The sequence below is a fragment of the Microcella putealis genome (genome assembly GCF_004216575.1).
GTDB lineage: Bacteria > Actinomycetota > Actinomycetes > Actinomycetales > Microbacteriaceae > Microcella > Microcella putealis.
Map to the genome: position 1 here is coordinate 1 of NZ_SGWW01000001.1, position 57,671 is coordinate 57,671.

51 protein-coding genes and 1 tRNA gene are annotated in these 57,671 nt (G+C 69.4%); 49 read left to right on the forward strand and 3 right to left on the reverse strand.

Going from position 1 to position 57,671, the window contains the following annotated elements; all coding sequences use genetic code 11:
- The 37 genes from EV141_RS00005 to EV141_RS00185 form a co-directional block, all read left to right on the forward strand.
- Window positions 1-100: integrase core domain-containing protein (locus tag EV141_RS00005; protein WP_130483942.1), on the forward strand; the 100-nt coding region annotated here is incomplete at its 5' end.
- Window positions 101-222: 122 nt separating this feature from the next.
- Window positions 223-636: a YybH family protein gene (locus tag EV141_RS00010; RefSeq protein WP_130483943.1), complete on the forward strand. Its 414-nt coding sequence runs from the start codon at window positions 223-225 to the stop codon at window positions 634-636.
- A gap of 41 nt (window positions 637-677) precedes the next feature.
- Entirely contained in the window at window positions 678-2,096 is a 1,419-nt protein-coding gene (locus EV141_RS00015; protein WP_130483944.1) for a purine-cytosine permease family protein, read from the forward strand.
- Between the two features lie 9 nt (window positions 2,097-2,105).
- A complete protein-coding gene (locus tag EV141_RS00020; RefSeq protein ID WP_130483945.1) occupies window positions 2,106-2,762 on the forward strand; it encodes a cyclase family protein in 657 nt (218 codons plus the stop codon).
- Between the two features lie 62 nt (window positions 2,763-2,824).
- A complete protein-coding gene (pyrR, locus tag EV141_RS00025; protein WP_130483946.1) occupies window positions 2,825-3,355 on the forward strand; it encodes a bifunctional pyr operon transcriptional regulator/uracil phosphoribosyltransferase PyrR in 531 nt (176 codons plus the stop codon).
- Window positions 3,352-4,305, forward strand: coding sequence for an aspartate carbamoyltransferase catalytic subunit (locus EV141_RS00030; protein ID WP_130483947.1), 954 nt, complete (start codon window positions 3,352-3,354; stop codon window positions 4,303-4,305). Before pyrR ends, EV141_RS00030 begins: the two co-directional genes overlap by 4 nt.
- Window positions 4,302-5,624, forward strand: coding sequence for a dihydroorotase (locus EV141_RS00035; RefSeq protein WP_130483948.1), 1,323 nt, complete (start codon window positions 4,302-4,304; stop codon window positions 5,622-5,624). The genes EV141_RS00030 and EV141_RS00035 overlap by 4 nt, the downstream gene beginning before the upstream one ends.
- Window position 5,625: 1 nt before the next feature.
- On the forward strand, window positions 5,626-6,150 hold the full coding sequence (locus tag EV141_RS00040) for a PH-like domain-containing protein (RefSeq protein WP_130483949.1): 525 nt from the start codon (window positions 5,626-5,628) through the stop codon (window positions 6,148-6,150).
- Window positions 6,140-7,303: a glutamine-hydrolyzing carbamoyl-phosphate synthase small subunit gene (carA, locus tag EV141_RS00045; RefSeq protein ID WP_130483950.1), complete on the forward strand. Its 1,164-nt coding sequence runs from the start codon at window positions 6,140-6,142 to the stop codon at window positions 7,301-7,303. The genes EV141_RS00040 and carA overlap by 11 nt, the downstream gene beginning before the upstream one ends.
- Window positions 7,303-10,593, forward strand: coding sequence for a carbamoyl-phosphate synthase large subunit (carB, locus tag EV141_RS00050; RefSeq protein ID WP_130483951.1), 3,291 nt, complete (start codon window positions 7,303-7,305; stop codon window positions 10,591-10,593). Before carA ends, carB begins: the two co-directional genes overlap by 1 nt.
- Window positions 10,590-11,423, forward strand: a complete 834-nt coding sequence (pyrF, locus tag EV141_RS00055) for an orotidine-5'-phosphate decarboxylase (RefSeq protein ID WP_130483952.1) — start codon at window positions 10,590-10,592, stop codon at window positions 11,421-11,423. The genes carB and pyrF overlap by 4 nt, the downstream gene beginning before the upstream one ends.
- A complete protein-coding gene (gmk, locus tag EV141_RS00060; RefSeq protein WP_130483953.1) occupies window positions 11,420-12,331 on the forward strand; it encodes a guanylate kinase in 912 nt (303 codons plus the stop codon). Before pyrF ends, gmk begins: the two co-directional genes overlap by 4 nt.
- 12 nt (window positions 12,332-12,343) lie before the next feature.
- Entirely contained in the window at window positions 12,344-12,601 is a 258-nt protein-coding gene (rpoZ, locus tag EV141_RS00065) for a DNA-directed RNA polymerase subunit omega (protein ID WP_130483954.1), read from the forward strand.
- Window positions 12,602-12,608: 7 nt separating this feature from the next.
- Complete coding sequence (coaBC, locus tag EV141_RS00070; protein WP_241968906.1) at window positions 12,609-13,808, forward strand: bifunctional phosphopantothenoylcysteine decarboxylase/phosphopantothenate--cysteine ligase CoaBC; 1,200 nt, start codon at window positions 12,609-12,611, stop codon at window positions 13,806-13,808.
- A 36-nt stretch (window positions 13,809-13,844) separates the two neighbouring features.
- Window positions 13,845-15,038: a methionine adenosyltransferase gene (metK, locus tag EV141_RS00075; protein ID WP_130483955.1), complete on the forward strand. Its 1,194-nt coding sequence runs from the start codon at window positions 13,845-13,847 to the stop codon at window positions 15,036-15,038.
- Window positions 15,039-15,057: 19 nt separating this feature from the next.
- A complete protein-coding gene (locus EV141_RS00080; RefSeq protein WP_241968907.1) occupies window positions 15,058-17,061 on the forward strand; it encodes a primosomal protein N' family DNA-binding protein in 2,004 nt (667 codons plus the stop codon).
- A 41-nt stretch (window positions 17,062-17,102) separates the two neighbouring features.
- Window positions 17,103-18,032: a methionyl-tRNA formyltransferase gene (fmt, locus tag EV141_RS00085; protein WP_130483956.1), complete on the forward strand. Its 930-nt coding sequence runs from the start codon at window positions 17,103-17,105 to the stop codon at window positions 18,030-18,032.
- The gene (locus EV141_RS00090) at window positions 18,029-19,468 is read left to right on the forward strand and encodes an RsmB/NOP family class I SAM-dependent RNA methyltransferase (RefSeq protein ID WP_130483957.1); all 1,440 of its coding nucleotides are present in this window, start codon (window positions 18,029-18,031) and stop codon (window positions 19,466-19,468) included. The genes fmt and EV141_RS00090 overlap by 4 nt, the downstream gene beginning before the upstream one ends.
- A 36-nt stretch (window positions 19,469-19,504) precedes the next feature.
- Window positions 19,505-20,203: a ribulose-phosphate 3-epimerase gene (gene rpe / locus EV141_RS00095; RefSeq protein ID WP_130483958.1), complete on the forward strand. Its 699-nt coding sequence runs from the start codon at window positions 19,505-19,507 to the stop codon at window positions 20,201-20,203.
- Window positions 20,200-20,568, forward strand: coding sequence for an FKBP-type peptidyl-prolyl cis-trans isomerase (locus tag EV141_RS00100; protein ID WP_130483959.1), 369 nt, complete (start codon window positions 20,200-20,202; stop codon window positions 20,566-20,568). Before rpe ends, EV141_RS00100 begins: the two co-directional genes overlap by 4 nt.
- Window positions 20,569-20,607: 39 nt before the next feature.
- Complete coding sequence (locus EV141_RS00105) at window positions 20,608-20,871, forward strand: phosphoribosyl-ATP diphosphatase (protein ID WP_130483960.1); 264 nt, start codon at window positions 20,608-20,610, stop codon at window positions 20,869-20,871.
- Between the two features lie 76 nt (window positions 20,872-20,947).
- A complete protein-coding gene (gene hisG / locus EV141_RS00110; RefSeq protein ID WP_130483961.1) occupies window positions 20,948-21,787 on the forward strand; it encodes an ATP phosphoribosyltransferase in 840 nt (279 codons plus the stop codon).
- Window positions 21,787-22,548, forward strand: coding sequence for an imidazole glycerol phosphate synthase subunit HisF (gene hisF / locus EV141_RS00115; RefSeq protein WP_130483962.1), 762 nt, complete (start codon window positions 21,787-21,789; stop codon window positions 22,546-22,548). Before hisG ends, hisF begins: the two co-directional genes overlap by 1 nt.
- Window positions 22,545-22,949, forward strand: a complete 405-nt coding sequence (gene hisI, locus EV141_RS00120; protein WP_130483963.1) for a phosphoribosyl-AMP cyclohydrolase — start codon at window positions 22,545-22,547, stop codon at window positions 22,947-22,949. Before hisF ends, hisI begins: the two co-directional genes overlap by 4 nt.
- The gene (locus EV141_RS00125; RefSeq protein WP_130483964.1) at window positions 22,946-24,487 is read left to right on the forward strand and encodes an anthranilate synthase component I; all 1,542 of its coding nucleotides are present in this window, start codon (window positions 22,946-22,948) and stop codon (window positions 24,485-24,487) included. The genes hisI and EV141_RS00125 overlap by 4 nt, the downstream gene beginning before the upstream one ends.
- Window positions 24,484-25,059 (forward strand): Trp biosynthesis-associated membrane protein, encoded by a 576-nt coding sequence (locus EV141_RS00130; protein ID WP_130483965.1) that lies wholly within the window; start codon window positions 24,484-24,486, stop codon window positions 25,057-25,059. The genes EV141_RS00125 and EV141_RS00130 overlap by 4 nt, the downstream gene beginning before the upstream one ends.
- Window positions 25,060-25,096: 37 nt before the next feature.
- A complete protein-coding gene (locus tag EV141_RS00135) occupies window positions 25,097-25,327 on the forward strand; it encodes a DUF6704 family protein (RefSeq protein ID WP_130483966.1) in 231 nt (76 codons plus the stop codon).
- A complete protein-coding gene (trpC, locus tag EV141_RS00140) occupies window positions 25,328-26,104 on the forward strand; it encodes an indole-3-glycerol phosphate synthase TrpC (RefSeq protein ID WP_130483967.1) in 777 nt (258 codons plus the stop codon).
- Window positions 26,101-27,327, forward strand: a complete 1,227-nt coding sequence (gene trpB / locus EV141_RS00145) for a tryptophan synthase subunit beta (protein ID WP_130483968.1) — start codon at window positions 26,101-26,103, stop codon at window positions 27,325-27,327. The genes trpC and trpB overlap by 4 nt, the downstream gene beginning before the upstream one ends.
- The gene (gene trpA / locus EV141_RS00150; protein WP_130483969.1) at window positions 27,324-28,103 is read left to right on the forward strand and encodes a tryptophan synthase subunit alpha; all 780 of its coding nucleotides are present in this window, start codon (window positions 27,324-27,326) and stop codon (window positions 28,101-28,103) included. The genes trpB and trpA overlap by 4 nt, the downstream gene beginning before the upstream one ends.
- Window positions 28,104-28,168: 65 nt before the next feature.
- Window positions 28,169-29,194 carry a prolipoprotein diacylglyceryl transferase gene (gene lgt / locus EV141_RS00155; protein ID WP_375880252.1) on the forward strand — a complete coding sequence of 342 codons (1,026 nt, stop codon included), beginning with the start codon at window positions 28,169-28,171 and terminating at the stop codon, window positions 29,192-29,194.
- A gap of 125 nt (window positions 29,195-29,319) precedes the next feature.
- A complete protein-coding gene (gene gltB, locus EV141_RS00160) occupies window positions 29,320-33,894 on the forward strand; it encodes a glutamate synthase large subunit (protein WP_130483970.1) in 4,575 nt (1,524 codons plus the stop codon).
- Complete coding sequence (locus EV141_RS00165) at window positions 33,887-35,344, forward strand: glutamate synthase subunit beta (RefSeq protein ID WP_130483971.1); 1,458 nt, start codon at window positions 33,887-33,889, stop codon at window positions 35,342-35,344. Before gltB ends, EV141_RS00165 begins: the two co-directional genes overlap by 8 nt.
- Window positions 35,345-35,401: 57 nt before the next feature.
- Window positions 35,402-36,859: a pyruvate kinase gene (gene pyk / locus EV141_RS00170; protein WP_130483972.1), complete on the forward strand. Its 1,458-nt coding sequence runs from the start codon at window positions 35,402-35,404 to the stop codon at window positions 36,857-36,859.
- 338 nt (window positions 36,860-37,197) lie between these two features.
- The gene (locus EV141_RS00175) at window positions 37,198-37,662 is read left to right on the forward strand and encodes a hypothetical protein (protein WP_130483973.1); all 465 of its coding nucleotides are present in this window, start codon (window positions 37,198-37,200) and stop codon (window positions 37,660-37,662) included.
- Window positions 37,663-37,780: 118 nt separating this feature from the next.
- On the forward strand, window positions 37,781-37,981 hold the full coding sequence (locus EV141_RS00180) for a hypothetical protein (protein ID WP_130483974.1): 201 nt from the start codon (window positions 37,781-37,783) through the stop codon (window positions 37,979-37,981).
- A 119-nt stretch (window positions 37,982-38,100) separates the two neighbouring features.
- Window positions 38,101-38,349: a hypothetical protein gene (locus EV141_RS00185; protein WP_130483975.1), complete on the forward strand. Its 249-nt coding sequence runs from the start codon at window positions 38,101-38,103 to the stop codon at window positions 38,347-38,349.
- 26 nt (window positions 38,350-38,375) lie between these two features.
- On the opposite strand, the gene EV141_RS00190 is transcribed toward EV141_RS00185, so the two are convergent.
- Window positions 38,376-38,458: transfer RNA gene (locus EV141_RS00190), tRNA-Leu, on the reverse strand.
- A gap of 17 nt (window positions 38,459-38,475) precedes the next feature.
- On the opposite strand from EV141_RS00190, the gene EV141_RS00195 reads away from it, so the two are divergent.
- The gene (locus EV141_RS00195) at window positions 38,476-39,141 is read left to right on the forward strand and encodes an ANTAR domain-containing response regulator (protein WP_375880254.1); all 666 of its coding nucleotides are present in this window, start codon (window positions 38,476-38,478) and stop codon (window positions 39,139-39,141) included.
- Between the two features lie 9 nt (window positions 39,142-39,150).
- On the opposite strand, the gene EV141_RS00200 is transcribed toward EV141_RS00195, so the two are convergent.
- Window positions 39,151-39,567, reverse strand: a complete 417-nt coding sequence (locus EV141_RS00200) for a hotdog fold thioesterase (RefSeq protein ID WP_241969027.1) — start codon at window positions 39,565-39,567, stop codon at window positions 39,151-39,153.
- 75 nt (window positions 39,568-39,642) lie between these two features.
- Between EV141_RS00200 and polA the strand changes: the two genes are divergently transcribed.
- From polA to rpsA, 5 genes are all read left to right on the forward strand, one after another.
- Window positions 39,643-42,303, forward strand: coding sequence for a DNA polymerase I (gene polA, locus EV141_RS00205; protein WP_130483978.1), 2,661 nt, complete (start codon window positions 39,643-39,645; stop codon window positions 42,301-42,303).
- Window positions 42,304-42,313: 10 nt separating this feature from the next.
- Window positions 42,314-43,987 carry a DUF885 domain-containing protein gene (locus EV141_RS00210; protein ID WP_130483979.1) on the forward strand — a complete coding sequence of 558 codons (1,674 nt, stop codon included), beginning with the start codon at window positions 42,314-42,316 and terminating at the stop codon, window positions 43,985-43,987.
- A complete protein-coding gene (locus tag EV141_RS00215; RefSeq protein ID WP_130483980.1) occupies window positions 43,984-44,631 on the forward strand; it encodes a DUF4166 domain-containing protein in 648 nt (215 codons plus the stop codon). The genes EV141_RS00210 and EV141_RS00215 overlap by 4 nt, the downstream gene beginning before the upstream one ends.
- Window positions 44,628-45,584: an epimerase gene (locus EV141_RS00220; RefSeq protein WP_130483981.1), complete on the forward strand. Its 957-nt coding sequence runs from the start codon at window positions 44,628-44,630 to the stop codon at window positions 45,582-45,584. The genes EV141_RS00215 and EV141_RS00220 overlap by 4 nt, the downstream gene beginning before the upstream one ends.
- Before the next feature lie 143 nt (window positions 45,585-45,727).
- The gene (rpsA, locus tag EV141_RS00225) at window positions 45,728-47,170 is read left to right on the forward strand and encodes a 30S ribosomal protein S1 (protein WP_130483982.1); all 1,443 of its coding nucleotides are present in this window, start codon (window positions 45,728-45,730) and stop codon (window positions 47,168-47,170) included.
- A gap of 74 nt (window positions 47,171-47,244) precedes the next feature.
- Here the strand turns inward: rpsA and EV141_RS00230 are convergent, their stop codons facing one another.
- Window positions 47,245-47,838 carry a DUF4126 domain-containing protein gene (locus tag EV141_RS00230; protein WP_130483983.1) on the reverse strand — a complete coding sequence of 198 codons (594 nt, stop codon included), beginning with the start codon at window positions 47,836-47,838 and terminating at the stop codon, window positions 47,245-47,247.
- A 92-nt stretch (window positions 47,839-47,930) separates the two neighbouring features.
- Between EV141_RS00230 and coaE the strand changes: the two genes are divergently transcribed.
- From coaE to whiA, 6 genes are all read left to right on the forward strand, one after another.
- Window positions 47,931-48,542, forward strand: coding sequence for a dephospho-CoA kinase (gene coaE, locus EV141_RS00235; RefSeq protein WP_130483984.1), 612 nt, complete (start codon window positions 47,931-47,933; stop codon window positions 48,540-48,542).
- Window positions 48,543-48,587: 45 nt separating this feature from the next.
- Window positions 48,588-50,654 (forward strand): excinuclease ABC subunit UvrB, encoded by a 2,067-nt coding sequence (uvrB, locus tag EV141_RS00240; protein WP_130483985.1) that lies wholly within the window; start codon window positions 48,588-48,590, stop codon window positions 50,652-50,654.
- A 38-nt stretch (window positions 50,655-50,692) separates the two neighbouring features.
- On the forward strand, window positions 50,693-53,590 hold the full coding sequence (gene uvrA, locus EV141_RS00245) for an excinuclease ABC subunit UvrA (RefSeq protein ID WP_130483986.1): 2,898 nt from the start codon (window positions 50,693-50,695) through the stop codon (window positions 53,588-53,590).
- Window positions 53,591-53,592: 2 nt separating this feature from the next.
- Window positions 53,593-55,569 (forward strand): excinuclease ABC subunit UvrC, encoded by a 1,977-nt coding sequence (gene uvrC / locus EV141_RS00250; protein ID WP_130483987.1) that lies wholly within the window; start codon window positions 53,593-53,595, stop codon window positions 55,567-55,569.
- 47 nt (window positions 55,570-55,616) lie between these two features.
- Window positions 55,617-56,489, forward strand: coding sequence for an RNase adapter RapZ (rapZ, locus tag EV141_RS00255; RefSeq protein WP_130483988.1), 873 nt, complete (start codon window positions 55,617-55,619; stop codon window positions 56,487-56,489).
- Window positions 56,490-56,579: 90 nt separating this feature from the next.
- Window positions 56,580-57,560: a DNA-binding protein WhiA gene (whiA, locus tag EV141_RS00260; protein ID WP_130483989.1), complete on the forward strand. Its 981-nt coding sequence runs from the start codon at window positions 56,580-56,582 to the stop codon at window positions 57,558-57,560.
- The last annotated feature ends 111 nt before the right edge of the window (window positions 57,561-57,671 follow it).

The following is a 57,671-nucleotide window of genomic DNA, read 5'->3' on the forward strand; positions in this document are numbered from 1 at the left end:
CGACTGGCTCCATCACTACAATCACCACCGACCCCACACCGGGATCGGCGGTCTCACACCCTCAGCCCGCGTTCACAACCTCACGAGGAAGAACAACTAGCCTCCACGACACGCTCCCGCCACGCCCTTGACAGGGCGGGCGGGAGCGACGACGATAGCGGTGTTGTCTGGCAGGCAACGAATGGTGCACAATGAGCACCTAATCGGCCAGGGAGGACACCGATGTCAGCAGCAGTGCCCGCCGCGCTCACGGAGGACGACGTCCGTGCCGCCGCCGCCCACATTGTCGATGCTTTCGCGCGCACCGCGACCGACGACTACTTCGCGGCCTTCGCCGCCGATGCCACCTTCGTCTTCCACCCCGAGCCCGCGCGGCTCGACACCCGCGCCCAGTACGAGGCCCTGTGGGACTCGTGGCTCGCCGACGGGTGGCGGGTCGTCTCCTGCACGAGCCGTGACGCCCACATTCAGCTGCTCGGCGACACCGCCGTCTTCACGCACACCGTCGACACGACCGCCGGCGTCCCGGGCGACGATCTGACGTCGACCGAGCGCGAAACGATCGTGTTCCACCGCGGTGCCGATGGGCGCCTGCTGGCCGTGCACGAGCACCTGTCGCTGCCGAGCGGCTCCTAAACGTTTCTCCCCACCCCACCACACCTGACAAAGGAGTCACCATGTCCGCACCGACCGCGCGCGCATCCGCCTGGCGCCGCCTCGACGATCGCCTCGAAGCGAACGCCGACGGGTCTGGGCCCGTCAAGGGCAGCCTCGGCTGGGGGCGCATCGCCATGATCTGGCTCGCGTCGAACTTTGTCGTGACGACGATGCTGACGGGCACGCTGTTCATTCCCGGCGTCACCTATGCCGACGCCCTGCTCATGATCCTGGTCGGCTCGATCGTCGGCGGTGCCGTGCTCGTCGCCGTCGGCGCGATGGGCACCCGCACGGGGCTCGCCACCATGTCGCTCACCCGCGGCTCTTTCGGCACGCGCGGCTCGCTGCTGCCCGTCGCGGCGAACCTGCTGATCTTGCTCGGCTGGAGCTGGGTTCAGGCGATGCTCGCCGGCATCACGGTGAACTACGTCGTCGCCGAGCTGACCGGCTTCTCGAACGAGGCCCTCTTCTCGGCGCTGTGCCAGATGATCGTGGTGGGGCTCGCGATCTTCGGTCACGAGGGCATCAGCCGCGTTGAGCCGTGGCTCGCCGTCGTCATGATCGGCATCATCGGCTACGTGCTGACGGTGGCCTTCACCACCTTCCCCCCGAGCGACTACTTCGGTATCGCCGCCGACGTGTCGTTCGAGTTGACCAACCTCACGGTGCTCGACATCGTCATCGCCACCGCGATCTCATGGACGGTGCTGTCGGCCGACTTCAACCGCCTCGGCCGGGGCACCCGTCCGACCGTCGTCGGCTCGGGCGTCGGCTACGTCGCCTCCACCTTCCTGTCGATGACCCTCGGGGCGACCGCTATCGCCTACGTCGTGCTCTCGGGCGGTGAGCCGATCGGCTTCGACCCGGCGACGATCGTTGCCGAGTTCGGCATCGCCCTGGCGATCGTGATCTTCGTCTCGGTCATGGCGACCAACACGCTCGTGGTCTACGGCATGACGACGAGCGCGATCAACGCGATTCCGCAGTTGAAGCTGAAGTTCCTGCCGACGGCGCTCGTCATCGGCCTGCTCACCGTGATCGGCTCGACCTTCCTCGGCCTGCTGTTCCTGTTCATCGACTTCCTGTTCGTGATCGGCGCGATCTTCATCCCGGTCTTCGCGATCATGATCGTCGACTACTACGTCGTGAACCGGCGCGTCTACACGGCCGAGATCCTGCAGGACCGCGGCGGCCGCTACTGGTTCACCGGCGGTGTCAACATCGCGAACGTCGTCGTCTGGCTGCTGGGCTTCGGCTTCTCTCTGCTGTTGACCTACCAGGTCGGCAGCCCCATCGGCGCGACGATCCCGGCGTTCGTGTTCACGGTGGTCGTGGCACTCGCGGCGGCTGCCGTCACCGGTCGCCTGAAGCGCGACGGATCAGACCCCGAGCACGCGCACCTTGCCGACGCCGCGCCCGAGCTCGCCGAGCGGGCATAGCCTCTCGGCATGCTGATTGACCTGAGCCACCGGATCATCGGGGGGATGACCGTCTTCCCCGGTGACCCGGTGGTGACGGTCAGCGACGCGGCGACCGTCGCCGCCGACGGCTTCCGCGTGAGCGCGCTGCACCTCGGCAGCCACACCGGCACACACATCGACGCCCCCGCGCACTCCATCGTCGATGGCGCAACGCTCGAGGCGATCCCGCTCGAGCAGCTCATCGCGCCACTGGTCGTTCTGGATGCGCGGGGACACGCCGCACGGGCATCCATCGGCCCTGAGGTGCTCGCGGCCGCCCCGGCGATCGCGGCCGGCGACATCGTCGCGATCATGACGGGCTGGGACGCGCGCTTCGATGACGCGTCGTACCTCGAGCATCCGGTCATCGACGTCGCCCTCGCCGACGCCCTCTGGGCGGGCGGCGTGCGGGTGCTCGGCGTCGACTCGCTGAACCCCGACCCGTCGTGGCCGGGCGACGACGGCGCCTGGCACCTTCCCGTGCACGAGTTGTGGCTCGGCCGAGGCGGCGTCATCGTCGAAAATCTGCGGTCTCTCGACCGCGTGCCGGCGTCGGGGGCCGAGGCAATCATCCTGCCGCTCAAGCTCGACGGGCTCGACGGCGCCCCCGTGCGCGCGGTCGCCCGAGTGGCTGGCGAGCGCTAGGCTGAGACGCACACCCAGACATCCTTTAAGCACCGTCCTGTGAGGCGGGGAAGGAGGTCGGCATGAGCGCACGCCCCGTGCTGCACTCTGACGACATCGCGCGTGCCCTGCGCCGTATCGCCCACGAGATCCTCGAGGCCCGGCGCGGCGATGGCCGCCTCGTGTTTCTCGGCATCCCGACCCGCGGCACCGCGCTGGCCGAGCGCCTCGGCCGCATCGTCGATGAGATCGAGCCGGGTGTCGCCGAGATCGGCTCGCTCGACGTGACGATGCACCGCGACGACCTGGGGCGCAGCGCGACGCGCGCTCCGGCCCCAACGCGCATCCCCGCAGCGGGCATCGACGGGTCCACGGTCGTGCTCGTCGACGACGTGCTCTACTCGGGCCGCACGGTGCGCGCCGCTCTCGACGCCCTCGCCGACCACGGCCGGCCCCGCGCCGTGCGCCTCGCCGTGCTCGTTGATCGGGGCCACCGCGAGCTGCCGATTCGCGCCGACTTCGTCGGCAAGAATCTGCCGTCGTCAACGTCTGAGCGCGTCTTCGTGCGCCTCTCCGAGGTCGACGGCGTCGACGAGGTGGCGATCAGCCAGTGAAGCACCTGCTGACCACCCGCGATCTTGACCGCGAGGCTGCCGTGCGCATCCTCGACGTCGCCGAAGAGATGGCCGCGACGGCCGACCGCGAGGTGAAGAAGCTGCCCGCCCTGCGCGGCAAGACCGTCGTCAACCTCTTCTTCGAAGACTCGACCCGCACGCGCCTGTCGTTCGAGTCGGCTGCCAAGCGGCTCAGCGCCGACGTCATCACCTTCAGCGCGAAGGGCTCGAGCGTGTCGAAGGGCGAAAGCCTGAAGGACACGGCGCAGACGCTAGTCGCGATGGGCGCCGACGCGATCGTCGTGCGCCACCCCGCGTCGGGCGCCGCCCACCGCCTCGCCCACGCCGGCTGGATCGACGCGAGCATCGTCAACGCCGGCGATGGCACGCACGAGCACCCCACCCAGGCCCTGCTCGACGCCTTCACCCTGCGCCGCCGCATTCATGGCGCGGATGCGCGGGGGCGCGCCCTCGACGGAACGCGCGTCGTCATCGTCGGCGACATTCTGCACTCCCGCGTCGCGCGCTCGAACGTCTGGCTGCTCGCGACCCTCGGCGCGGAGGTGCACCTCGTGGCCCCGCGCACTCTGCAGCCGGCGGGCATCGACGAGTGGCCGGTGACGGTGCACGCGCTGCTTGACGACGCGCTCGCCACCGAACCGCACGCCGTCATGATGCTGCGCATTCAGCGCGAGCGCATGGTCGACGCCTACTTCCCGAGCGAGCGCGAGTACGGGCGCATGTGGGGGCTGACCGCCGAGAGATTCGCGGCCCTCCCCGCCGATACGATGGTCATGCACCCGGGGCCCATGAATCGCGGTCTCGAGATCGCGTCCGTCGCCGCCGACTCGACTCGGTCGACGGTGCTCGAACAAGTCACGAACGGGGTGTCGATCCGCATGGCAGTGCTCTACCTCCTCGTCGCCGGCGTCGAGGAGGAGCGCGCATGAGCGGCCTCATCGTGCGCGGCGCGCGCCTCCTCGGGGGCGAGACGGGCGACATCCGCATCGTCGACGGCCGCATTGACGCCGTCGGATCCGTCGATCCGGCCGCGGGCGACCACATGATTGACGCCGACGGGCTCGTCGCCTTGCCCGGCCTCGTCGACCTGCACACGCACCTGCGCGAGCCCGGGGGAGAGGCGAGCGAGACGGTGCTCACCGGCACCCGTGCGGCCGCCGCGGGCGGCTTCACCGCGGTGTTCGCGATGGCGAACACGTCGCCCGTCGCCGACACCGCTGGCGTCGTCGAGCAGGTGGAGGCCCTGGGGCGCCAGCACGGCTACGCCACCGTGCGCCCCATCGGCGCCGTCACCGTCGGCCTCGAGGGCCGTCAGCTCGCCGAGCTCGGCGCGATGGCCGCGTCGCGGGCGCAGGTGCGCGTCTTCAGCGATGACGGGCACTGCGTCGCCGACCCGCTCATCATGCGCCGCGCGCTCGAATACGTCGCCACTATTGGCGGCGTCATCGCTCAGCACGCGCAAGAGCCGCGACTGACGGAGGGCGCTCAGATGAACGAGGGCCCGCTCTCGGGCGAGCTGGGGCTCGCCGGCTGGCCCGCCGTCGCAGAGGAATCGATCATCGCGCGCGACGTGCTGCTCGCCGAGCACACCCGCTCGCGACTGCATGTCTGCCACGTGTCGACCGCGGGTAGCGTCGACGTGGTGCGCTGGGCGAAGAAGCGCGGCATTGCGGTGACGGCCGAGGTCACCCCGCACCACCTGCTGCTCACCGACGAGACGGCCCGCGACTACGACGCGCGCTTCAAGGTGAACCCGCCGCTGCGCCGCGCGGAAGACGTCGAGGCACTGCGCGCCGCCGTCGCCGACGGCACCATCGACATCGTCGCGACCGACCACGCCCCGCACCCCGACGAGCGCAAAGAGTGCGCGTGGGCCGAGGCCGCCTTCGGCATGGTCGGCCTCGAATCGGCGCTCTCGATCGTGCAGCACACGCTGGTCGACACGGGGATGCTCGACTGGGCGGGCGTCGCACGTGTGCTCTCGACGACACCCGCCGCCATCGGCGGGCTGGCGGGCTACGACGCGCCGCTTGCGGTGGGCGCTCCCGCGCACCTGACGCTCGTCGACCCGGAGGCGAGCCGTCGCTGGTCGACGGACGAGCTGCGCGGCCGCAGCCGCAACACCCCCTACACGGGCATCACCCTGCCGGGGCGCGTGATCGCGACCGTGCACGGTGGGGTGCCGACCGTGCTCGATGGCGCGCTCGTCGACGCCGACACGGTCGCCACCACGGCGGGGGGTCGCTGACGTGGAGCGCCTTCTTCCCGCCGCCATCACGATCGGCCTCATGGCCGCCATGCTGCTGCTCGCGTGGCTCGGCTGGCGCGCCCGTCGTCGCCGGCAGAGCAGCTTCGCGCCACCGCACCGCGTCCCCGAAATGCTCAGCGCCCCGGCGTACCTCACCGAAGCCATCGCCCACGCGACGACCCTCGCGGGCCAGCCGCTCGAGCGCGTGAGCGCCCACGGCCTGGGCTTCCGCTCGCGCATCAAGCTGGGGGTGCACGACGAGGGCGTTGTGCTGGCCATCCCGGGCGACGAGCCGATCCTCGTGCCGGCCGCCGACCTCATCGGCATCGGCCGCGGCACCTGGACCATCGACAAGGCCGTCGAGCCCGACGGCTTGACGGTGCTCAGCTGGCGCCTCGGAGACACCGAGGTCGACACCTGGCTGCGCCTGCCCGCGCGCGACGACCGCGAGCTGATCGACGCGGTGCGCGCGCGCATCCCGAACGCTTCTTCCACCCCCGACGAAAGGTCCACCGATGACGCATGAGAAGGCCGTGCTCGTCCTCGAGGACGGCACCCGCTTCACCGGACGCGCCTACGGCGCCCGGGGCGAGACCATCGGCGAAGCCGTGTTCTCGACCGGCATGAGCGGCTACCAAGAGACGCTGACCGACCCGAGCTACGCGGGGCAGATCGTCGTGCAGACGGCGCCGCACATCGGCAACACGGGCATGAACCCCGAAGACCCCGAGAGTCGCCGCATCTGGGTGGCGGGCTACGTCGTGCGTGACCCCTCGCGCGTCGTGTCGAACCACCGCGCGACGCGCAGCCTCGATGACGATCTCGAGCGCGACGGCATCGTCGGCATCAGCGGCATCGACACGCGCGCCCTCACGCGCCGCATTCGCGAGGTGGGCGCCATGCGCGCCGGCATCTTCTCGGGCGAATTGGCCGAGCTGGATGCCACCGAGCAGCTCGCGCGCGTCACCGCCGCCCCCGAGATGACCGGCCAGAACCTGTCGGCCCAGGTCAGCGTCGAGGCGGGCGAGGTCGTGCCGGCCGAGGGCGAGTTGATCGGAAAGCTCGCGATTATCGACCTCGGCATCAAGTCGGCCACCGTGCGGGCGCTCGCGGAGCGGGGCTTCGAGGTGCACGTGCTGCCGCAGTCGACGACGATCGACGAGCTGCGCGCTCTGAACCCCGTCGCCGTCTTCTACTCGAACGGCCCGGGTGACCCCGCGGCAAGTGAGAGCCACGTCGAGCTGCTGCAGCACGTGCTCCGCGATCGCACGCCGTTCTTCGGCATCTGCTTCGGCAACCAGTTGCTCGGCCGTGCGCTCGGCTTCGGCACCTACAAGCTGCCCTATGGGCACCGCGGCATCAATCAGCCCGTGCTCGACAAAGAGACCGGCCGCATCGAGATCACGGCGCACAACCACGGCTTCGCGGTCGACGCACCGCTCGAGGGCGTCGTCGACAGCCCCGCTGGCTTCGGCCGCGTCGAGGTGAGCCACATCGGCCTCAACGACCAGGTGGTCGAGGGCCTGCGCGCGCTCGACGTGCCCGCGTTCAGCGTGCAGTACCACCCGGAGGCGGCCGCCGGCCCCCACGACTCCACGTACCTGTTTGACCGGTTCCGCGAGATGGTTCTTGAGAACCTGAACCGCGCATCCGCCGCCGATTCGGAAGGCCAGGCCTGATGCCCAAGCGCGACGACATCAACTCCGTCCTCGTCATCGGCTCCGGCCCGATCGTGATCGGGCAGGCAGCCGAGTTCGACTACTCGGGAACCCAGGCGTGCCGCGTGCTGCGCAGCGAGGGCATCCGCGTGATCCTCGTGAACTCCAACCCGGCGACGATCATGACCGACCCCGACTTCGCCGACGCGACCTACGTCGAGCCGATCACGCCCGAGATCATCGAGGCGATCATCGCGAAAGAGAAGCCCGACGCGGTGCTGCCGACCCTCGGTGGCCAGACGGCGCTGAACGCGGCCATCAAGCTGCACGAGCGCGGCATTCTCGAGAAGTACGGCGTCGAGCTGATCGGTGCATCGTTCGAGGCGATCCACAAGGCCGAAGACCGCCAGGCGTTCAAGCAGCTCGTGCTTGACGCGGGCGCCGACGTCGCCCGCAGTGCGATCGTGCACACGGTCGACGAGGCGCTGGCCGCCGCCGACGACCTCGGATACCCCATGGTCATTCGCCCGTCGTTCACGATGGGCGGCCTCGGCTCGGGCTTCGCGTACGACGAGGCCGAGCTGAAGCGCATGGTGAGCGACGGCTTGCACGCCTCGCCGACGACCGAGGTGCTGCTCGAAGAGTCGATTCTCGGCTGGAAAGAGTACGAGCTCGAGCTCATGCGCGACCGCGCCGACAACACGGTTGTCGTCTGCTCGATTGAGAACGTCGACCCCGTCGGCGTGCACACGGGCGACTCGATCACCGTCGCGCCCGCGCTGACCCTCACCGACCGCGAGTACCAAAACCTGCGCGACATCGGTCTGCAGATCATTCGTGACGTGGGCGTTGACACGGGCGGCTGCAACGTGCAGTTCGCCGTCGACCCGAAGACGGGTCGCGTCATCGTCATCGAGATGAACCCGCGCGTCTCGCGCTCGAGCGCCCTGGCGTCGAAAGCCACGGGCTTCCCGATCGCGAAGATCGCCGCAAAGCTCGCGATCGGCTACCGCCTCGACGAGATTCCGAACGACATCACGGGGGTGACGCCCGCGAGCTTCGAGCCGACCCTCGACTACATCGTCGTAAAGGTGCCGCGCTTCGCGTTCGAGAAGTTCCCCGGCGCCGACGACACCCTCACGACGACCATGAAGTCGGTCGGCGAGGCGATGGCGATCGGCCGCAACTACTCGACCGCGCTGCAGAAGGCGCTGCGCAGCCTCGAGAAGCGCGGATCCTCCTTCCACTGGGACGGCGAACCCGGCGATAAGGATGCGCTGCTTGCCGCATCGAAAAAACCGACCGACGGTCGCATCGTCACGCTGCAGCAGGCGCTGCGCGCGGGGGCCACGATCGAGGAGGCCTTTGAAGCCACCGGCATCGACCCGTGGTTCCTCGACCAGATTGTCCTCATCAACGAGGTCGCCGAGCGCGTAGCGGCGGCCCGCGAGCTCGACCGCGAACTGCTCGAGGAGGCCAAGGGTCACGGTTTTTCCGACGCGCAGATCGCGGCGTTGCGCGGGGTGGCCGAGGTGCAGATTCGCCAGCTGCGGCGCACCCTGGGCCTGCGACCCGTCTTCAAGACGGTCGACACGTGCGCGGGCGAGTTCCCCGCGCTCACGCCGTACCACTACTCGAGCTACGACCTCGAGACCGAGGTCGCGCCGAGCGATGCGACGAAGGTCGTCATTCTCGGCTCGGGCCCCAACCGCATCGGCCAGGGCATCGAGTTCGACTACTCGTGCGTGCACGCGAGCTTCGCGCTGCGCGACGCCGGCTACGAGACGATCATGATCAACTGCAACCCCGAGACGGTGTCGACCGACTACGACACCTCCGATCGGCTGTACTTCGAGCCGCTGACGCTCGAGGACGTGCTCGAGGTCATCGAGGCCGAGCAGGCCACGGGTCACGTGCTCGGCGTGATCGTGCAGCTCGGCGGGCAGACGGCGCTCGGCCTCGCCGAGGGCCTGCAGGCCGCCGGTATCCCAATCCTCGGGACGAGCCCCGAGGCGATCGATCTGGCCGAAGAGCGCGGAGCGTTTTCGCGCATCCTCGACGCCGCAAACCTCGTCGCGCCCCGCAACGGCACCGCGATCGACGTCGACTCGGCCGTGCGCGTCGCCGAGTCGATCGGCTACCCGGTGCTCGTGCGCCCGAGCTACGTGCTCGGTGGGCGCGGCATGGAGATCGTGTACGACTCGGCCTCGATTCGCGACTACTTCGAGCGCGTGCGTGACCAGGCGATCATCGGCCCCGGTCAGCCGCTGCTCGTCGACCGCTTCCTCGACGACGCGGTCGAGATCGACGTCGACGCGCTGTTTGACGGCGAGCGCCTGTACATCGGCGGCGTCATGGAGCACATCGAGGAGGCCGGCGTGCACTCGGGCGACTCGGCCTGCACCCTGCCGCCCGTGACGCTCGGCCGCGACATCATCGACCGTGTCCGCGAGGCCACCGAGGCGATTGCGCGCGGCATCGGCGTGCGGGGCCTGCTCAACGTGCAGTTCGCGATCGGCGCCGGCGTGCTCTACGTGCTCGAGGCCAACCCGCGGGCGTCACGCACCGTGCCCTTCGTGTCGAAGGCGCTGGGTATTCCGCTCGCGAAGGCTGCGTCGCTCATCATGGCGGGCCGCTCGATCGCCGAGCTCGTCGAGAGCGGGCTGCTGCCCGAGGGTGACGGCAGCCGGGTGCCGCTCGACGCGCCGGTGGCGGTGAAGGAGGCCGTGCTGCCCTTCACGCGCTTCCGCACCCGCGAGGGAGCGGTCGTCGACAGCGTGCTCGGCCCCGAGATGCGCTCGACGGGCGAGGTCATGGGCATCGACCGCGACTTCCCGCGCGCGTTCCGCAAGAGCCAGGAGGCGGCGTACGGCGGCTTCCCGACATCGGGTGTCGTCTTCGTGTCGGTCGCCGACCGCGACAAGCGCAGCGTGGTGCTGCCGGCGCTGCGCCTCACCCAGTTGGGCTTCGAGATCTGGGCGACGAGCGGCACCGCCGAGGTGCTGTCGCGCTACGGCATCGCCGCACGCATCGTGCGCAAGCACGGCGAGCGGCAGGCCGGCGGCGACGAGCCAACGATCGTCGACCTGATCAACTCGGGTGAGGTCGACGTGGTCGTCAACACGCCGAGCGGCCGCACGGCGCGCGCCGACGGTCTCGAGATTCGCACAGCCGCCGTGGCTGCCGACAAGCCGCTGTTCACGACGATCGCCACCCTCGGGGCGGCCGTCGCCTCGCTCGACTCGGTTGGTCAGGCGGTCACGGTGCAAAGCCTGCAGGAGTACGACGCCGACCGCGTGGCGCGCCGATGATCTCGTTCGGCGAGCGCCTGCGCGCGGCCGTCGCCGACTACGGCCGGCTGTGCGTGGGCATCGACCCGCACGCGGCGCTGCTGGCGTCGTGGGGGCTCAGCGACGACGCCCGAGGGGTCGAGAAGTTCGCCGACGCGGTGCTCGTCTCCGCCGCGGGCCGCGTCGCGGCGGTCAAGCCGCAGCTCGCGTTCTTCGAGCGACACGGGGCGGCCGGATACGCGGCGCTGGAACGCGTGATCCGTCGCGCCCGTGAGGCGGGCATCCTCCTGATCGCCGACGCGAAGCGGGGCGACATCGGCTCGACCATCGACGGCTACGCCGAGGCGTGGCTCGAACCGTCGTCTCCGCTGGCGAGCGACGCGATGACGGTGTCGGCCTATCAGGGTGTGGGCTCGCTCGCCCCGGCGATCGAGCGGGCTGAGCGGGTCGGTGCCGGCCTGTTCGTGCTGGCCGCCACCTCGAACCCCGAGAGTGCGAGCGTGCAGCACGCGCGTGGCGACGACGGGCGCACCGTCGCGAGCATCGTGGCCGACGAGGTCGCGGCCCTCGGCGCTGGCGCGCGGGTCGCCGGCACGTGGTCGAGCGTCGGCCTCGTCATCGGCGCCACGACGCCGCTCGCGGATGCGGGTCTCGAGCCGGAGCGCCTCGGCGCGGTGCCCGTTTTGGCGCCCGGCTTCGGTCACCAAGGTGGCCGGCTCGCAGAGTTGGATGCGCTCTACGGCCCGCTCGCGGAACGCACGCTCGCCTCGGTCTCGCGCAGCGTCTTGGCCGCGGGCCCCGACGGCATTCAGCACGCGATTGACACCCACCGCGCGGAGCTGCGCCCGTGAGCACGCCACCCGACGTTGACCGAGCCGCCGCGGGCCGTGCCGCGGTCGCCGCGCGACAGGCGCGCGCGGCGATCAAGGCCGCCGTCGCGGCGGGGGAGCGTAACCCGCTCGCGGTCGCCGAGGCCGCATGGCGTGAGCCCGAGGGCCCGGAGGCCCGCCTGCGAGTGCGTGAACTGCTTGGCTCTCTGCGCGGTCTCGGCCCGAAGCGCGTGGCCGGGGTGATGGCGCAGCTCGGCATCGCCGAGGTCAAGAAGCTGGGCGGCCTGGGCGTGCGCCAGCGCCGCGCGCTGGCGGACTGGCTGCGTGAGCGGGCGGGCGATCGAGCGCGCGGACGCCTCGTCGTGCTCGCCGGCCCCACGGCCGTCGGCAAGGGCACCGTCTCGGCGTACATTCGCGAGAACTACCCCGACGTGCTGCTCAGCGTGTCGGCGACGACCCGCGCCCCGCGGCCCGGCGAGCGCGACGGCGTGCACTACTTCTTTGTCTCCGACGCCGAGTTTGACCGCATGGTTGCCGACGACGAGTTCCTCGAGTGGGCCACCGTGCACAATCTGTCGCGCTACGGAACCCCGCGCCCGCCCGTCGAGGCGACCCTCGCATCCGGCCGCAGCGTCTTGCTCGAAATCGACCTGCAGGGCGCGCGTCAGGTGAAGCGGGCGATGCCCGAGGCGGTGCTCGTCTTTCTCCTCCCGCCCACCTGGGACGAGCTCGTGCGACGGCTCATCGGGCGAGGCACCGAAAGCCCCGCCGAACAGGCTCGCCGACTCGAGACGGCGAAGGTCGAACTAGCCGCCCAAGACGAGTTCGATGTGCACGTCATCAACGACAATGTCGAGCGTGCGGCCCAGGAGGTCGTAGACTTGCTCACTGCCGTGCGCTCGGCGCACGCCCCAGAACTCAACGACTAGTACGGAGCTGACATGGCCGACAAGACCCAGGGCATCATTGACCCGCCCATCGACGAGCTGCTGTCTAAGGTCGACTCGAAGTACCAGCTCGTGATCTTCGCCGCCAAGCGCGCGCGCCAGATCAACGACTACTACTCCGACCTGCACGAGGGCTCGCTGTTCGACAACGTGGGCCCGCTCGTCGACTCGACCGTCGACGACAAGCCGCTGTCGGTCGCCCTGCACGAGATCAACGAGGACAAGCTGGTCCTCACTCGCCTCGCCGACTAGCTAGGCCATGCCGGATTCCGGCGCCCCGCTGACGATTGTCGTCGGCATCACGGGCGGCATCGCCGCGTACAAAGCGGTGGGTGTCGCCCGTGGCTTCGTTCAGGCGGGGCATGACGTACACATCGTCGCCACCGAGGGCGCCCTGCGCTTCGTGGGCCGACCCACGCTCGAGGCGATCAGCCGCAACCCCGTGCACACCGAGCTCTATGAGGGTGTCGCCGAGGTGCGGCACGTCGCGCTCGGTCAGCGCGCCGACCTGATCGTGGTGGCCCCCGCGACGGCCCACTCGATCGCCTCGCTCGCCGCCGGCCTCGCGGGCGACCTCTTGGGTACGACCGTGCTCGCCTCCGAGGCGCCCCTCGTCATCGCCCCGGCGATGCACACCGAGATGTGGCTCAACGCGGCCACCCAGGCGAATGTGGCGACGCTGCGCGAGCGGGGCGTGCTGATCGTGGGCCCGGCCTCCGGCCAGCTGACGGGCGACGACAGCGGCCCCGGCCGCATGGCCGAGCCCGACGAGATCGTGCGGGCGGCGCTCGACGCCGTGCGCCCGCGTGACCTTCAGGGGATGCGCGTAGTCATTTCGGCCGGCGGCACGCGCGAGCCGATCGACCCCGTCCGCTTCCTCGGCAACCGCTCAAGCGGGCGCCAGGGCGTGGCCCTCGCGGACGCGGCGCGCTCGCGCGGGGCGGACGTCGTCCTCATCGCCGCCCACCTGGAGGTGCCACCGCCCGCCGGCGTCCGCGTCGTCGAGGTGGGTACCGCCGCTGAGTTGAACGCCGCGATGCTCGCCGAGCAGCCGGGCGCCGAGCTCGTGATCATGGCGGCCGCCGTCGCCGACTTTCGACCGGTGGCCGTCGCCGGCGAGAAGATCAAGAAGACCGACGACGGTGCGGTGCCCGAGCTGCGGCTTGAGCGCACGGACGACGTGCTGACGGCGCTGGCCGCCGCGCGCCCGGCCGGCCAGCGTCTCGTGGGCTTCGCGGCCGAGACAGTGGGCTCCGAGGCAGAGCTCGTTGCCTTGGCCGCCGGCAAGGCCGCTCGCAAGGGTGCCGACGTGATCATCGCCAACCGCGTCGGCGACGGGGTCGTGTTTGGTCAAGCGTCAACCGATGTCATCATCGTCGACGCGGCCGGTAGCGTGGTGGCGAAGGCCTCGGGCGACAAGCTGTCAGTGGCCCACCGTATTCTCGACGCGCTCGGCTGATTCGGCCAAGCGCCCGCCCGACACCACCGGAGCCCCATGTCCTCGCTGCGTCTGTTCACGTCTGAGTCTGTGACCGAGGGTCACCCCGACAAGATGTGCGACCAGATCAGCGACCGCATTTTGGATGCTCTGCTCACGGTCGACCCGCAGGCTCGCGTCGCCGTCGAAACGCTCGTCACGACGGGGCTCGTTCACGTCGCCGGCGAGGTCACGACGAGCGGCTATGTCGACATTCCCGGCATCGTGCGCCAGACCGTGACCGACATCGGCTACACCGGCAGCGACGTGTGGTTCGACGGGCGCTCGTGCGGTGTCTCGATCTCGATCGGCGGCCAATCGCCTGACATCGCGCAGGGGGTCGACTCGGCGTTCGAAACCCGCGAGGGCGAGAGCGTCGACGCCGACGACCGCCAGGGTGCGGGCGACCAGGGGCTGATGTTCGGCTACGCCACGCGCGAGACGCCGACGCTCATGCCGCTGCCGATCTGGCTCGCCCACCGCCTGTCTGAGCGCCTCGCCACCGTGCGTAAAGACGGCACCCTCGGCTACCTCGGCCCCGACGGCAAGACCCAGGTCACGGCGGGCTACGACGGTCAGGTGCCGCGCACGATCGAGACGATCGTGGTGAGCACGCAGCACCGTGCCGAGGTCGACACGCCCCAGGTGCGCGCCGACGTCGAGCGCGAGGTCATTCGCCCCGTTCTCGAGGCGGCCGGTTTCGGTGACCAGGCCCCGCGCATCCTCATCAACCCGACCGGCACCTTCGTCATCGGGGGCCCCCAGGGTGACGCCGGGCTCACGGGTCGCAAGATCATCGTCGACACCTACGGCGGCGCATCGCGCCACGGCGGGGGCGCCTTCAGCGGTAAAGACCCGTCGAAGGTCGACCGCTCAGCCGCGTACGCCATGCGCTGGGTGGCCAAGAACGCCGTCGCCGCCGGCCTCGCCGACCGGCTCGAGGTGCAGGTGGCCTACGCGATCGGCACGGCGGCGCCCGTGGGGCTATACGTCGAGAGCTTCGGCACCGGCCACGTCGACGACGACACGATCATTCGGGCGATTCGCGACACCTTTGACCTGCGCCCGGCGGCCATCGTGCGCGAGCTCGACCTCCTGCGACCCATCTACGGACAGACGGCCGCCTACGGTCACTTCGGGCGCGAGCTGCCCGACTTCAGCTGGGAGACGCTCGACCGCGCAGACGCGCTGCGCGCGAGCGCTGGGCTCTGAGCCGCGGGGGCGAGCGCGCGTGACCGCCGAACCGATCGCGCGGGTGCTGATCGATTCGCCGCTGCCGCAGCTCGACCGCCTGCTCGAGTACCGCATCCCTGAATCGCTTGATGGGGATGCGAGGCCCGGTGTGCGGCTCGTCGTGCCGCTGCGCACGGGCGGCCGCCAGGCGAAGGGCTACCTCGTCGACCGTGTGGCCGAGGCGAGTTTCGGCGGCCAGCTCGCCGAGATCTCGGAGGTGGTGTCGACCGCGCGCGTGCTCACGCCCGAGGTGTACCGCCTCGCTCGCCGCGCGGCCGACCGCGCCGCCGGCACGGCCAGTGACCTGCTGCGCCTCGCAGTACCACCGCGACAGGTGCGCATCGAAAAGGCCTGGCTCGGCGCGCTCGACGCGGCAGGGCGCACCGGCCCGGCTCTGACGCCCGCCGAGATCGCCGTCGCGGAGGGTGCCCCCGCCCCCGCGCTCGATTCCGACACGATCGCCGTCCTCCGCGATCCCACGGCGGCGGCGGGGGATCGTCGCATCGCACTCACGGCGCCGCAGCGGCTCGTTGAGGCCGGTCACGGGGAGTGGCTTCCCGCCGGACTCATGACCCTCGTGGGGCTTGCCGCCCGCACGGTGGCGGGCGGGCGCTCGGCGATCATCGCTGTGCCCGACTACCGCGATCTCGACCTCGTGGCCGCGGCCGCCGCGCTCGTGCTGCCGGGCGAGGCGATTGCCCGGGTCGACGCGGGGCGCGGGGCGGGGGAGCGCTACCGCGGCTTCCTGCGCGCCCTCGAGAAGCGCCCGGCGCTCGTGATCGGCACCCGCACCGCCGTGACGGCGCCCGCGCACCGACTCGGACTCATCGCCCTCTGGGACGACGGCGACCCCCTGCACGCCGAACAGCACGCGCCCGGCGTACACGCCCGCGACCTGGCGCTTCTGCGACACGACGACGCGGCCTGTGGTCTCATCCTCGCCGCGCACTCGCCCTCCGCCGACACTCAGCGACTCGTCGAGATCGGCTATCTGCGCACCGTGACGCCCGCGCGGTCCGCGCGGCGGCGCATCCGACCGACCACGCGCGCGGTTGGCGCCGACGAGCCGGGGGCCCGCGCGCGCATCCCCTCGATCGCGTGGCGAGCCGCTAGCGAGGCGCTCGCCACCGGCCCCGTTCTGCTGCAGGTGGCGCGCCCCGGTTTTGACCCGCGCATCGTGTGCGCCGACTGCGGCGAGGCGGTGCGCTGTCGCGTCTGCGCAGGCCCGGTCGGGGTGCGCCGCGCCGGGGCGGCGCCCTCGTGTCGCTGGTGCGGGGCCATCGCCCCTGCCGCGCCCTGCACCCGCTGCGCGGGGACGCGCCGCCGGGCGAGCACGCCCGGCTCGGTGCGCACCGCCGACGAGCTGGGCCGAGCCTTCCCCGGGGCGCGCGTCATCGTCTCCGACGCCGACCACGCCCACCAGCAGGTCGAGCCCGGCCGCACGATCGTGGTCGCGACCCGCGGGGCCGAGCCGATCGTCGCGGGCGGCTACCGTGCCGTTCTGCTGCTCGACGCCGAGCGCATGCTCGCCCGCGACGGCCTCCGGGTCGTCGACGACTGCCTGCGGTGGTGGCAGAACGCGGCAGCGCTCGCGGCCGACGACGCGCCCGTACTGCTCGTCGGAGTCGACGGGCCCGTCGCTCAGGCGCTCGCCACCGGCACCGCCGACGAGCTGATCGCCGCCGAACTCGCCGACCGCCGCCGACTGCGCTTCCCACCCGCCGTGCGCTCGGCAACCGTCACCGGCACGGCGCCCGAGGTGCGCGCCGCACTCGAACCGGTGCTCGCCCTCGACGGCGTCGACGCGCTCGGGCCGGTCGACACGGCCGATGGTCAGGTTCGGGCGATCGTGCGCCTCGACTACGCCCGCGGAGTCGATGTCGCGCACGAACTGCGGGCCGCGGTCGTCGCGGCAGCCACGGCTCGCGCGCAGCGACGCCGCTCGACCCTGCGCGTGCGATTCGACGACCCGACAGCGTTTGACGCGGCTCTCGACGAGTGACCTCGCGCGGCGTGCCCGCAGCCGTGGGGCAGAATCGTCGGGTGACTCGCCTCAGACTGCTGTTCGCCGGAAGCCCCGCCGCGGCAGTCCCGTCGCTCGCGGCCCTCGCCGGCGGGCCGCACGCGGTGGAGGCCGTCATCACCCGTCCACCAACACCGCAGGGCCGCAAGCGGGTGCTCACGCCGACGCCCGTCGAGGTCGAGGCTGAGCGCCTCGGACTCGAGGTGCTGCACGCGCGCAGCCTCACCCCGCTGACCGACGAGCTCGTCGCCCGTCAGGTCGATCTGGGCGTCATCGTGGCGTTTGGCGGACTTATTCGCGAACCCCTGCTCTCGGCCCCGCGCCTCGGCTGGATCAACCTGCACTTCTCGCTGCTACCGGCCTACCGGGGCGCCGCGCCCGTGCAGCGCGCCATCATGGCGGGCGACACCCGCACCGGCATGAGCGTCTTTCGGCTGACGGCCGGACTCGACGAGGGTGAGCTGCTCGCGCAGCGCGCGCAGCCGATCGGGGCCCACGACACTGCGGGCTCGCTGCTCGAGCGTCTCGCCACCGACGGGGCGGGTCTCGTCGCCAGCGTCGTAGACGCACTGGCCGACGGCACCGCGACCGCGACGCCGCAGCAGGGCACCCCGTCGTTCGCCCCCAAACTCACCCGCGACGACGGGCGCGTGACGTTCACGTCCTGTGTCGCGACCGTGTCGGCGCGTGTCCGCGGAACCACCCCCGAACCCGGCGCCTTCGCTGAGCTCGATGACGGCACCACCGTCAAGCTGCTCGAGGTCGCCATCGCGCACGACGCGCCGGCGCTCGAACCGGGCCGGCTCACCGTTCAGGCGGGCGCGGCGCTCGTCGGCACCGCCGACCGCCCGCTCGAGCTCATCCGCGTCCAGCCGGCCGGCAAGCAGGCCATGCGGGCGGTCGATTGGATGCGCGGCCTGCGCGACGCCGCCGAGCGGCGGTTCCGATGAACCCCGGTGAACCACGTCGTTCGTCGGGCCGAGCATCCGGTGGGGCATCGCGTGGGTCATCCGGTCGGGCGCCGGCGGGGCCGTCGCCCCGTCGGATCGCCTTCGACGTCGTGCACGCCGTCGCGCGCGACGACGCCTACGCGAACCTGCTGCTGCCGACGCGCATCCGTCGGGCCCGCCTCACCGGGTCGGACGCCGGCTTCGCCACCGAGCTGACGTACGGAACGCTGCGCAGCCGGGGGCTCTACGACGCCGTCATTGCGCGAGCCGCCGGGCGAGCGATCGATCGCATCGACCCGCTCGCGCTCGACGTGCTGCGGCTCGGCGCACACCAGCTGCTCGGCATGGAGACCCCGCCCCACGCCGCCGTCGACGAGTCGGTGCGGCTCGCTCGGCAGGTGGGTGCCCCGCGCGCCGCCGGCTTCGTCAACGCCGTGCTGCGCCGCGTCGGCGAGCGCAGCCTCGACGAGTGGCAAACACTGTTGACCGCGGGGGTGAGCTCGGTGCGGGGCATCCTCGCGATTCGCCACGCGCATCCGGAATGGGTGGTTGACGCCCTCGCCGACGCGCTCGCGGCCGAGGGGCGGGGGGCCGAACTCGACGCGCTGCTCGCGGCCGACAACGACCCGCCGCGCGTCACGCTTGTCGCGCTGCCGGGCCTCGCCGAGCCGCTCGCCGCCGATGACCCGTCCCGCACGAGGTACTCGCCGCTCGGCGTGCGCTCTCGTTCGGGTGACCCGGCCGCCGACCCCGAGGTCACCTCCGGCGTGCGTCGGGTGCAGGACGAGGGATCGCAACTGGCCGCCCTCGCGCTCAGTCGCGCGCGGCCCGCTACGCCGGGGGAGCGCTGGCTCGACCTCTGTGCCGGCCCCGGCGGCAAGGCGGCGCTGCTCGCGGCCGAGGCCCGCGCGGCGGGCGCGCAGCTCGTGGCGAACGAGGCCGTGCCGCAGCGCGCCGAACTGGTGCGCCGCGCCCTCGCGCCCGTCGCCCCCGAGGTCGAGGTGCGCGCCGGTGACGGTCGCACCATCGGCGACACCGAGCCGGGGGCGTTTGACCGCATCCTGGTCGATGCGCCGTGTACGGGTCTCGGTGCGCTCCGCCGTCGCCCCGAGGCGCGCTGGCGCAAGAGCGCCGACGATGTGGCGCCCCTCGCGGCGCTGCAACGCGAGCTGCTGACGGCGGCGCTCGACGCCGTCGCCCCGGGCGGTCTCGTCGCCTACGTCACCTGCTCGCCCCACCCAGAAGAAACCCGCGCGGTCGTGGATGCGGCGCTCGCGACGCGTGCCGACGCCACCGCCCTCGACACGCCCGCGATCCTCTCGCGCATCGTGCGGGAACCGCTCGACCTCGGGCCGGGCACGGCCGCGCAGCTGTGGCCGCACCGGCACGGCACCGACGCGATGTTCATCCAGCTCATCGAGCGCGCGGCCCACTGACGCCGCCTCGCGCGCTCGCGGCCCCGCTGCGGGCGGATGCGCGGGGCCGCTGACTACGCTGGCGACGTGACCGCGCGCATCAACCCGAGCATCCTGTCGGCCGATTTCGTCAACATGGAGCGCGATCTGAATCGCATCCAGACCGCCGATTACGTGCACGTCGACGTGATGGACAACCATTTCGTGCCGAACCTCACCTTCGGCCCGCAGATGGTCGGCCGGGTGCAGGACGTCTCGCCGATTCCGCTCGACGTGCACCTGATGATCAGTGATGTCGACCGCTGGGGGCCGGGCTACGCCGAACTGGGCGCGTTTTCGGTCACCTTCCACGTGGAGGCCGCCACCGATCCGGTTGCCGTCGCGCGCGCCATTCGCGATCGCGGCGCCCGCGCGGGCCTCGCGCTGAAGCCCGGAACCCCCGTCGAGCCGTACCTCGAGCTGCTGCCCGAGTTCGATCAGGTGCTCGTCATGACCGTCGAGCCCGGCTTCGGGGGGCAGTCGTTCATGCCCGAGACGATGCCGAAGCTGCGGCTGCTGCGCGAGCAGGTGCGCCGCCTCGGCGTCGACACCTGGCTGCAGGTCGACGGCGGCATCGCCCTCGACACGATTGCGATCGCCGCCGAGGCCGGCGCCGACACCTTTGTCGCGGGCTCGGCCGTCTACGGCGCCGACGACCCCGAGCGCGCGATCGCCGGTCTGCGCGAGGCCGCCACGTCTGCTTGGATGGAACCATGAGCCAGCTGAGCAAGCCCGAAATCGACTTCTTCGAGGGCCCCGCGCCCACCGAGCTCGTCATCACCGACCTGGTGGTCGGTGACGGTGCGGAGGCCACTCCCGGTGCGACCGTCGACGTGCACTACGTCGGCGTCGAGTTCGACAGCGGTGAAGAGTTCGACGCGTCGTGGAACCGCGGGTCGTCGATCAACTTCCCCCTCGGCAGCCTGATCGCCGGCTGGCAGCAGGGCATCCCCGGCATGAAGGTGGGCGGCCGTCGCCAGCTCGTCTGCCCGCCGCACCTCGCCTACGGTCCCGCCGGTGGCGGCCATCGCCTGTCGGGCAAGACGCTCGTCTTCGTCATCGACCTGCTCGGCGTCTCCTGACCCACGGTTCGTGAAGCGTCGCCCCGGTACGCTTGCCGGGTGAAGACGTTCGAATCGCTGTACGCCGAGCTCGCCGAGAAAGCCCGCTCGCGCCCCGAGGGCTCCGGCACCGTGGCGCAGCTCGACGCCGGCGTGCATGCGATCGGCAAGAAGATCGTCGAGGAGGCCGCCGAGGTCTGGATGGCCTCCGAGTACGAGAGCGACGCGGCCGCCGCAGAGGAGATCTCGCAGCTGCTGTACCACCTGCAGGTCATGATGGTCGCGAAGGGCCTGACGCCCGACGACGTCTATCGCTACCTGTAGCGGTTCGCGCCGCTGGCGCTGACCGCCCACCCGCCCAATGGATGCGCGCCCCGCGCGCTCGAGGAAGACCACCGGAATGCTGAGAATCGCGGTGCCCAACAAGGGCTCGCTGTCCGAGACCGCGGCGCACATGCTCGCTGAGGCCGGGTACACGGGTCGGCGCGATCCGCGCGCCCTGACGAGCGCGGATGCGCGCAACGGCGTCGAGTTCTTCTACCTGCGCCCGCGCGATATCGCCACCTACGTGGGCTCGGGCGCGCTCGACGTCGGCATCACCGGGCGCGACCTGCTGCTCGATTCGGGGTCTGAGGCCCGCGAGATTCAGACTCTCGACTTCGGTGACTCGACGTTCCGCTTCGCCGCGCCGCCGAACACGGTGCGCACGCTGGACGATCTGGGCGGGCTGCGGGTGGCGACGAGTTACCCCGGGCTCGTGGGCGACTTCCTCGCGCGGCACGGTGTGACCGCCGATCTCATTCGCTTGGATGGCGCGGTCGAGTCGGCCGTACGGCTGGGGGTCGCGGACGCGGTCGCCGACGTCGTGTCGACCGGTGCCACCCTGCGCGCCCAGGGCCTCGAAATCGCCGGCCCCGTGATCCTCGAGTCGACCGCGGTGCTGATCAGCGCGCAGCCCGATCGACCCGGAATTGCGACGCTACAGCGGCGCCTCCAGGGTGTTCTTGTCGCCCGTCAGTACGTCCTCATGGACTACGACCTGCCCCGTGAGCTGCTCGAGAAGGCCCAGGCGGTCACCCCCGGTCTCGAGTCGCCGACCGTGAGTCCGCTGGCCGACAGCGGCTGGGTCGCGGTGCGGGCCATGGTGCCGCGCGCCGACGTGAACCACGTCATGGACGAGCTGTACGACCTCGGCGCCCGGGCGATCCTCGTCGGATCGATCCACGCCGCTCGCCTCTGATGTCGGTCGCCACCCGCGTCATCCCGTGCCTCGACGTCGCCGGGGGCCGCGTCGTGAAGGGCGTCAACTTCCTCGGCCTGCGCGACGCCGGCGACCCCATCGAGCTGGCCCGCCGTTACTTCGAGCAGGGCGCTGACGAGATCACCTTCCTCGACGTGACCGCGACGGTTGACCAGCGCGAGACAACCTACGACGTGGTGCGGGCGACGGCCGAACAGGTCTTCATTCCCCTCACCGTCGGCGGGGGAGTGCGCTCGACAGACGACGTCGCCCGGCTGCTCGGCCACGGCGCCGACAAGATCGGCGTGAACAGTGCCGCCATCGCCCGCCCGGCCCTGATTGACGAGATCGCCGACCGTTTTGGCGCCCAAGTCTGCGTGCTCTCCCTCGACATCACACGCGACGCATCGGCCCCGAGCGGTTTCATCGTCACGACCCACGGTGGCCGCACCCGCACCGAGATCGACGCTCTTGCCTGGGCGAGCGAGGCCATCGAGCGCGGCGCCGGCGAACTGCTCGTCAATTCGATCGATGCCGACGGCACCAAGGCAGGCTTCGACCTCGAGTTGATTGCGGCGGTCCGCGAGATCGCCCGCGTGCCCGTCATCGCCTCTGGCGGTGCCGGAGCCCTCGAGCACTTCGCTCCCGCCGTTCAGGCAGGCGCCGATGCCGTGCTCGCGGCCTCGGTCTTCCACAACGGCGAGCTGACGATCGGCGAGGTCAAAGGTTCGCTCCGCGACGCGGGGGTGCTGGTGCGATGAGCGATTTTTCCGCCGACGGCCACCCCGCCGCCTCCCTCGACCCGGTTGCCGCCGACGCCGTGGTGGCGCGCGCCCGCTTCGCCGCCGACGGCCTCCTGCCCGCCATCATCCAATCGGTCGACGATGACGCCGTGCTCATGCTCGGCTACATGAACGCCGAGGCCCTGCGCCGCACGCTCACGGAGGGGCGGGTCACGTTCTGGAGTCGCAGCCGCGGCGAGTACTGGCGCAAGGGCGACACGAGCGGCCACATTCAGCTCGTGCGTGAGCTCGCCCTCGACTGCGACGCCGACGCGCTACTCGTGCGCGTGCACCAGGTGGGTCCCGCCTGCCACACGGGGGCGCGGCGCTGCTTCGACGTCGACCCCGTGATCGTGAGCGAGACGGAGGCGCCCGCATGACGACGACCCTCGATGACGTCCGCGTCGTGCTCGGCACGGCCCGCGTGGTGCCGGTCATTCGCGAGCTGTTCGCCGATGCCGCGACCCCCGTGGGCCTCTACCGTTCGCTCGCCGACGGGCGCGCCGGCACCTTCCTGCTCGAGTCGGCCGAGCAGGGCGGCATCTGGTCGCGCTACTCGTTCATCGGCGTCGGCTCGTTCGGCGTGCTCACCGAGGCCGACGGCGAGAGCCTGTGGATCGACACCGGCATCGACGCCGCGCGCGCCTTCGGCGGCGAGCTGCCCGCCGACCCGCTCGCGGCGCTGGACGCGCTGTACGCGCGGTGGCGCACCCCGGCCGACCCCGCGCATCCGCCGCTGACGGGTGGCCTCGTGGGCTTCATCGGCTGGGATGCGGTGCGCCGCGTCGAACACCTCCCCGACGCGCCGCCCGCCGATTTCGCCGCCCCCGAGCTCGCCGTCGCCTTCACGAGCGAGCTGGTTGTCATGGACCACAAGACCGGCACCGTGCAGATCATCGCGGCGCTCCTGCTCGATGGCGAGCCCGACGACGATGAGCTCGCCGCCCGATTTACGGATGCGCAGGCCCGCCTCGATCGCCTCGCCGACGCGCTCACCCGCCCGGTGGCGACGCACCCTGCCGCCATCGACGTGTCGACCGCCCCGGCGCCCCATCACCGCTCGACGCCCGAGCAGTACCTCGACGCGGTGGCCCGGTCGAAAGAGCACATCCGCGACGGCGACGTCTTCCAGGTCGTGATCTCGCAGCGCTTCGACCACCCGGTGACCGCGGCGCCGCTCGACGTGTATCGCGTGCTGCGCGCGCTCAACCCGTCGCCGTACATGTACGTGCTCAGCCTCACCCGCGTCGACGGAACCCCCTACGCGATCGTCGGCTCCTCGCCCGAGGCGCTCGTCAAGGTGCAAGACGGCCGCGCCTTTTCCCACCCGATCGCCGGTTCCCGCCCGCGCGGCGCGAGCCCCGAGCAGGATGCGGCCCTCGCCGACGAGCTGCTCGCCGACCGCAAAGAGCAGGCCGAACACCTCATGCTGGTCGATCTGGCCCGCAACGACCTCTCGAAGGTGTGCGCCCCGGGTAGCGTTGAGGTGACCGAGTTCATGCAGGTCGAGCGATTCAGCCACATCATGCACCTCGTCTCGAGCGTCGAGGGCGACGTGCGCGCGGATGCGAGCCCCATCGACGTCCTGCGCGCGACGTTCCCGGCCGGCACGCTCAGCGGCGCCCCAAAGCCCCGCGCCCTCGAGATCATCGACGCGCTCGAGCCGGCTCGCCGCGGCGTGTACGGGGGAGTCGTGGGCTACTTCGCCTTCTCGGGCGACCTTGACCTGGCGATCGCCATCCGTACCGCGTTCCTTGCCGACGGCGTCGCCCGCGTGCAGGCGGGTGCCGGGCTCGTGGCCGATTCGCAGCCCCAGGCCGAGTACGACGAGACGATCGCGAAGGCGGCCGCCCCGCTGCGGGCGGTTGCGATCGCGAACGCGCTCGCGCCGATTGCCGACTCGGGGCACGACGCGTGACCCCCGCGCGGCTCCGCCTGCTGTCACTCCTCGGCCCGCTCGCGGCCGCCGGGCTGTCCCTGCTTGCGTGGACGCAGGTCTGGGTGACGCTCACCCTCGACACGGGTGCGGTGGTGGAGGCGCGCGGTGACGTCGCCGCGTCGACGGTTCCGGCCCTCAGCCTCGCTCTGCTTGCTCTGACGGCGGCCCTTTCGCTCGTGGGCCGCACCCCCCGCGTCGTCCTGGCCGTGGTCGAACTCGCGCTCGGCGTCGGTATCGCTGCGGCGTCGCTCGGCGTGGCACTCGCGCCGGTCGATCGCGCTGCGCCGGCGGTGACCGCCCTCACCGGCATCGACGGCGAGGGCGCCGTCGCGGATCTCGTTGTCTCGAGCGCCACCTCGGCATGGGTGTGGCTCGCGCTCGCGGGCGGCGTCGTCGCGGTCATCGCGGGACTGTTTACGGCGCTCACGACGCACCGCTGGCCCGGGCGCACGCGCCGCTACGACACCCAGGATGCACGCGGCCGGGTAGGCGAGGATCGTCTCGGCGACTGGGACGCGCTCAGCGACGGCGACGACCCCACCGCCCGATAGACTGAACACTCCCGCCGATTCCCGAACCAGGAGACGCATGAACGCCCAGAACGACCTCGGACACGGTCACTCTCCCGCCGCCTGGACGGCCGTCGTGATCATGCTCGTCGGCTTCACCGTCGGCACGATCGCCTTCTTCTTCGAGATCGCCCCCGTCGTGTGGGCGAGTGCCGTCGTGGTGCTCGCTGGCTGGATCACCGGCGGCGTCATGGCGAAGATGGGCTATGGCGTGAAGGGCCCGCGCTACGCCCCGAAGGCGCACTCCTAAGTGCTCGACGGCCTGACCGCGGGCGCTCGTGAGGACGCGGCCGCGCGTCGCGCCGACCGTCCGTTGAGCGCGGTCGAAGCCGACGCTGCGGCCCAGGCCGCCGCGCTCGACGCCGTCGCGGCGCTGTCGCGTGCCGACCACGTCAAGCTGATCGCCGAGGTGAAGCGCGCGAGCCCGTCCCGCGGGGCGCTCGCGAGCATCCCCGACCCGGCCGCCCTCGCGGCGCAGTACACCGCCGGGGGAGCGCACGCGATCAGCGTGCTGACCGAGCAGCGCCGCTTCCAGGGTTCGCTCGCCGACCTCGAAGCCGTGCGGGCCGCAGTCGACGTGCCGGTTCTGCGCAAAGACTTCATCGCCGACGAGTACCAGATCGCCGAGGCGCGCGCCGCGGGTGCCGACCTCGTGCTGCTGATCGTCGCGGCGCTCGACGAGTCGACGCTGCGTCGCCTCTACGCGCACGTGCTCGACTGGGGCATGACCCCCCTCGTCGAGACGCACTCGCTCGACGAGGCTCGCCTCGCCGTTGATTTGGGTGCACAGCTCATCGGCGTCAACGCCCGCGACCTCACGACCTTCGAACTCGACCGCGAGCTGTTTGGCCGCGTCGCCCCGATCATCCCCGACAACGCGATCCGTATCGCCGAGTCGGCCGTCCTCGGCGTCGCCGATGTCGAGCACTACCGGCGCGCTGGCGCCGACGTGGTGCTCGTCGGCGAGGCCCTCGTTACCGGAGGCGACCCCGTCGCCACCGCCCGCCAGTTTGTGAGCGTGTCATGACCCTGCGCGACGTCGTCGGCCCCTACTTCGGCACCTTCGGGGGCCGATTCGTGCCCGAATCCCTGATCGCCGCCCTCGACGAGCTCGACGCGGCCTACCAGGCTGCCCGCGTCGACCCGGCCTTCGCCGCCGAGCTCGCCGAGCTGCACCGCACGTACACCGGCCGGCCCTCGATCATCACCGAGGCGCCCCGATTCGCCGAGCACGCGGGCGGCGCCCGCATCCTGCTGAAGCGCGAAGACCTGAACCACACGGGCAGCCACAAGATCAACAACGTGCTCGGTCAGGCGCTGCTCGCGAAGCGGCTCGGCAAGACCCGCCTGATCGCCGAGACGGGTGCCGGTCAGCACGGCGTCGCGAGCGCGACCGCGGCCGCCCTGTTCGGCATGGAGTGTGTCGTGTACATGGGTGCCGTCGACACCGAGCGCCAGGCGCTCAACGTCGCGCGCATGAAGCTGCTCGGGGCCGAGGTTGTGGCCGTGCAGACGGGCTCGCGCACGCTGAAAGACGCGATCAATGACGCCATGCGCGACTGGGTCGCCAACGTCGAGAACACGCACTACCTGCTCGGCACCGTGGCGGGCCCGCACCCGTTCCCGACGATGGTGCGCGACTTCCACTCGGTTATCGGCACCGAGTCGCGCGAGCAGGTGCTCGCGCTCACGGGCCGTCTTCCGGATGCTGTGGCGGCGTGCGTCGGCGGTGGCAGTAACGCCATGGGCATCTTCCACGCGTTCCTCGACGACGAGTCCGTGCGCCTGGTGGGCCTCGAGGCCGCCGGCGACGGCGTCGACACGCCGCACCACGCGGCGACGATCTCGCGCGGCCGCCCTGGCGTGCTGCACGGCGCCCGCAGCCTCATGCTGCAAGACGAAGACGGCCAGACCATGGAGTCTCACTCCATTTCGGCCGGCCTCGACTACCCGGGCGTCGGCCCCGAGCACGCCTGGCTCTCCGATATCGGGCGTGCCGAGTACCGCGGCGTGACCGATGCCGAGGCGATGAGCGCGTTGCGCCTGCTCAGCCGCACCGAGGGCATCATTCCCGCCATCGAGACCGCGCACGCGCTGCACGGCGCTCTCGAACTGGGCAAAGAATTGGGCCCCGAGGGCATCATCCTCGTCTCGCTGAGCGGCCGAGGCGACAAAGACATGGAGACCGCGGCGCGCTACTTCCGCCTGCTCGACGGCGAGGGTGACGCCCCCGCGGGGTCGGCATCGTGAGCAGCGTCGAGCAGACGATCAGCACGCGCCGCGACGCCGGCTCGGGTGCGCTGATTGCCTACCTGCCGATCGGCTTCCCGACGCTCGATGAGAGCGTCGAGGCCGCCATCGCCGTCGTCGAGAACGGCGTCGACATTCTCGAGCTCGGCCTTCCCTACAGCGACCCCGTCATGGACGGCGCCGCGATCCAGAAGGCCACGCAGACGGCCCTGCAGAACGGTTTCCGCTTGCGCGACGCGTTCACGGCGGTCGAGCGCGTGCGCGCCGCCGTCGATGCGCCGGTGCTCGTCATGACCTACTGGAACCCCGTCATGCAGTACGGCGTCGACCGCTTTGCTGCCGACCTGAAGAACGCCGGGGGAGCGGGGCTCATTACCCCCGACCTGATTCCCGACGAGGCCAGCGAGTGGATGTCCGCGTCCGAGGCGCACGACCTCGATCGCGTGTTCCTCGCGGCGCCCTCGTCGTCCGACGTTCGCATGCGCCAGGCCGTCGAGGCGAGCCGCGGCTTCGTCTACGCCGTCTCGACGATGGGCATCACCGGTGCGCGCTCCGACGTCGACGCTGCCGCCCGCGGTGTCGTCTCACGACTCCGCGACGCGGGATGCACCTCCACGTGCGTCGGCCTCGGCATCTCCACCGCCGAGCAGGTTCGCGACGTGCTGAGCTACGCCGACGGGGCCATCGTCGGCTCGCGCCTGGTCGCCGCGCTGAGCGAGGGCGGCGTGCCCGAGGTGGCGCGCGTCGCCGCCGATCTCGCCTCCGGCACCCGCTGAGCCCGAAACCGCTCTGGCCACAAGTAGGCTGGCACGCGTCCCCACCCCCGGAAAGGCCCGCACCCGTGATCCCTGCCCTTCAACCGCTCAGCATTCCGAGCCCCGGCGAAGAGTGGCGCGCGTTCAATCTCGGTGAGTGGCTGCGCGAGCTCGGCCTCACCTGGTTCTCGTTCGACATCCTCATCAACGCCTACGCGCTGTGCATCCTGCTCGGCATCGTGGCGGCGGTGCTGTTGACGAACGCGCGGCTGAGCCGGCGCGGCGCCGAGCCGTGGATCGTCCTCGACATCGCGCTGTTCGCCGTTCCCCTCGGCATCATCGGCGGTCGCATCTACCACGTGGTGACCCACCCGGCCGACTACTTCTTCCCCGGCGCCGATCTTCTCCGCGTCCTCTACATCTGGGAGGGCGGCATGGCCATTTTCGGCGCCCTCATCGGCGGCGCGATCGGCGCGTACCTCGGCTGCCGCGTCACCGGCATCCGATTCTGGGCATTCGCGGATGCGCTCGCTCCGGGACTCCTGCTCGCCCAGGCATTCGGTCGGCTCGGTAACTGGTTCAACCAGGAACTGTTCGGCCTCCCCACCGATCTGCCGTGGGGCCTCGAGATCGACCGACCGAACCCCGCGATTCCCGTGGGGCTCCCCGACGACATCCTGTTCCACCCGACGTTCCTCTACGAGATCATCTGGAACCTCGCCGGTGTCGCCGTGTTGTTGCTGCTCGACGCGCGCCTGCGCGTGCAGTGGGGCAAGCTGCTCGGCGCCTACCTCATCTGGTACGGCGTGGGCCGCAGCGTCTTCGAGACGATTCGCCTCGACCCGAGCGAGCTGTTCCTGGGGGTGCGCGTCAACGTGTGGGCCGCCTGGGCCGCCGTGGTTCTCGGCATCGTGCTGGTGCTGGTGCAACGCCGACGCCACCCGGGTGTTGAGCCGGGGCCCTACCAGCCGGGCCGCGAGTGGTCACCGGACGCTGGGGTAGACTCCGAAGACGTCTACACCGAGACGGACCTAACCGGCAATGACGCCGATGAGGTCGCCGGGAAACCCGGCTCGTCCCCCGCCACAAGCGGAACACCCGCGAACGCCTGAGTCGCCCGGATCGCCACCACCTTGATCCCGGCTCACGCTTCGCGGCGCGCATTGCTCGCGCATTTCCCCCAGGGCCAGCGCCGTCCCTCCCTTCTGCACGTAACGATGTGAGGACGGTCACGCGTATGACTCACAGTCCCTACCGCCGCTTCTCGGCTCTCCCCGAGAAGCAGGGCGCCTACGATCCCGAGCGCGAGCGCGATGCCTGTGGTCTCGCGATGGTCGCGACCCTGCGCGGAACCGCCGGTCACGACATCATTCAGGGCGCACTCGACGCCCTGCGCAACCTCGAACACCGCGGTGCGGTGGGATCCGACGCCGGCACCGGCGACGGGGCGGGCATCCTCACGCAGATTCCCGACGCCTTCTTCCGCGCCCTCGTGCCGTTCAGCCTCCCCGAGGCGGGCGCCTACGCGGTCGGCGCCGCCTTCCTCCCGACCGACCCGGCCGAGCGCGCGCGCGAGAAGTCCGGCATTGAGGCGATTGCCGCATCCGAAGGTCTGACCGTCCTGGGCTGGCGTGAGGTGCCGATCAACCCGAACGAGGTGGGCGACCTCGCGCGCGAGGCAATGCCCGCGATCGAGCAGCTGTTCCTCGGCTCCGCCCGGTCTGACGCCGACGGGCGGCCACTTTCGGGCATCGCCCTCGACCGTCAGACCTTCCGCGTGCGCAAGCGTGCCGAACGCGAGCTCGGGGCGTACTTTCCGTCGCTGTCCTGCCGCACCATCACCTACAAGGGCATGGTGACGACGCTCCAGCTCGAGCCGTTCTATCCCGACCTGAGCGACGAGCGCTTCACGTCGAAGCTGGCGCTCGTGCACTCGCGCTACTCGACCAACACCTTCCCGTCGTGGCCGCTCGCGCAACCGTTCCGCATGATCGCGCACAACGGCGAGATCAACACGGTGCAGGGCAACCGCAACTGGATGCGCGCGCGCCAGTCACAGCTCGTCAGCGAGCTGCTGGGCGATCTGCGCGACGTCTTCCCGATCGTCACGCCGGGCGCGAGCGACTCGGCCTCGTTCGACGAGGTCGTCGAACTACTGAGCCTCGGGGGGCGCAGCCTCCCGCACGCGATCATGATGATGATCCCCGAAGCGTGGGAGAACCAGACGGGCCTCGACCCCCAGCTGCGCGCGTTCTACGAGTACCACTCGATGCTCATGGAGCCGTGGGACGGCCCGGCGGCGCTGTCGTTCACCGACGGCACGCTCGTCGGCGCGACCCTTGACCGCAACGGGCTGCGCCCCGGGCGCTTCCTCGTCACCGACGACGGCCTCGTCGTGCTCGCCAGCGAGATCGGGGTGCTCGACATCGACCCCGCGCGCGTCGTGCGCAAGGGCCGCCTGCGCCCCGGCGCCATGTTCCTCGTCGACACGGCCGAGGGCCGCATCATCGAAGACGACGAGATCAAGCGCGAGCTCGCCACCCTGCAGCCGTGGGCCGAGTGGCTCTCCGGCAACCGCATCGCCCTCGCGCAGCTGCCCGAGCGCGAGCACATCGTGCACACCCCCGCCTCGATCACGCGGCGTCAGCGCACCTTCGGGTACACCGAAGAAGAGGTGCGCGTTCTGCTCGCCCCCATGGCGAAGGCCGGCGCCGAGCCGCTTGGCGCCATGGGCTCCGACACGCCCATCGCCGTGCTGAGCGAGCGCCCGCGCCTGCTGTTCGATTACTTCACGCAGCAGTTCGCGCAGGTGACGAACCCGCCGCTCGACTCGATCCGCGAAGAGGTCGTCACCTCAATGGCTCTGGGTCTCGGCCCCGAGCGCAACCTGCTCGAAGCGACTCCGCGGCACGCCCGCCAGGTCACGCTCGACTTCCCGGTCATTGACAACGATGAGCTGGCAAAGATTCAGCACATCGACCCGCGCCCGGGTAGCGCCCTCACGACGACGATCAAGGGTCTCTACCGCGTCGACAAGGGGCCGAAGGCGCTCGAGAAGCGCATCCAGGCGATGTGCGACGAGGTCGACGACGCGATCGACGACGGAGCCGAGTTCATCGTGCTCAGCGACCGTGACTCGACCGCCGACCTGGCTCCGGTGCCGTCGCTGCTCATGATCGCGGCGGTTCACCACCACCTGATTCGCACCGAGAAGCGGATGCGCGTCGGGCTCATCGTCGAAGCTGGCGACGTCCGCGAGGTACACCACATCGCGCTGCTGATCGGCTACGGCGCCTCCGCGATCAACCCGTACCTGGCGATGGAGACGGTCGAGAATCTCGTCCGCAGCGGCATGATCACCGGGATCACCCCCGAAAAGGCCGTCGCGAACGTGATCAAGGCGCTCGGCAAGGGCGTGCTCAAGATCATGTCCAAGATGGGCATCTCGACGGTCGGGTCGTACGCGGGCGCTCAGGCGTTCGAGGCGGTCGGCCTCAGCCAAGAGTTCGTCGACCGCTACTTCACCGGCACCACGAGCATCCTGGGCGGCGTCGGCATTGAGACGATCGCCGAAGAAAACGCGCGCCGACACGCGCACGCGTATCCCGCATCCGCCCCCGCGAACCCGCACGAGCGCCTGCCCAGCGGCGGCGAATACCAGTGGCGCCGCGAGGGCCCGCCGCACCTGTTCAACCCCGAGACGGTGTTCCGTCTGCAACACGCCACGAAGTCGGGTCGCTACGACATCTTCCGCGAGTACACGAAAGCCGTCGACGAGCAGGCCGAGAAGCTCATGACGCTGCGCGGGCTGTTCCGCTTCAAAGACGGCCTGCGCGCCCCCGTGCCGCTCGACGAGGTCGAGCCGATCGAGTCGATCGTTCGGCGCTTCACGACCGGCGCCATGAGCATGGGCGCCATCAGCCCTGAAATGCACGAGACGCTCGCCATCGCGATGAACCGCATCGGCGGCCGCAGCAACACCGGCGAGGGCGGCGAAGACGTCGAGCGCCTGCTCGACCCCGAACGCCGCAGCGCCATCAAGCAGGTTGCTTCTGGCCGTTTTGGCGTGACGAGCATGTACCTGACGAACGCCGACGACATCCAGATCAAGATGGCGCAGGGCGCGAAGCCGGGCGAGGGTGGGCAGCTGCCAGCCAACAAGGTGTACCCGTGGATCGCGCGCCTGCGACACGGCACGCCCGGTGTCGGCCTCATCTCGCCGCCGCCGCACCACGACATCTACTCGATCGAAGACCTGAAGCAGTTGATCTTCGACCTGAAGCGCTCGAACCCGAAGGCACGCGTACACGTCAAGCTCGTGAGCGAGTCGGGCATCGGCGCCGTGGCGGCCGGTGTCGCCAAGGCGAAGAGCGACGTCATTCTCATCTCGGGTCACGACGGTGGCACGGGCGCCAGCCCCCTGAACTCGCTGAAGCACGCGGGCACTCCGTGGGAGATCGGTCTCGCCGAGGCGCAGCAGACGCTCATGCTTAACCAGCTGCGCGAACGCGTCACGGTGCAGGTCGATGGCCAGATGAAGACCGGGCGCGACGTCGTGATCGCGGCGCTGCTCGGGGCCGAGGAATACGGTTTCGCGACCGCTCCCATGGTCGTGTCGGGGTGCATCCTCATGCGGGTGTGTCACCTCGACACCTGCCCCGTCGGTGTAGCGACGCAGAACCCCGAGCTGCGCAAGCGCTTCACCGGCACCCCGGAATTCGTCATCAACTTCTTCCAGTTCCTGGCTCAAGAGGTGCGTGAGTATCTCGCGCAGCTGGGCTTCCGCAGCCTCGAAGAGGCCATCGGGCACAGTGAGCTGCTCGACGTTGACCGCGCGATCCGGCACTGGAAGGCTGACGGCCTCAACCTGGCGCCGATCCTGTCGGGCCCGGTGTTCCCGAGCGAGGCCGCGCGCACCCGCCGGGTGGGTCAAGACCACGAGCTCGATGAGCACTTCGACAACCAGCTCATCCGCTTGTCGACCGATGCTCTCGAGCACGCGCAGCCGGTGCGCATCGACCTGCCGATTCGCAACACCGAGCGCGCCGTCGGCACGATGCTGGGCAACGCCGTCACCGTGCGTCATGGCGAGCACGGTCTCGCGCCCGACACGATCGACGTCACCCTCACGGGGTCGGCCGGTCAGAGCTTGGGGGCGTTCATGCCGCGCGGCATCACACTGCGCCTGTACGGCGACAGCAACGACTACGTCGGCAAGGGCCTGTCGGGCGGCCGCGTCATCGTGCGACCCGCACGCGAGGCGGTTTTCCACGCCGAGCGCAACGTCATCGCGGGCAACGTCATCGGGTACGGCGCAACCAGCGGTGAGCTGTTCATTCGCGGCATCGTCGGCGAGCGCTTCCTCGTGCGTAACTCGGGAGCCACCGCGGTCGTCGAGGGAGTGGGAGACCACGCCCTCGAATACATGACCGGCGGTACGGCGCTCATACTCGGCGAGACGGGCCGCAACCTGGGCGCCGGCATGTCGGGGGGCACGGCCTACGTGCTCGACCTCAGCGACGAGCGGGTCAACCGCGATGCGCTGACAACCGGCGAGCTGACCCTCGGCCCGCTCGATGCCGACGACCGTGAGCTCGTCACTGAGCTCTTGAAGAAGCACCACGACGAGACCGAGTCGGCTCTCGCCGCCCGTCTGCTCGCCGACGGCGATGCGGCGCTTGACCGCTTCGTGAAGGTGCTTCCCCGTGACTACGCCGCCGTTCTCGCCACCCGGCAGACGGCGCTCGACGAAGGCCTCGACCCCGATGGCGACATCGTGTGGGGCCGCATTCTGGAGGTGACCGGTGGCTGACCCCCGCGGATTCATCAACGTGCCCGAGCGGGAACTCCCGCCGCGGCGACCCGTTCCGATCCGGCTCATGGACTGGAAAGAGGTCTACGAGCAGGGTGACCCCGGGCAGCTTCGCCGCCAGGCGGGGCGCTGCATGGACTGCGGCATCCCGTTCTGTCACCAGGGCTGCCCGCTCGGCAACCTGATCCCTGAGTGGAACGACCTGACCTGGCGCGGCGAAGGCCGACAGGCCATCGAGCGTCTGCACGCGACGAACAACTTTCCCGAGTTCACCGGCAAGCTCTGCCCGGCGCCCTGTGAGTCGTCGTGCGTGCTGGCGATCAACCAGCCTGCGGTCACGATCAAGCAGGTCGAGGCGTCGATCATCGAGCAGGCCTGGAACAACGGCTGGGTGCAGCCGGCTCCGCCCGAGCGGCTGACCGGCAAGACCGTCGCCGTCGTGGGCAGCGGCCCGGCCGGTCTCGCCGCCGCCCAGCAGCTGACGCGCGCGGGTCACACGGTTGCCGTGTTCGAGAAGGACGACCGCATCGGCGGCCTGCTGCGCTACGGCATCCCCGACTTCAAGATGGAGAAGCGCCACCTCGACCAGCGCCTCACCCAGATGCAGGCCGAGGGCACGCGCTTCCGCGCGGGCGTTGAGATCGGCGTCGACATCACCTGGGACGAGCTGCGTCGCCGCTACGACGCCGTGCTCGTAGCCACGGGCGCGCCGCGTCCCCGTGACCTCCCGATTCCGGGTCGCGACGCGCTCGGCGTGCACTTCGCCATGGAGTACCTGACCCAGTCGAACCGGGTGCAGGCTGGCGACACCGTGGCCGAGCAGATCACGGCTGAAGGCAAGCACGTCGTCGTGCTTGGCGGCGGCGACACGGGCGCCGACTGCATCGGCACGGCGCACCGGCAGGATGCCCTCAGCGTCACGAACCTCGCCATCGGCGTGCAGCCCCCGAGCGAGCGCCCCGACTCGCAGCCGTGGCCCATGCAGCCCACCCTGTTCGAGGTGCAGTCGGCGCACGAAGAGGGCGGTGAGCGCATGTACCTCGCCTCCACCGTCGAGTTTGTGACGAATGATGCCGGCGAGGTTCGGGCTGTCGTGGTCGCCGAGACCGCCTTCGTTGACGGTCGCCGCGTGCCGAAGCCGGGCACCGAACGCGAGATTCCCGCCGACCTGGTGCTGTTGTCGCTCGGCTTCGCGGGCGCCGACACGGCGTCGCTTGATCAGCAGTTCCCGCTTCCGCAGGATGCGCGGGGCACGATCCGCCGGGACGCCGACTACACGACGGTCGAGCCTGGCGTGTTCGTCGCCGGCGACGCCGGTCGCGGCGCATCGCTCATCGTGTGGGCGATCGCGGAGGGTCGCGCGGCGGCGGCCGAGATCGACCGCTACCTGCAGGGTTCCACAGAGCTTCCCGCCCCCGTGCGGGCCACGGACCGCCCCATCGCGGTCTAACACCGCGAGCGCTTCGGCGCCCGCGTCTACCACCACCCCAACTCACTGAAGGACCCCATGAGACGAGCAAAGATCGTCGCGACCCTCGGGCCGGCGACGTCGAGCTACGAGAACATTCGCGCCATCATCGAGGCGGGCGTCAACGTCGCCCGTATGAACCTCAGCCACGGCACCTACGCCGTGCATGAAGAGGTCTACCGCAACGTGCGCCAGGCCGCGGCCGACGCGGGCCGCCCGGTCGCCGTGCTCGTCGACCTGCAGGGCCCGAAGATCCGCCTGGGCAAGTTCGCGAACGGCCCGCACGAACTGGCCGAGGGCGACATCTTCACGATCACGACCGAAGAGGTAGAAGGCACGAAAGAGCTCGTCGGCACGACCTTCACGGGGCTGCCGGCCGACGTGAAGCCCGGCGACTTCCTGCTCATCGACGACGGCAAGGTCAAGGTGCGCGTCATCGACACCGACGGCGTGCGCGTGCGCACCGAGGTCGTCGTCGCCGGCCCCGTGTCGAACAACAAGGGCATCAACCTGCCGGGCGTCGCGGTCAACGTCCCCGCCCTGTCGGAGAAAGACGAAGACGACCTGCGCTGGGGCCTGAAGCTCGGCGCCGACTACATCGCCCTGTCGTTCGTCCGCAACGCTGACGATGTGAACCGCGTGCACGAGATCATGCGCGAAGAGGGGCGCTTCATCCCCGTCATCGCGAAGATCGAGAAGCCGCAGGCAGTTGACGCGCTCGAGGGCATTGTTGACGCGTTCGACGGCATCATGGTCGCCCGCGGTGACCTCGGCGTCGAGCTTCCGCTCGAGGCCGTGCCGATTGTGCAGAAGCGCGCGGTTGAACTCGCCCGCCGCATGGCGAAGCCGGTCATCGTCGCCACGCAGATGCTCGAGTCGATGATCTCGAGCCCCATCCCGACCCGCGCCGAGACCTCGGACGTCGCGAACGCTGTGCTCGACGGCGCCGACGCGGTCATGCTGTCGGGCGAAACGAGCGTCGGCGAGTTCCCCGTCATCACGGTCTCGACCATGGCGCGCATCGTCGACTCGACCGAGGAGCACGGCCTCGAGCGCATTCCTCCGCTCGGCACGAAGCCGCGCACCCAGGGCGGCGCCATCACGCTGGCTGCCGCTGAGGTGGCCGACTTCGTCGACGCGAAGTTCGTGTGCGTGTTCACCGAGTCGGGTGATTCGGCACGCCGCATGAGCCGCCTGCGTTTCCGGATTCCTATGAAGGCCTTCACGCCCGATGAGGCGATCCAGCGCCGCATGGCGCTCACCTGGGGCATCGAGTCGTTCCTCGTCAAGCGCGTCACCCACACCGACGCCATGTACCGCCAGGTCGACGAGGCGCTCCTCGGCAACAACCTCGCGGTCAAGGGCGACAAGGTCGTCGTGATCTCGGGTTCGCCCCCCGGAATCCCGGGCGGCACGAACGACATTCGCGTGCACACCGTCGGCGACACGATCGGCACTGAGCTGCCGGCGTGGCTGGCCGGCGCGAGCGTCGAATAGCCGCCCCGCGCATCCGATACACGAAACGGCCCCGACCAGCGCCTTCCGGCGCGGTCGGGGCCGTTGCTCGGTCAGCCGCTTGAGAGCATCTGGACTCGCCGCCCTCGTTCGGGGGGTTGTGTCTTGGGGGTCCGCCTGTTTGCGTTGAGCGAGAGTCAGTATTGGAGAGAGGCGTGACACGAATGATTAGCGACGGCGAACCGGGCATTCCCGAAACTCCGGCCAGACATGATGAAGTTGGCCCACCGTCGGAACTCTCAGAAACAGATGGGCAGAGAAGTGATGGCGGTGGAGTCCATCCCGGTCACTCCCGCAGCCGTAGGGCTCTCGTTGTTGCAGTGGCAGTGGGATCAGTCGTAGCGGCGGGCGCCATTGGCTTCGCCGCGTGGCAATTGATTCAACCTTCAAAGCTCGAACTCGTCCATGAGGCCTGCGCGGGCACAAACTCGTTGCGTGGTCTCGGCGAAGAGGCTAACCCGGAACAGCCGGAGGAAGAAGATTCCGACTCCCTGGCTGCTGTCGAAGAAGCGTTCGGCAAATACCTCGAGGGAGTCGTTTCAATCGAGGATGATGGCAGTACTTTGCTTGTTCAGACGCAATCGGCTGATGATGACCCGCTCGGCGTCGGCACGCTTGCGCTTGACTGCGTCAACGAGAAACTTGCTGTTCCAACCTGGGTTCAAGAGAGCATTTCGTCGACGCGCGCCTTGGACGGCAGGCAAACAGCGGACTGGGATGGATACAGTGCACAATGGGGCTACCACCCAGATAACGGGCTCAACTTGATCATCCTCAGCAAGTAGGGCGAACATGGTTCGGGGTTGACGCGAATTCATGCGACGCGCGAACATCTACGACTTTCGAGTATGTACTGACGTGGATGTTGCTGGTTGTGGGACTACTGGATCCGGAATCCGCTGAATGCCGATGGCCGTTGCGGCTGAACGTTCCTCGCTCGCGCGCCTCCGATGGAAACGGCATTCTGACGGCGACAAGGTCGTCGTGATCTCGGGTTCGCCCCCCGGAATCCCGGGCGGCACGAACGACATTCGGGTGCACACCGTCGGCTACACGATCGGTACTGAGCTGCCGGCGTGGCTGGCGGGCGCGAGCGTCGAGTAGCCGCCCCACGCATCCGCCACACGAAACGGCCCCGATGAGCGCCTTGCGGCGCGGGCGGGGCCGTCCTCGTTTGTGGGCGGTGGCATCTATCGGTCGGTCGCGTCATGTAGCGTCTGAGGATGCCTCCGATTCGCCCTCCACGTGACGTGCTCCACCGCGCCGCATTTGTCGGTGCAGGTGCGGTGCTCGTGGGAGCCTTCACGGCGTGGCTCGCGCTCCGTCAGTCCGACGCAATTCGGTCCGCGGTCGGGATGGACACCGCGCTGGGCTGGGCGCTGCAGATCATCGCCTACCTCGTGCTCATGACGGGTGTGGCGTCGATCGCCCGCGGCGTGTTTAGCCGAAGCACGGACGAGCCGAGCAACTGATTCTCATCCCTAGGGGGTGTTGTGAGTACCGGCTGTGGGACTCGAACCCACACGCCCTTTCGGACAACGCATTTTGAGTGCGTCGCGTCTACCATTCCGCCAAGCCGGCTCGCGGGCTCGTCGCCGATGCCCGCTGCTCGACCATACCGTAGGCTTCTCGACGTGAGTGAGCAGGAGCAGACCAACACCGCCCCCCGCCGTGTCGTCGTCGCAGAAGACGAGTCGTTGATCCGTATGGACATCGTCGAGATCCTGCGCGACAACGGTTACGACGTCGTCGCCGACGTCGGCGACGGCGAGGCCGCTGTGGAGGTCGCCACCGAGCTGCGCCCCGACGTCGTCGTGATGGACGTGCGCATGCCGAAGCTCGACGGCATTGAGGCCGCAAAGCGCCTCAGCGAGAACCACATTGCGCCTGTCGTGCTGCTGACGGCCTTCAGCCAGAAAGAGCTGGTCGAGCAGGCGAGCGAGGCCGGTGCCCTCGCCTACGTCGTGAAGCCCTTCACGCAAAACGACCTGCTGCCGGCGATCGAGATTGCTCTCAGCCGCTACCAGCAGATCCTGACTCTCGAAGCCGAGATCGCTGACATGGCCGAGCGCTTCGAGACGCGCAAGCTCGTCGACCGCGCGAAGGGGCTGCTCAACGAGCGCATGGGCCTCACTGAGCCCGAGGCGTTCCGCTGGATCCAGAAGGCGTCGATGGACCGTCGCACCACGATGCAGGCGGTCGCCCAGGCGATCATCGATCAGCTCGCGCCGAAGAAAGACGCGAAGAGCGGCGACGAGAAGTAGCTTGCCCCGCTAGCGGTCGCGCAGCATGTTCGTCATGCGCACGGTCGAGAGTCGGCGGCCCTCGTCGTCACGAATGACGATCTCGTGCGTTGCCAGGGTGCGGCCGAGCACGAGCGCCGTGCAGGTGCCGGTCACGACACCGCTCGTCACCGAGCGCGAGTGCGTTGCATTGATCTCGATGCCGACGGCGTAGCGGCCGGGCCCGGCGTGAATGGCCGAGGAGATCGATCCGAGGCTTTCGCCGAGCACCACGTGGGCGCCGCCGTGCAGCAGGCCGATGACCTGCGTGTTGCCCTCGACGGGCATGGTCGCGACGGATTTCTCGGCCGAGAGCTCGAGAAACTCGATGCCCATCTTCTGGGTGAGCGCCCCACCGCCCGATTCGACGAGGCGGGCCACGAGCTCCGGGTCGAGGTCATCGGGGATGCGCGTCACGGGTTCTCCTCGCGGGCGTCGGGCGGTCTCGGTGCCGCGTCGGCGCGCGCCGTTAGGCTGGCGGGCGTGACGGACTCCGCAAAGCCTACTCTGCTCATTGTCGACGGCCATTCGCTGGCATTCCGGGCCTTCTACGCCCTGCCGGTCGACAGCTTCGTCACGCGTGACGGGCAGCACACGAACGCCATCCACGGCTTCATCTCGATGTTCCTGGGGCTGCTCGCGAAAGAGAAGCCGACGCACGTGGCGGTGGCGTTCGACATCTCGCGCCACTCGTTCCGCACCCGCGAGTACCCCGAATACAAGGGCACCCGCGGCGAAACGCCGCCCGAGTTCGTCGGTCAGGTGCCGCTCTTGCAAGAGGCCCTCGCGGCAATGAGCGTGACGACGATCACGAAAGAAGACTTCGAGGCCGACGACATCCTCGCCACCCTCGCGTACCAGGGCTCCGAGCAGGGCTTCGACGTGCTCGTCGTCTCCGGCGACCGCGACACGATTCAGCTCGTCAACGAACGGGTCACCCTGCTCTACCCGAACGCCCGCGGCGTCAGCGAGCTGAAGCGGTACGACCCCGACGCGGTGCGCGAGCGCTACGGCGTAGGCCCCGAGCAGTACCCCGAGATCGCGGCTCTGGTCGGCGAGACGAGCGACAACCTGCCGGGCGTCGACAAGGTGGGCGAGAAGACCGCGGTGAAGTGGATCACGCAGTACGGCTCACTCGAGGCCTTGCTCGAGCACGCCGACGAGATTAAGGGCGTCGTCGGCAACAACCTCCGTGAGCAGCGCGACCGGGCCGAGCGCAACCGTCGTCTCAATCGCCTGGTCACCGATGTCGAGCTGCCGGTCGGGCCCGCCGACCTCGAACGCAAGCCGATGGACGTTCCGGCCGTCAAGAGCGTCTTCGAGCGCCTGCAGTTCCGCACCCTCACCGAGCGCGTGCTGAAGATCGCTGCAGCCGAGGGCGCCGACATGGGCGACGCCGCCGACCCGGCGGCCGCCGCCCGCGACGCGGCCCCCGCCGTGCGCACCCTCGTCGACGAGGAGCTCGCCGCGTGGCTCCGCGCGAACGCAACAGGCGAAGTCGCCGTCGTCGTCGAGTCGGACACCGAGGCGCTGCGGGCGATCGGGCTCGCCACCGCGAGCGAGACCGTTCAGGTGAACTGGGCTGCTCACCGCCCTGACTACGCCGCGCTCGAAGAGTGGCTCGCGGGCGACAGCCCCAAGGTCGTCGCCGACGCGAAGCAGCTCACGGCGGTCCTCGACCGCGACGGGATGCGCGTGGCCGGCATCGTGTGGGATGCGAAGCTCGCCGCGTGGCTGCGTGCCCCCGGCACGCGCACCGCAAACCTCGCCGAAATCGTCGACGATGTGCTCGGCGAGACGCTGCCGCAGGCCGACCCCAACCAGTTGCTTCCCGACACCGAGGCTGTTCCCGCCGCGACGAGCGCCTGGTATTTGCTGCGCGTGGCCGAGGCGCAGCGTGCGCGTCTCGACGACGGTTCGACCCGCGTGCTGACCGACATCGAGGTGCCCCTCGCGCCGGTGCTGTCGCGCATGGAGTCGATCGGTGTCGCCGTCGATCGCGATGGGCTGCAGTCGCTGCGCACCGAGCTCTCCGAGACGGCGGCCGGCCTCGCGGAGCGCGCCTTCGCCGAGATTGGCCGCGAGGTGAACCTCGGCTCGCCGAAGCAGCTGCAGCAGGTGCTGTTCGACGAGCTTGGCATGCCGAAGACGCGCGCCACGAAGACCGGGTACTCGACCGACGCGGCGTCGCTCGCCGATCTGCAGGCGAAGCACCCGCATCCGTTCCTCGGCATTCTGCTCGAGCACCGTGACGCGACGAAGCTCGGCCAGATCGTCGAGAGCCTCGACAAGGCGGTGCGCGCGGACGGTCGCATCCACACCACCTACGAGCAGACCGGCACCTCGACCGGTCGCGTGTCGTCGACCGACCCGAACCTGCAGAACATTCCGGTGCGCACCGAGGTGGGCCACCGCATCCGGGCCGCGTTTGTTGCCGGCGACGGCTTCGAGAGCCTGCTCACCGCCGACTACTCGCAGATCGAGATGCGCATCATGGCGCACCTCTCGGGTGACGCGGGGCTGATCGAGGCGTTCCGCTCGGGCGAAGACCTGCACCGCTTCGTCGGCGCCCGCATCTTCGGCGTCGAACCCGCCGAGGTGACGGCCGAGATGCGCACCAAGGTCAAGGCGATGAGCTACGGCCTGGCCTACGGGCTCAGCGCCTTTGGCCTGAGCAAGCAGCTCGGCATCGAAACGGCCGAGGCAAAGCAACTGATGAGTGACTACTTCGCGCGCTTCGGTGCGGTGCGTGACTACCTGCGCAGCGTCGTCGAGACGGCGCGCGGCACGGGCTACACCGAGACGATCTTCGGCCGCCGTCGGCCCTTCGGCGACCTCAACTCGCCCAATCGGGTGCTGCGCGAGAATGCCGAGCGTGCGGCCTTGAACGCGCCGATTCAGGGCACGGCTGCCGACATCATCAAGATCGCGATGCTGGGGGTCGCCGACGATCTGCGCGAGCGCGGCCTGCAGTCGCGGCTGTTGCTGCAGGTTCACGATGAGCTCGTGTTCGAGGTCGCGGCGGGGGAGCGCGACGAGCTCGAGCAACTCGTCCGTGACCGCATGGGCGGTGCCGCTGAGCTGTCGGTTCCGCTCGACGTGCAGGTGGGAGTGGGTCAGAACTGGGACGAGGCCGCGCACTAGGCTCAACCGCATGACCGAGAGCACTGGCGCTCACGAAGCGCGCACCCCCACTGAGATTGACCGCATTGCCGAAGACTGGGTTGACACGCTCGTCACCCTGAGCCCCGAGCTCGCCACCTACATTGGCGCCGACGGCAAGCTTGACGAGTACAGCGACTACTCGCCGGCGGGCCTCGAGGCGACCAAGCAGGCCGCGCGGGCAACGCTTGCGGCACTGGAGGCGGCCACCCCCGTCGACGACACTGACCGCGTCACGAAGGTCGACCTGTCGGCCGAGATCCAATTGCAACTCGATCTGGATGCGGCGGGCTGGGATGCGCGCGATCTGAACGTCCTCGCCTCGCCCGCCCAGGGCATCCGCGAAATTTACGACCTCATGCCCACGGCGACGGAAGACGACTGGGCGACCATCTCGCGCAAGCTGACCCGAGTCGCCGGTGCCCTTGAGGGCTACGCCGAGACGCTGCGTCACGGCATCGCGTCGGGCAACACCCCTGCCATCCGTCAGGTGCGCGAGGTGCTCACCCAGGTGCGCACGAACGCCGCCGCCGACGGCTTCTTCCATGAACTCGCAACGAGCGCCGAGGTGTCAGACGCGCTGAAGGCCGACCTGGCCGAGGGTGCGCGCCAAGCTGCCGAGGGCTACGCCCGCTTCGGCGACTTCCTCGAGAACGAGCTGGCCCCCGCCGCGCGCGCGGACGACGCGGTGGGGCGCGAGCTCTACCAGCTGCTGTCGCGCCGCTTCCTCGGCGCCACGATCGACCTCGACGAGACGTACGAGTGGGGCATCGAAGAACTGCAGCGCATGGTCGACGAGCAGACGCGCATCGCCGACCAGATCCTGCCGGGCGCGAGCGTCGAAGAGGCGATCGCCCACCTCGAGAAGGACGAGTCGCGCAAGCTTCGCGGCCGCGACGCGCTGCAGGCGTGGATGCAGCAGCTGAGCGACACCGCGGTCGACGAGCTGTCGCGCACCCACTTCGACATTCCCGACCCCGTCAAGAAGCTCGAGTGCATGATCGCCCCGACCCCGGGCGGCGCGATCTACTACACGGGCCCGACCGACGATTTTTCGCGCCCCGGCCGCATGTGGTGGTCGATCCCCGAGGGTGTCGACGAGTTCGACACCTGGCGTGAGACGACCACGGTCTACCACGAGGGCGTCCCGGGTCACCACCTGCAGATCGGTCAGGCTGTCTACAACCGCGCGCAGCTGAACTCGTGGCGACGCCTGCTCGCCGGCACAAGTGGCCACGCCGAGGGCTGGGCGCTGTACGCCGAGCGTCTGATGGAGGAGCTCGGCTACCTCGACGACCCGGCCGACCGCCTCGGCATGCTCGACGGCCAGCGCATGCGGGCCGCCCGCGTCGTGCTCGACATCGGCGTGCACCTCGGCAAGATCCACCCCGAGACGGGCAAGGTCTGGACGAGCGAGGACGCCTTCGCGTTCATGCGCAAGAACGTCAACATGAACGACGGCTTCGTGAACTTCGAGGTCAACCGCTACCTCGGCTGGCCTGGGCAGGCGCCGTCGTACAAGGTCGGCCAGCGCATCTGGGAGCAGCTGCGCGCCGAGGTGAAGGTGCGCGAGGGTGCCGCCTACAGCGACAAGGCGTTCCACAAGCGCGCGCTCGACATCGGCGGCGTCGGCCTCGACACGCTGAAGACCGCTCTACTCGGGTGACGCAGCGTTCGCCGAGCGCCGCCTCGTCCCGCCGTTCGGCGTGGGAGGCGGCGCTCGGCGACGCGGTCGACCGACTGCACCCGCGCATCCGCGAGTACGTTCGCCCGGTGCCGGCAGGTTGCGTCGGGCGCGGCTCAGGAACCTTCACAACGGCGGGGTGCCGCCGCGCGTGGCTCACTCCCGCCTTCTGGCTCGCGGCGTACAGCGGGATCGCGTTCCCTGAATTCGAGCGCGACGTTCCGTTCACGATCGAGAACCGGGCGGATGCGCGGGGCGCGATCCGCGCATCCCGCACGCTGGGCTTCTCATCGCGAACGCGAACCATGACCGACCGGGTTCGCCCGGCGCGCGGCGGGGGAGCGATTGACGCGATCGGGCGAGGCGGGTGCGTCGAGACGAAGCTGGAGGCTCATGTTCGCGATGGCGCGCTCTGTCTCACCTCGCGCGACGTTCGCGTTCGTGTGGCAAGCCTGTGGTTCGCGGTTCCGCGGGCGCTGCGGCCGACGATCACGCTCGTTGAACGGTGGGACGATCGCGTGGGGCGTCAGCACGTCGATCTTCGCGTCGCGCTTCCCCGCATCGGCACCGTGTATGGATACGCGGGCCACTTTGACTACCGCATCGAGAGAAACGAGACCGTGTGACACAGCGCATCGTCATCGCGGGAGCCTCGGGCTTCATCGGGCGCACGCTTCAGGCGCATTTCGCCGACGTTCGCGGGTGGGAGGTCGTGACGATCGGCCGCGCGGACGCGGTGCGGTGGGGCGACGCGACGGCGATCCGATCGGCAGTCGATGGCGCCAGCCTGGTCGTCAATCTCGCGGGCAAGAGCGTCAATTGCCGCTACTCGGCGGCGAACAGGGCCGAGATTGTGCGCTCGCGTGTCGACACCACGCGGCAGCTGGCCGACGCGATCGCCGCCGTTGAGCGACCACCGGCGCTGTGGGTGAACTCTTCGACCGCAACGATCTACCGGCACGCCATGGACCGCCCGCAGACCGAGAGCAGTGGCGAGCTGGGGGACGGCTTCTCGGTGAGTGTCGCGCGGGCGTGGGAGGACGCATTCTTCTCCGCGGAGCTGCCAGCCACTCGGCGTGTGGCTTTGCGCATGGCGATCGTGCTCGGGGACGGCAGCGCGCTCGAGCCGCTCGCCGCGCTGACGCGCGCTGGGCTGGGCGGCGCCCAGCGCGACGGTGTGTGGTTCCGGTCGACGCGCCGGCGGGCCGCGGGTACTGAACACCGTCCCGGAAGTTCGGGCGGTCGACAGAAGTTCAGCTGGGTACATGTCGACGACGTGGTCCGGGTTGTCGACTGGGTCAGCGAGCGGGCAGATATCGAGGGCGTGCTCAACGTCGCGTCCCCGCATCCGGAAGACAACCGGCGTCTCATGGCTCACCTACGGCGCATCCTGCACCGCCCGACCGGGCTTCCGATGTTCCGGTGGATGCTCGAACTCGGCTCGATCGCAATCCGCACCGAAACCGAGTTGGTGTTGAAGAGTCGATGGGTGCTGCCCGAGCGCCTGATGGCGGAGGGATTCACGTTTGCCCACGCCGACCTCGAGAAGGCGCTTGCGAGCATCCTTGCCCCTCGATAGATCGTCGTTTGGTGGGGGAGTGTCGCCCGCGCTAGGCTGGAGAGTCGTCGATTTGACGACAATCCTGTCCGCATGCCCGGGCGACACTCCTCGCACCACGTCGTTTTGGGCCCGAACCCTGTCCGCATCGGAGCAACCACTACATGACAACCGCAACGACCAACGCCCCCAAGCAGATCGCGATCAACGACATCGGGTCTGCTGAAGACTTCCTGGCGGCGGTCGAAGAGACCCTGAAGTTCTTCAACGACGGCGACCTCATCGAAGGAACCGTCGTGAAGATCGACCGCGACGAGGTCCTCCTCGACGTGGGCTACAAGACCGAGGGTGTTATCCCCTCCCGCGAACTCTCGATCAAGCACGACGTCGACCCCTCCGAGGTCGTCGCCGTCGGTGACATGGTCGAAGCCCTCGTTCTCCAGAAGGAGGACAAGGAGGGTCGCCTCATCCTGTCGAAGAAGCGCGCGCAGTACGAGCGTGCGTGGGGCGACGTCGAGAAGATCAAGGACTCGGACGGTGTTGTCACCGGTACGGTCATCGAGGTCGTCAAGGGTGGCCTCATCGTCGACATCGGCCTCCGCGGCTTCCTCCCCGCCTCGCTCATCGAACTGCGCCGCGTGCGTGACCTCACCCCGTACCTGGGTCAGGAGATCGAGGCGAAGATTCTCGAGCTCGACAAGAACCGCAACAACGTCGTTCTGTCGCGTCGCGCGCTGCTCGAGCAGACCCAGTCGGAGAGCCGCTCGAACTTCCTGAACGCTTTGGCCAAGGGCCAGGTCCGCAAGGGTGTCGTGTCGTCGATCGTCAACTTCGGTGCGTTCGTGGACCTAGGCGGCGTGGACGGCCTCGTGCACGTCTCCGAGCTCAGCTGGAAGCACATCGAGCACGCCAGCGAGGTCGTCGAGGTGGGCCAGGAGGTCACCGTCGAGATCCTCGAGGTCGACCTCGACCGCGAGCGCGTGTCGCTCTCGCTTAAGGCGACCCAGGAAGACCCGTGGCAGGTCTTCGCCCGCACGCACGCCATCGGCCAGATCGCTCCGGGCAAGGTCACGAAGCTCGTTCCGTTCGGTGCGTTCGTTCGCGTTGCCGACGGCATCGAGGGCCTCGTGCACATTTCGGAGCTGTCGAGCAAGCACGTCGAGCTCGCCGAGCAGGTTGTTTCGGTCGGCGACGAGGTGTTCGTCAAGGTCATCGACATCGACCTCGAGCGTCGCCGCATCTCGCTGAGCCTCAAGCAGGCCAACGAGGGCGTTGACCCCGAGGGCACCGAGTTCGACCCGGCCGTCTACGGCATGCCGACCGAGTACGACGAGCAGGGCAACTACAAGTACCCCGAGGGCTTCGACCCCGAGTCGGGCGAGTGGAAGGACGGCTTCGAGGAGCAGCGCACCAAGTGGGAGCAGGACTACGCTGCCGCCCAGGCGCGCTGGGAATCGCACAAGAAGCAGGTCGCCCAGTCGATCACCGACGAGGCCGAGCTCGACGTTCCCGCTGCGGGTTCGTTCACCTCCGACTCGGCCGGCGCGGGCACCCTCGCGGACGACGAGTCGCTCGCCGCGCTTCGCGAGAAGCTCTCCGGCAACTAACGCCGCGCGCCTGAGGGCGCACAGCGCAACGCGGGTCGTTCTCCCCTTCCGGGGAGGCGGCCCGCGTTCGGCGTTTAGGCGGGCACGCTGCGACGCCGCTCGCGTGCGCGACGCAGGATAACGATCACGGTGACGACGAGGGCAATCAGCACGACCGCGACGATGAGCGGAAGGACGAGGGCCGAGAGGCTGAGCACGACCGCGGTGATGTCCTCCGCCGTCGACAGCGCCGGGGCGGCCGCACCCGCACTCAGCGTGTTCGCGGCCACCCGCACGAGTGCCTTGAGTAGGTGAACGGCGAGGGCGATCCCCACACCGATGGCGATCGGCACCCAGTCGCCCGACTCCACGAAGGCCGCGGGATCACTCACCGCGACGGTCTCGGCGAGGGCGCCGCCGCCGAAAACGATGCCGCCTGACGCGGGGCGCACGATCGACTGCAGCCAGTCGTTGATCGAGTCGACCGCGGGAATCTTGTCCGCGATGACTTCGACGACGAGCAGCAGGGCGATGATGCCCAGCACCCACTCGTTCGACAGCCACGTCCAGCCGCCCGGCAGCGAGACGCCGTCGATGAAGCGGCCGGCGAGCCCCAAGACGAGCAGAGGAATGTAGGCGTTCAGCCCCGCGGACACCGCGAGCCCTGCGCCTGTCAAGATCTCGAGCATGGGGTCCTCCCGCGGGGTGTCTCTGCGGCCATGCTAAACCCGCGCACTGCGCGGTGCGGCGACGCTCAGGGCCTCCCCACTAGCCTGAGCGCATGGATGTCGTGGGCCTGACCGGAGGCATTGCTGCGGGTAAATCGACGGTCGCCCGACGGCTCGCTGAGCTCGGCGCCGTCGTCATCGACGCCGATGCGCTGGCTCGCGAGGCGGTCGCACCGGCGAGCCCGGGACTGGCCGCGATCGCCGAGCGCTTCGGAGACCAGCTGGTGCTGCCCGACGGCTCGCTCGACCGGGCGGCGCTCGGCCGCATCGTCTTCGCCGACGATGACGCGCGCCAGCAGCTGAACGCCATCGTGCATCCTGAAGTTCGCCGCCTGTATGCCGATGCGGTCGCGGATGCGCGGGCGCGCGATCCACGGGCGGTGATCGTCTACGACGTTCCGCTGCTCGCTGAGGCGCGCGCGGCCGACGAGTTCGGCACGATCGTGGTGGTGGATGCGCCGGGTGAGGTTCGCATCGAACGGCTCGTCACGGTGCGTGGCATGGATCGCGCCGACGCCTCGAATCGCGTCGCCGCACAGATCAGCGATGCCGAGCGGCGAGCGATGGCGGATGTCGTGATCGACTCCTCGGGAAGCATGGAGGAGACGGTGGCGCAGTCCGACGCGCTGTGGCGCCGCTTGCTCGCGGAGCGAGACAGCGGCTGAGCGCACGCCCAGAGCCGTGTCGGGGGTGCGGCCTAGTCTTTTCGCATGCAAGCGACTCGTTCCGTGCGCCCCTTCGAGGTTGTCAGTGAGTATCAGCCGAGCGGTGATCAGCCTCAGGCGATCGCCGAGTTGGCGGCTCGCATCAACGCGGGCGAGACCGACATCGTGCTGCTCGGCGCGACTGGCACGGGCAAGAGCGCGACGACCGCCTGGCTGATTGAACAGGTGCAGCGCCCGACGCTCGTCTTGGCACACAACAAGACCCTGGCTGCGCAGCTCGCGACCGAGTTTCGCGAGCTCATGCCACATAACGCCGTCGAGTACTTCGTGTCGTACTACGACTACTACCAACCCGAGGCCTACGTTCCGCAGACCGACACCTTCATCGAGAAAGACAGCTCGATCAACGCCGAGGTTGAGCGTCTGCGCCACTCGACGACGAACGCGTTGCTGAGTCGCCGCGACGTGGTCGTGGTCTCCACGGTCTCCTGCATTTACGGCCTCGGTGCTGCGGAAGAGTACCTCGAGGCCATGGTGGCGCTGCAGGTCGGCCAGACGATTTCGCGCGAGCAGCTCATTCGGGCCTTCGTCGCGATGCAGTATCAGCGCAACGACGTCGACTTCTCGCGGGGTAAGTTCCGCGTGCGCGGCGACACGATCGAGATCATCCCGGTGTACGAAGAGCTCGCCATTCGCATTGAGATGTTTGGCGACGAGATTGAAGCCCTGTACGCCCTGCACCCCCTCACGGGAAACGTCGTCTCAACCCTCGACGCCGTATCGGTGTTTCCGGCCACCCACTACGCCGCGTCACCCGACACGATGCAGCGCGCGATCGGCACGATTCGCACCGAACTCGATGAGCGGCTCGCCGAACTCGAGCGCCAGGGCAAACTGCTTGAGGCTCAGCGACTGCGCATGCGTACGACATACGACCTCGAGATGATGGAGCAGATCGGTTTCTGCAACGGCATCGAGAACTATTCGCGGCACATCGACGGCCGCGCCGCGGGCGAACCACCCCACTGCCTGCTCGACTACTTCCCCGACGACTTCCTCGTTGTGATCGATGAGAGTCACGTCACCGTGCCGCAGATCGGTGCGATGTACGAGGGCGATGCCAGCCGGAAGCGCACCCTCGTCGAGCACGGCTTCCGACTGCCGAGCGCGCTCGATAACCGCCCGCTGCGGTGGGAAGAGTTCCTCACCCGCACGGGGCAGAAGGTCTACCTCTCGGCGACGCCCGGCAAGTATGAGCTGGGTGTGTCCGATGGCGTGGTCGAGCAGATCATTCGGCCCACCGGCCTCGTTGATCCGCAGATCGTCGTGAAGCCCTCGAAGGGCCAGATCGATGATCTGCTCGAGCATATTCGTGTCCGGGTCGAGCGCGACGAGCGCGTGCTCGTCACGACTCTGACGAAGAAGATGGCCGAAGAGCTCACCGACTTCCTCGAAGAAGCCGGGGTACGCGTGCGCTACCTGCACTCCGACGTCGACACGCTGCGACGCGTCGAGCTGTTGCGCGAGTTGCGTCAGGGCGTCTACGACGTGCTCGTCGGCATCAACCTGCTGCGTGAGGGTCTCGACCTGCCCGAGGTGTCGCTGGTTGCGATCCTCGACGCCGATAAAGAGGGGTTCCTGCGCTCGTCCACCTCGCTCATCCAGACCATCGGTCGTGCCGCCCGTAACGTCTCGGGCGAGGTGCACATGTACGCCGACGTCGTGACGCCGTCCATGGCGCAGGCCATCGACGAGACAACGCGTCGCCGCGAGCGCCAGGTTGCGTACAACCTCGAGAACGGCATCGACCCGACCCCGCTTCGCAAGCGCATCGCCGACATCACCGATCAACTCATCCGCGAGGGCGAAGACACGAAAGAGTTGCTCGCGGGCCGCGACGGCGGCAAGCGTGCCGCGACGCCCGCGAAGCGGCGCGAGGGGAAGGCTGCCGAAGGGGCCGCCGAGCTCGAGTCGATCATCGCCGACCTCACGGCGCAGATGCTGTCGGCGGCCGACGAGTTGAAGTTCGAGCTCGCCGCGCGCCTGCGCGACGAGGTGCAAGAGCTGAAGCGTGACCTGCGACAGATGTCGGAGGCCGGCCACGTCCGCTGAGAGCGAGCCGGGCATCCGTGTCGGAGGCGGAGCCTAGAATGACGCGAGTGCCGGCAACCCCCCTCGAATCCGCCCCCCACCTCAGCGTGCGCGGTGCGCGCGTGCACAATTTGCGCGACGTCGACCTCGTCATTCCGCGCGACGCGCTCGTCGTCTTCACCGGGCTGTCCGGCTCGGGCAAGAGCTCACTCGCCTTCGACACGATCTTCGCCGAGGGGCAGCGTCGCTACGTCGAGTCGCTCTCGGCGTATGCGCGGCAGTTCCTCGGGCAGGTCGACCGCCCCGACGTCGACTTCATCGAAGGGCTGAGCCCCGCCGTCTCGATCGACCAGAAGTCGACAAACCGCAACCCGCGCTCAACCGTCGGCACGATCACTGAGATCTACGACTACATGCGACTGCTGTGGGCGCGAGTCGGTATTCCGCACTGCCCGATCTGCGGTGAGCGCATCCAGCGCCAGACGGTGCAGCAGATCGCCGACGAGCTCATGACGATGGAGGAGGGCACGCGGTTCCAGGTGCTCGCACCGGTCGTGAGCCAAAAGAAGGGCGAGTTCGTCGACCTCTTCGCCGAGCTCGCGCAGGCCGGGTACTCCCGCGCCGTCGTCGACGGCGAGACGATCTCCCTGGCCGAGCCGCCCACGCTGAAAAAGCAGAACAAGCACGACATCTCGGTGGTCGTCGACCGGCTCGTCGCGAAGCCCGATCTGCTCGGGCGACTCACCGACTCGCTCGAGACCGCAGTGGGCCTGACCGACGGTCTGATCGTCATCGACTACGTCGACCGCGACGCGAAGGCCAAAGACCGCACGCGCACGTTCAGCGAGAAGCTCAGCTGCCCGAACCGGCACCCGCTTCAACTCACCGAGATCGAGCCGCGCACCTTCTCGTTCAACTCGCCGTTCGGCGCGTGCCCCGTGTGTTCAGGGCTCGGCACCCGCATGGCCGTCGACGTCGAGCTGCTCATCGGTGACCCCAGCCTGTCGCTGAACGACGGCGTCATCTTGCCCTGGAACCAACAGGGCAAGGGGCTGTACAGCTACTTCCAGAAGCTGCTGGGCGGGCTCGCACGCGATCTCGGCTACTCGCTCGACACCCCCTGGGGCGAGCTCGAAGAGAGCACGCAGCAGGCGATCCTGCACGGCAACGACTTCGAGGTGCGAGTCAAGTGGCGCAACCGCTACGGCCGTGACGTGTCGTACTCGACGGGCTTCGAGGGAGTGATCCCGTACATCGAGCGTAAGTACGCCGAGGCCGAGAGCGACTGGTCGCAGCAGCGATTCGCCGAGTACCTGCGCGAGGTGCCGTGTTCTGAGTGCGACGGCGCGCGGCTGAAGCCCGAGGTGCTGGCGGTGCAGGTCTCGGGTCGGTCAATCTCCTCGGTGGCCGAACTCAGCATCCAAGATGCGTATGCGTTCATGGAATCGCTGACCCTCACCGAGCGCGAGGCGGCGATCGCCGCCGCCGTGCTGCGCGAGATCCGCGCCCGCCTCGAGTTCCTGCTCGAGGTCGGCCTCGGCTATCTCACCATGGCGCGTGCCGCCGGCTCGCTGTCGGGTGGCGAGGCGCAGCGCATCCGTCTGGCGACGCAGATTGGATCGGGCCTGACCGGCGTGCTGTACGTGCTCGACGAGCCGTCGATCGGTCTGCACCAGCGCGACAACCGGCGCCTCATCGACACCCTCGTGAAGCTCAAGAACCTCGGCAACACCCTGATCGTGGTGGAGCACGACGAAGACACCATCCGCACCGCCGACTGGGTCGTCGACATCGGGCCGGGCGCGGGAGAGCACGGTGGTCGCGTCGTGCACTCGGGTTCGTACGCGGGGCTCATCGAGAACCCCAAGTCGATCACGGGTGACTACCTCGCCGGTCGTCGGCACGTCGTCGAGCGAGTCGAACGCCGCGCGATCGACCCCGAGCGGGCGCTCACGGTCGTCGGCGCGAAGGCGAACAACCTGCGCGACGTCACCGTCGACATCCCCCTCGGGGTGTTCGTGGCGGTCACGGGTGTCAGCGGTTCCGGCAAGTCGAGCCTCGTGAACGACATCTTGTACAAGGTGCTGGCCAACAAGTTGAACGGCGCGCGTCAGGTGCCCGGCAAGCACACCCGCGTGCTCGGGCTCGAACACCTCGACAAGGTGGTGCACGTCGACCAGGCGCCGATCGGTCGCACCCCCCGCTCGAATCCCGCGACCTACACGGGCGTGTTCGATCGCATCCGGCAGCTGTTCGCCGAAACCCAGGAGGCGAAGGCGCGCGGCTACCAGCCCGGGCGCTTCAGCTTCAACGTGAAGGGCGGGCGCTGCGAGAACTGCGCGGGCGACGGCACGATCAAGATCGAAATGAACTTTCTGCCCGACGTCTACGTCGCGTGTGAGGTCTGTGGCGGTGCGCGCTACAACCGCGACACCCTGCAGGTGCACTACAAGGGCAAGAACATTGCCGAGGTGCTCGACATGCCTATTGAGGAGGCTGCCGAGTTCTTCGAACCGATCAGCGCGATCCACCGCTTCCTGAAGACCCTCGTCGATGTGGGGCTCGGTTACGTGCGTCTCGGCCAGAGCGCGACCACCCTGTCGGGCGGCGAGGCGCAGCGCGTGAAGCTCGCCACCGAACTTCAGAAGCGCTCGAATGGTCGCAGCATCTACGTGCTCGATGAGCCGACCACGGGCCTGCACTTCGAAGACGTGCGCAAGCTGCTCATCGTCTTGAACGGTCTCGTTGACAAGGGCAACTCCGTCATCGTCATCGAGCACAACCTCGACGTGATCCGCGCGGCCGACCACCTCATCGACCTCGGCCCTGAAGGGGGTTCGGGCGGAGGGCAGGTCATCGCGGTTGGCACGCCCGAAGAGGTGGCCCGCGTCGAGGCAAGCCACACCGGTGCCTTCCTGCGCGAACTGCTGCCGGCGCTCGAGGTCGTCGAGGCCTGACCGTGGTCTCGCGCGACGAATGGCGCCCGCGCCGCGGCGAGATCCCCACGGCGCCGGGGGTGTACCGATTTCGTGATGACGCGGGCCGCGTGCTGTACGTCGGCAAGGCCAAGAATCTGCGGCAGCGACTGACCAACTACTTCCAGCCGCTGCACTCGTTGCACGAGCGCACGCGCCGCATGGTGACGACGGCCCGGGGCGTCGAGTGGACGATCGTCGGCACCGAACTCGAGGCGCTGCAACTCGAATACACCTGGATCAAAGAGTTCGCACCCCCGTTCAACATCAAGTTCCGTGACGACAAGACATACCCGTACCTCGCCATCACTCTCGGTGACGCCGTTCCCCGCGTCATGGTGACGCGCACCCGCGGCATTCGGGGGGCGCGCTATTTCGGCCCGTACACCAAGGTGTGGGCGGTGCGCGAGACTGTCGACACGATGCTCAAGGCGTTTCCGATGCGCTCGTGTTCCGAGTCGACGTATAAGCGCGCCGAGGCCCGCAATCGGCCGTGCTTGCTCGGCGACATTGGCAAGTGCGCGGCGCCGTGCGTCGGGCGCATCTCCCGTTCCGACCACAAGTCGATCGCGCTCGACTTTGCGAGCTTCATGGCCGGCAACGACGTGTCCTACGTCCGCGGGCTGAAAAAGAAGATGGCCGAGGCGGCCGCCGAGTTTGACTACGAGACGGCCGCGCGTATCCGCGATCAGATTGGCGCACTCGAGACAGCCCTCGAAAAGAGCACCGTCGTGCTCGCCGAGGATGTCGACGCCGACGTCTTTGGCATCGCCCACGATCAGCTCTCTGCAGCCGTGCAGCTGTTCACAGTGCGTGGCGGCCGCATTCGCGGTGTGCGGGGCTGGGTCGTCGACACCGAGCTCGACGTGTCACTGGGTGACCTCGTCGACACCGCTCTGCAGAACGCGTATGACGATCTCGTGCCGCCGCGCGAGGTCATCGTGCCCGCCCTGCCCGACGACGTGGCCGCCCTGCAGCAGGTGCTCGCCGAGCGGCGACGCGCCGGCGGAGAGCGCGGGGGAGTCCAGCTGCGCACCGCGCAGCGCGGCGACAAGGCGGCTCTGGCCGAGACCGTGCGACAGAACGCCCACGGCGCCCTCGTGCAGTACACGACGCGCCGCGCCGGCGACTTCACGGCCCGCTCGCAGGCCCTCGCCGACATTCAAGAGGCCCTCGGTCTCGCCGACGCGCCACTGCGGCTCGAGTGCTTCGATGTCTCGCACTTCGGCGGCAAGGGCCAGGTCGCCTCCATGGTCGTCTTCGAAGACGGGCTGCCAAAGAAAGACCAGTACCGCCGCTTCGCCATCGAGGATGCGCGCGACGACACGGACGCGATCTATCAGGTTCTGAGGCGCCGCCTCGCGTACCTGTCGGCACCCGAACTGCCGGCGACGAGCACGGGGCTCGTTCCGGCGCCGGAGGATGCGCCGGCACCCGAGCCGGCGACGGCCGACGTCAGCACCGACTCCGACACCACCGCACACGCGGCGGGCGAGACGCCGGCTGTGACGGGCTCCCGCGCGGCGTTCCACTACCGCCCGGGGCTGCTCGTGATCGACGGCGGCGAGCCGCAGGTCAACGCGGCCGCCCGCGCGCTGCGTGACGCGGGCGTCACCGACATCGCCGTGTGCGGCATCGCCAAGCGCCTGGAAGAGGTGTGGCTGCCGGGGGAGTCGTTCCCGGTGATTCTGCCCCGCGCATCCGACGCCCTGTTTCTGCTGCAGCGCCTGCGCGACGAGGCGCACCGTTTCGCGCTGCGCTACCAGCGCACGACGCGCAAGCGCGACATCCGCACGCAACTAGCCGACGTGCCCGGGCTGGGGCCGGCGCGCATCCAGAAGCTGTTGACCCACTTCGGTTCGGTGACGCGCCTGCGGCAGGCGTCGCCCGACGAGTTGACCGCGGTCGACGGGATCGGCCCGGCGCTGGCGGGCGAGATTCGTCGCGCGCTGGCTGGCTGAGGCACCGGGTAGGCTGGACCCACACCGCACCCAAGCAGGCTGAGGCAATGAGCGAGACTCCCGCGCACGAGGTTCTGATCGTCACCGGTATGTCGGGGGCGGGCCGTTCGACGGTCGCCAATGCTTTGGAAGACCTCGGGTGGTACGTGGTCGACAACCTGCCGCCGCAGATGTTGCGTCCGCTCGTCGATCTCGCAGTGCACCCCGGCAGTCAGCTTCCCGCGATCGCCGCCGTTGTCGATGTTCGCGGTGGCAAGTTGTTCGCCGACCTCGTCGACATCGTTCACGAGTTGCGGGGTCGCACGCACCTGCGGGTGCTGTTTCTCGAGGCGACCGACGACGCGCTCGTGCGCCGTTTCGAGCAGGTGCGGCGCCCGCACCCCTTGCAGGAAGACGGCACGCTGCTCGATGGCATCGCCCGCGAGCGGGCCCGCATGCTCGAGGTGCGCGAGCTCAGTGACATCGTCATCGACACCACCAGCTTCAACATTCACCAGCTGGCGACGACGGTCACCGACATCTTCGCCCCGCAGGGCACGGCCGACGTCAAGGTCACGCTCGAAAGCTTTGGATTCAAGTACGGCACCCCGACAGACGCCGATGTGATCACCGACGCGCGTTTTCTGCCGAACCCTTTCTGGCAACCCGAACTGCGTAGCGCGACCGGTCTCGACGAGCCCGTGCGCGACTATGTGTTGGCGCAGGAGGGCGCGAGCGAATTTCTTGACGGGCTCACGGCCATGCTTCGCCCTCAGCTGGCCGGATACGCCCGCGAGAACAAGCGGCACGCCACCTTCGCGATCGGATGCACGGGAGGTAAACACCGATCCGTCGCGATGGTGGAACAGCTGGCTGCGCGTCTGCGCGCGATGCCGGGTATCGCCGTGACCGTGAAGCATCGAGACCTCGGACGCGAGTAGGCTCGACTGTCGCCGAGTGCGACGCGCCGCACGATCCGCGGCCCGCAGCGACGACGACCACCGCCGACGAACCCCAGAGGAGACCACCCCGTGTCACTGACCGCCGACGTCAAAGAGGAGCTGGCCCGTCTGGCCGCGACGAAGACGACGGTGCGAGCGGCCGAGTTGGCGACAATTCTGCGCTTCGCGGGCGGCCTGCACATGATCTCGGGGCGCATCGCGGTTGAGGTTGAACTCGACTCCCCGAACGTTGCTCGCCGTGTGCGGCGCGATATCGCCGAGTTGTATGGCATGCGCAGCGACGGTGCGATTTTGTCGCCCGGCGGCTCGCGCAAGGTGCCGGCGTACGTCGTGCGCGTTGTGGACGGTGGCGAGACCCTCGCGCGCCAGACCGGTTTGTTGGATGCGCGCCGCCGCCCCGTTCGCGGCCTCCCGAACAAGCTCACCACCGGTGGCACCGAGCAGCTGGCGGCCATCTGGCGGGGCGCATTTCTTGCCCACGGCTCGCTCACCGATCCCGGCCGGTCGGCCGCCCTCGAGGTGAGCTGCCCCGGCAACGAGGCGGCCATGGCCCTGGTCGGCGCTGCGGGGCGGCTGGGGGTGCCGGCGAAGGCACGCGAGGTGCGCGGCGTTCACCGCGTCGTGATTCGTGACGGCGAAAAGATCAGCGAAATGCTGCGCATCATGGGCGCAGGTTCCACGGTCGAGGCGTGGGAAGAGATGCGTCAGCGCCGTGAGGTGCGCGCGACGGCGAACCGTCTCGTGAACTTCGACGACGCCAACCTTCGCCGCTCGGCGCAGGCCGCCGTTGCCGCGTGCGCGCGGGTCGAGCGTGCGCTCGAAATTCTGGGCGACGACATTCCCGAACACCTCCAGTACGCCGGTCAGTTGCGCCTCGCGCACCGCGACGCAAGCCTCGACGAGCTCGGCCACCACGCCGATCCGCCCATGACGAAAGACGCCGTCGCGGGTCGTATCCGACGCCTCCTCGCGATGGCCGACAAGCGCGCTGAGCAGCTCGGAGTGCCGGGCACCGATGCGAACCTGCCCGAGGGCGTCGACGCCGACTGATCGACGCGGGGGCTCGTCCCTGGATATCCCCGGAGTATCGGGAACAGGGCCGGGGTCGGTCTCGTTGTCGTCACTAGACTCGCGAGCAGTCAGCGGGGTGGCCGACCGGGC

What these genes read in the sequence shown, in the direction of transcription:
- pyrR (WP_130483946.1), top strand. Translation starts at nt 2,825, where the DNA reads ATGAGCGCACGCCCCGTGCTGCACTCTGACGACATCGCGCGTGCCCTG.
- rapZ (WP_130483988.1), top strand. Translation starts at nt 55,617, where the DNA reads ATGAGCGAGACTCCCGCGCACGAGGTTCTGATCGTCACCGGTATGTCG.
- EV141_RS00135 (WP_130483966.1), top strand. Translation starts at nt 25,097, where the DNA reads ATGAACGCCCAGAACGACCTCGGACACGGTCACTCTCCCGCCGCCTGG.
- rpe (WP_130483958.1), top strand. Translation starts at nt 19,505, where the DNA reads ATGCGCGGGGCCGCTGACTACGCTGGCGACGTGACCGCGCGCATCAAC.
- EV141_RS00195 (WP_375880254.1), top strand. Translation starts at nt 38,476, where the DNA reads ATGCCCGCTGCTCGACCATACCGTAGGCTTCTCGACGTGAGTGAGCAG.
- uvrA (WP_130483986.1), top strand. Translation starts at nt 50,693, where the DNA reads ATGACGCGAGTGCCGGCAACCCCCCTCGAATCCGCCCCCCACCTCAGC.
- rpsA (WP_130483982.1), top strand. Translation starts at nt 45,728, where the DNA reads ATGACAACCGCAACGACCAACGCCCCCAAGCAGATCGCGATCAACGAC.
- pyrF (WP_130483952.1), top strand. Translation starts at nt 10,590, where the DNA reads ATGATCTCGTTCGGCGAGCGCCTGCGCGCGGCCGTCGCCGACTACGGC.
- coaBC (WP_241968906.1), top strand. Translation starts at nt 12,609, where the DNA reads ATGCCGGATTCCGGCGCCCCGCTGACGATTGTCGTCGGCATCACGGGC.
- EV141_RS00100 (WP_130483959.1), top strand. Translation starts at nt 20,200, where the DNA reads ATGAGCCAGCTGAGCAAGCCCGAAATCGACTTCTTCGAGGGCCCCGCG.
- EV141_RS00010 (WP_130483943.1), top strand. Translation starts at nt 223, where the DNA reads ATGTCAGCAGCAGTGCCCGCCGCGCTCACGGAGGACGACGTCCGTGCC.
- EV141_RS00020 (WP_130483945.1), top strand. Translation starts at nt 2,106, where the DNA reads ATGCTGATTGACCTGAGCCACCGGATCATCGGGGGGATGACCGTCTTC.
- rpoZ (WP_130483954.1), top strand. Translation starts at nt 12,344, where the DNA reads ATGGCCGACAAGACCCAGGGCATCATTGACCCGCCCATCGACGAGCTG.
- coaE (WP_130483984.1), top strand. Translation starts at nt 47,931, where the DNA reads ATGGATGTCGTGGGCCTGACCGGAGGCATTGCTGCGGGTAAATCGACG.
- EV141_RS00185 (WP_130483975.1), top strand. Translation starts at nt 38,101, where the DNA reads ATGCCTCCGATTCGCCCTCCACGTGACGTGCTCCACCGCGCCGCATTT.
- trpB (WP_130483968.1), top strand. Translation starts at nt 26,101, where the DNA reads ATGACCCTGCGCGACGTCGTCGGCCCCTACTTCGGCACCTTCGGGGGC.
- carA (WP_130483950.1), top strand. Translation starts at nt 6,140, where the DNA reads ATGACGCATGAGAAGGCCGTGCTCGTCCTCGAGGACGGCACCCGCTTC.
- EV141_RS00210 (WP_130483979.1), top strand. Translation starts at nt 42,314, where the DNA reads ATGACCGAGAGCACTGGCGCTCACGAAGCGCGCACCCCCACTGAGATT.
- EV141_RS00090 (WP_130483957.1), top strand. Translation starts at nt 18,029, where the DNA reads ATGAACCCCGGTGAACCACGTCGTTCGTCGGGCCGAGCATCCGGTGGG.
- EV141_RS00015 (WP_130483944.1), top strand. Translation starts at nt 678, where the DNA reads ATGTCCGCACCGACCGCGCGCGCATCCGCCTGGCGCCGCCTCGACGAT.
- pyk (WP_130483972.1), top strand. Translation starts at nt 35,402, where the DNA reads ATGAGACGAGCAAAGATCGTCGCGACCCTCGGGCCGGCGACGTCGAGC.
- hisI (WP_130483963.1), top strand. Translation starts at nt 22,545, where the DNA reads ATGAGCGATTTTTCCGCCGACGGCCACCCCGCCGCCTCCCTCGACCCG.
- hisG (WP_130483961.1), top strand. Translation starts at nt 20,948, where the DNA reads ATGCTGAGAATCGCGGTGCCCAACAAGGGCTCGCTGTCCGAGACCGCG.
- gltB (WP_130483970.1), top strand. Translation starts at nt 29,320, where the DNA reads ATGACTCACAGTCCCTACCGCCGCTTCTCGGCTCTCCCCGAGAAGCAG.
- EV141_RS00125 (WP_130483964.1), top strand. Translation starts at nt 22,946, where the DNA reads ATGACGACGACCCTCGATGACGTCCGCGTCGTGCTCGGCACGGCCCGC.
- EV141_RS00180 (WP_130483974.1), top strand. Translation starts at nt 37,781, where the DNA reads ATGCCGATGGCCGTTGCGGCTGAACGTTCCTCGCTCGCGCGCCTCCGA.
- metK (WP_130483955.1), top strand. Translation starts at nt 13,845, where the DNA reads ATGTCCTCGCTGCGTCTGTTCACGTCTGAGTCTGTGACCGAGGGTCAC.
- uvrB (WP_130483985.1), top strand. Translation starts at nt 48,588, where the DNA reads ATGCAAGCGACTCGTTCCGTGCGCCCCTTCGAGGTTGTCAGTGAGTAT.
- EV141_RS00035 (WP_130483948.1), top strand. Translation starts at nt 4,302, where the DNA reads ATGAGCGGCCTCATCGTGCGCGGCGCGCGCCTCCTCGGGGGCGAGACG.
- hisF (WP_130483962.1), top strand. Translation starts at nt 21,787, where the DNA reads ATGTCGGTCGCCACCCGCGTCATCCCGTGCCTCGACGTCGCCGGGGGC.
- carB (WP_130483951.1), top strand. Translation starts at nt 7,303, where the DNA reads ATGCCCAAGCGCGACGACATCAACTCCGTCCTCGTCATCGGCTCCGGC.
- EV141_RS00230 (WP_130483983.1), bottom strand. Translation starts at nt 47,838, where the DNA reads ATGCTCGAGATCTTGACAGGCGCAGGGCTCGCGGTGTCCGCGGGGCTG.